At 70.9% G+C, this 48,231-nt stretch carries 46 protein-coding genes, 2 tRNA genes and 1 pseudogene; 35 read left to right on the forward strand and 14 right to left on the reverse strand.

Annotation, left to right across the window (positions count from 1 at the left end; all coding sequences use genetic code 11):
• Both BGO15_RS02715 and BGO15_RS02720 read right to left on the reverse strand, forming a co-directional pair.
• The coding region (locus BGO15_RS02715; RefSeq protein ID WP_286747062.1) for a hypothetical protein at positions 1-448 on the reverse strand (448 nt) is incomplete at its 3' end.
• Between the two features lie 2 nt (positions 449-450).
• Positions 451-912 carry a hypothetical protein gene (locus BGO15_RS02720; RefSeq protein ID WP_056210348.1) on the reverse strand — a complete coding sequence of 154 codons (462 nt, stop codon included), beginning with the start codon at positions 910-912 and terminating at the stop codon, positions 451-453.
• Between the two features lie 129 nt (positions 913-1,041).
• On the opposite strand from BGO15_RS02720, the pseudogene BGO15_RS02725 reads away from it, so the two are divergent.
• The 9 genes and pseudogenes from BGO15_RS02725 to BGO15_RS02765 form a co-directional block, all read left to right on the forward strand.
• Positions 1,042-1,152: pseudogene (locus BGO15_RS02725) on the forward strand (DUF4244 domain-containing protein); the annotation flags it as partial.
• A 45-nt stretch (positions 1,153-1,197) separates the two neighbouring features.
• Positions 1,198-1,581: a TadE family type IV pilus minor pilin gene (locus BGO15_RS02730; protein WP_235557426.1), complete on the forward strand. Its 384-nt coding sequence runs from the start codon at positions 1,198-1,200 to the stop codon at positions 1,579-1,581.
• Position 1,582: 1 nt separating this feature from the next.
• Positions 1,583-1,912, forward strand: coding sequence for an Rv3654c family TadE-like protein (locus tag BGO15_RS02735; protein ID WP_056210344.1), 330 nt, complete (start codon positions 1,583-1,585; stop codon positions 1,910-1,912).
• 92 nt (positions 1,913-2,004) lie between these two features.
• Entirely contained in the window at positions 2,005-4,734 is a 2,730-nt protein-coding gene (gene topA, locus BGO15_RS02740) for a type I DNA topoisomerase (RefSeq protein WP_268768721.1), read from the forward strand.
• Complete coding sequence (gene tmk / locus BGO15_RS02745; protein WP_056210342.1) at positions 4,731-5,363, forward strand: dTMP kinase; 633 nt, start codon at positions 4,731-4,733, stop codon at positions 5,361-5,363. The genes topA and tmk overlap by 4 nt, the downstream gene beginning before the upstream one ends.
• A 32-nt stretch (positions 5,364-5,395) precedes the next feature.
• Positions 5,396-6,550 (forward strand): DNA polymerase III subunit delta', encoded by a 1,155-nt coding sequence (locus BGO15_RS02750; RefSeq protein WP_056519180.1) that lies wholly within the window; start codon positions 5,396-5,398, stop codon positions 6,548-6,550.
• On the forward strand, positions 6,547-8,091 hold the full coding sequence (locus BGO15_RS02755; protein ID WP_056519178.1) for an alpha/beta hydrolase: 1,545 nt from the start codon (positions 6,547-6,549) through the stop codon (positions 8,089-8,091). Before BGO15_RS02750 ends, BGO15_RS02755 begins: the two co-directional genes overlap by 4 nt.
• A gap of 101 nt (positions 8,092-8,192) precedes the next feature.
• Positions 8,193-8,268, forward strand: a tRNA-Thr gene (locus tag BGO15_RS02760).
• 72 nt (positions 8,269-8,340) lie between these two features.
• Positions 8,341-8,733: a hypothetical protein gene (locus BGO15_RS02765; protein ID WP_056210338.1), complete on the forward strand. Its 393-nt coding sequence runs from the start codon at positions 8,341-8,343 to the stop codon at positions 8,731-8,733.
• A 35-nt stretch (positions 8,734-8,768) separates the two neighbouring features.
• Here BGO15_RS02765 and BGO15_RS02770 read toward each other — a convergent pair whose 3' ends face one another.
• Complete coding sequence (locus BGO15_RS02770) at positions 8,769-9,659, reverse strand: EamA family transporter (RefSeq protein WP_045246058.1); 891 nt, start codon at positions 9,657-9,659, stop codon at positions 8,769-8,771.
• A 58-nt stretch (positions 9,660-9,717) separates the two neighbouring features.
• Here BGO15_RS02770 and BGO15_RS02775 point away from each other — a divergent pair, with 58 nt between their 5' ends.
• The 7 genes from BGO15_RS02775 (at position 9,718) to BGO15_RS02805 (ending at position 17,653) form a co-directional block, all read left to right on the forward strand.
• Complete coding sequence (locus BGO15_RS02775; protein WP_056210336.1) at positions 9,718-11,931, forward strand: MMPL family transporter; 2,214 nt, start codon at positions 9,718-9,720, stop codon at positions 11,929-11,931.
• A 16-nt stretch (positions 11,932-11,947) separates the two neighbouring features.
• Positions 11,948-12,544, forward strand: a complete 597-nt coding sequence (locus tag BGO15_RS02780; protein WP_056210333.1) for an isochorismatase family protein — start codon at positions 11,948-11,950, stop codon at positions 12,542-12,544.
• Positions 12,541-13,203 (forward strand): DUF2510 domain-containing protein, encoded by a 663-nt coding sequence (locus BGO15_RS02785; RefSeq protein WP_056210331.1) that lies wholly within the window; start codon positions 12,541-12,543, stop codon positions 13,201-13,203. The genes BGO15_RS02780 and BGO15_RS02785 overlap by 4 nt, the downstream gene beginning before the upstream one ends.
• 85 nt (positions 13,204-13,288) lie before the next feature.
• A complete protein-coding gene (locus BGO15_RS02790; protein WP_082483264.1) occupies positions 13,289-13,954 on the forward strand; it encodes a DUF2510 domain-containing protein in 666 nt (221 codons plus the stop codon).
• Positions 13,955-14,088: 134 nt separating this feature from the next.
• A complete protein-coding gene (locus BGO15_RS02795) occupies positions 14,089-15,219 on the forward strand; it encodes a thiamine pyrophosphate-dependent enzyme (RefSeq protein ID WP_056210328.1) in 1,131 nt (376 codons plus the stop codon).
• A complete protein-coding gene (locus tag BGO15_RS02800; RefSeq protein WP_056210326.1) occupies positions 15,216-16,226 on the forward strand; it encodes an alpha-ketoacid dehydrogenase subunit beta in 1,011 nt (336 codons plus the stop codon). The genes BGO15_RS02795 and BGO15_RS02800 overlap by 4 nt, the downstream gene beginning before the upstream one ends.
• Entirely contained in the window at positions 16,223-17,653 is a 1,431-nt protein-coding gene (locus BGO15_RS02805; RefSeq protein WP_056210325.1) for a dihydrolipoamide acetyltransferase family protein, read from the forward strand. The genes BGO15_RS02800 and BGO15_RS02805 overlap by 4 nt, the downstream gene beginning before the upstream one ends.
• Positions 17,654-17,785: 132 nt before the next feature.
• Here the strand turns inward: BGO15_RS02805 and BGO15_RS02810 are convergent, their stop codons facing one another.
• Positions 17,786-18,394 carry a TetR/AcrR family transcriptional regulator gene (locus BGO15_RS02810; protein WP_056210322.1) on the reverse strand — a complete coding sequence of 203 codons (609 nt, stop codon included), beginning with the start codon at positions 18,392-18,394 and terminating at the stop codon, positions 17,786-17,788.
• 110 nt (positions 18,395-18,504) lie between these two features.
• Between BGO15_RS02810 and BGO15_RS02815 the strand changes: the two genes are divergently transcribed.
• From BGO15_RS02815 to BGO15_RS02835, 5 genes are read left to right on the forward strand one after another with little or no spacing between them, the layout of a single operon-like run.
• Positions 18,505-20,115, forward strand: coding sequence for a carboxyl transferase domain-containing protein (locus tag BGO15_RS02815; RefSeq protein ID WP_082483263.1), 1,611 nt, complete (start codon positions 18,505-18,507; stop codon positions 20,113-20,115).
• Between the two features lie 5 nt (positions 20,116-20,120).
• Entirely contained in the window at positions 20,121-22,034 is a 1,914-nt protein-coding gene (locus BGO15_RS02820) for an acetyl/propionyl/methylcrotonyl-CoA carboxylase subunit alpha (RefSeq protein ID WP_056210395.1), read from the forward strand.
• The gene (locus BGO15_RS02825) at positions 22,031-23,206 is read left to right on the forward strand and encodes an acyl-CoA dehydrogenase family protein (RefSeq protein ID WP_056210320.1); all 1,176 of its coding nucleotides are present in this window, start codon (positions 22,031-22,033) and stop codon (positions 23,204-23,206) included. The genes BGO15_RS02820 and BGO15_RS02825 overlap by 4 nt, the downstream gene beginning before the upstream one ends.
• Positions 23,199-23,696, forward strand: a complete 498-nt coding sequence (locus tag BGO15_RS02830) for a MaoC family dehydratase (protein WP_045245890.1) — start codon at positions 23,199-23,201, stop codon at positions 23,694-23,696. The genes BGO15_RS02825 and BGO15_RS02830 overlap by 8 nt, the downstream gene beginning before the upstream one ends.
• Positions 23,693-24,505, forward strand: a complete 813-nt coding sequence (locus tag BGO15_RS02835) for an HpcH/HpaI aldolase/citrate lyase family protein (protein ID WP_056210319.1) — start codon at positions 23,693-23,695, stop codon at positions 24,503-24,505. Before BGO15_RS02830 ends, BGO15_RS02835 begins: the two co-directional genes overlap by 4 nt.
• Before the next feature lie 89 nt (positions 24,506-24,594).
• Here BGO15_RS02835 and BGO15_RS02840 read toward each other — a convergent pair whose 3' ends face one another.
• Positions 24,595-26,889 (reverse strand): heavy metal translocating P-type ATPase, encoded by a 2,295-nt coding sequence (locus tag BGO15_RS02840; RefSeq protein WP_235557425.1) that lies wholly within the window; start codon positions 26,887-26,889, stop codon positions 24,595-24,597.
• 109 nt (positions 26,890-26,998) lie between these two features.
• On the opposite strand from BGO15_RS02840, the gene BGO15_RS02845 reads away from it, so the two are divergent.
• Genes BGO15_RS02845 through BGO15_RS02855 form a run of 3 tightly spaced genes read left to right on the forward strand, consistent with a single transcriptional unit; the run spans position 26,999 to position 29,953 of the window.
• Positions 26,999-27,961, forward strand: a complete 963-nt coding sequence (locus BGO15_RS02845; protein WP_082483276.1) for an aldose 1-epimerase family protein — start codon at positions 26,999-27,001, stop codon at positions 27,959-27,961.
• Between the two features lie 37 nt (positions 27,962-27,998).
• Positions 27,999-29,561: an amino acid permease gene (locus BGO15_RS02850; RefSeq protein ID WP_082486323.1), complete on the forward strand. Its 1,563-nt coding sequence runs from the start codon at positions 27,999-28,001 to the stop codon at positions 29,559-29,561.
• Complete coding sequence (locus BGO15_RS02855; RefSeq protein ID WP_045245895.1) at positions 29,558-29,953, forward strand: VOC family protein; 396 nt, start codon at positions 29,558-29,560, stop codon at positions 29,951-29,953. Before BGO15_RS02850 ends, BGO15_RS02855 begins: the two co-directional genes overlap by 4 nt.
• Positions 29,954-30,279: 326 nt before the next feature.
• On the opposite strand, the gene BGO15_RS02860 is transcribed toward BGO15_RS02855, so the two are convergent.
• Genes BGO15_RS02860 through BGO15_RS02875 form a run of 4 tightly spaced genes read right to left on the reverse strand, consistent with a single transcriptional unit; the run spans position 30,280 to position 33,633 of the window.
• On the reverse strand, positions 30,280-30,978 hold the full coding sequence (locus BGO15_RS02860; protein ID WP_056210316.1) for a DUF2461 domain-containing protein: 699 nt from the start codon (positions 30,976-30,978) through the stop codon (positions 30,280-30,282).
• Positions 30,933-31,511 (reverse strand): hypothetical protein, encoded by a 579-nt coding sequence (locus BGO15_RS02865; protein WP_056210315.1) that lies wholly within the window; start codon positions 31,509-31,511, stop codon positions 30,933-30,935. The genes BGO15_RS02860 and BGO15_RS02865 overlap by 46 nt, the downstream gene beginning before the upstream one ends.
• On the reverse strand, positions 31,508-31,852 hold the full coding sequence (locus tag BGO15_RS02870) for a hypothetical protein (protein ID WP_056519176.1): 345 nt from the start codon (positions 31,850-31,852) through the stop codon (positions 31,508-31,510). The genes BGO15_RS02865 and BGO15_RS02870 overlap by 4 nt, the downstream gene beginning before the upstream one ends.
• Positions 31,849-33,633, reverse strand: coding sequence for a TIGR03767 family metallophosphoesterase (locus BGO15_RS02875; RefSeq protein ID WP_056210313.1), 1,785 nt, complete (start codon positions 33,631-33,633; stop codon positions 31,849-31,851). Before BGO15_RS02875 ends, BGO15_RS02870 begins: the two co-directional genes overlap by 4 nt.
• Positions 33,634-33,812: 179 nt before the next feature.
• Here BGO15_RS02875 and BGO15_RS02880 point away from each other — a divergent pair, with 179 nt between their 5' ends.
• Together BGO15_RS02880 and BGO15_RS02885 are read left to right on the forward strand one after the other, a co-directional pair.
• On the forward strand, positions 33,813-34,736 hold the full coding sequence (locus BGO15_RS02880) for an AEC family transporter (RefSeq protein WP_056210311.1): 924 nt from the start codon (positions 33,813-33,815) through the stop codon (positions 34,734-34,736).
• A gap of 118 nt (positions 34,737-34,854) precedes the next feature.
• On the forward strand, positions 34,855-35,607 hold the full coding sequence (locus BGO15_RS02885; RefSeq protein ID WP_056210309.1) for a sulfite exporter TauE/SafE family protein: 753 nt from the start codon (positions 34,855-34,857) through the stop codon (positions 35,605-35,607).
• 337 nt (positions 35,608-35,944) lie between these two features.
• On the opposite strand, the gene merB is transcribed toward BGO15_RS02885, so the two are convergent.
• Positions 35,945-36,619, reverse strand: a complete 675-nt coding sequence (gene merB / locus BGO15_RS02890; RefSeq protein WP_056519172.1) for an organomercurial lyase — start codon at positions 36,617-36,619, stop codon at positions 35,945-35,947.
• A gap of 15 nt (positions 36,620-36,634) precedes the next feature.
• Positions 36,635-37,558, reverse strand: a complete 924-nt coding sequence (locus BGO15_RS02895; RefSeq protein ID WP_056519169.1) for a LysR family transcriptional regulator — start codon at positions 37,556-37,558, stop codon at positions 36,635-36,637.
• Positions 37,559-37,641: 83 nt separating this feature from the next.
• Between BGO15_RS02895 and BGO15_RS02900 the strand changes: the two genes are divergently transcribed.
• Together BGO15_RS02900 and BGO15_RS02905 are read left to right on the forward strand one after the other, a co-directional pair.
• Positions 37,642-38,556: a DMT family transporter gene (locus BGO15_RS02900; RefSeq protein WP_056210306.1), complete on the forward strand. Its 915-nt coding sequence runs from the start codon at positions 37,642-37,644 to the stop codon at positions 38,554-38,556.
• 17 nt (positions 38,557-38,573) lie between these two features.
• Positions 38,574-39,500: a ketopantoate reductase family protein gene (locus tag BGO15_RS02905; protein ID WP_056210303.1), complete on the forward strand. Its 927-nt coding sequence runs from the start codon at positions 38,574-38,576 to the stop codon at positions 39,498-39,500.
• A 209-nt stretch (positions 39,501-39,709) separates the two neighbouring features.
• On the opposite strand, the gene BGO15_RS02910 is transcribed toward BGO15_RS02905, so the two are convergent.
• A tRNA-Lys gene (locus BGO15_RS02910) sits at positions 39,710-39,782 on the reverse strand.
• A gap of 114 nt (positions 39,783-39,896) precedes the next feature.
• Positions 39,897-40,547 carry a fasciclin domain-containing protein gene (locus tag BGO15_RS02915; protein ID WP_045245858.1) on the reverse strand — a complete coding sequence of 217 codons (651 nt, stop codon included), beginning with the start codon at positions 40,545-40,547 and terminating at the stop codon, positions 39,897-39,899.
• A gap of 252 nt (positions 40,548-40,799) precedes the next feature.
• On the opposite strand from BGO15_RS02915, the gene BGO15_RS02920 reads away from it, so the two are divergent.
• The 7 genes from BGO15_RS02920 (at position 40,800) to BGO15_RS02950 (ending at position 46,855) form a co-directional block, all read left to right on the forward strand.
• On the forward strand, positions 40,800-42,527 hold the full coding sequence (locus BGO15_RS02920) for a cytochrome c biogenesis protein DipZ (protein ID WP_056519167.1): 1,728 nt from the start codon (positions 40,800-40,802) through the stop codon (positions 42,525-42,527).
• Between the two features lie 78 nt (positions 42,528-42,605).
• The gene (sigK, locus tag BGO15_RS02925; RefSeq protein ID WP_200930940.1) at positions 42,606-43,205 is read left to right on the forward strand and encodes an ECF RNA polymerase sigma factor SigK; all 600 of its coding nucleotides are present in this window, start codon (positions 42,606-42,608) and stop codon (positions 43,203-43,205) included.
• On the forward strand, positions 43,202-43,993 hold the full coding sequence (locus tag BGO15_RS02930) for an anti-sigma factor (RefSeq protein WP_056210302.1): 792 nt from the start codon (positions 43,202-43,204) through the stop codon (positions 43,991-43,993). Before sigK ends, BGO15_RS02930 begins: the two co-directional genes overlap by 4 nt.
• A 154-nt stretch (positions 43,994-44,147) precedes the next feature.
• Positions 44,148-44,495: a helix-turn-helix transcriptional regulator gene (locus BGO15_RS02935; protein WP_045245865.1), complete on the forward strand. Its 348-nt coding sequence runs from the start codon at positions 44,148-44,150 to the stop codon at positions 44,493-44,495.
• 86 nt (positions 44,496-44,581) lie between these two features.
• Positions 44,582-44,986, forward strand: a complete 405-nt coding sequence (locus BGO15_RS02940; RefSeq protein WP_056210300.1) for a VOC family protein — start codon at positions 44,582-44,584, stop codon at positions 44,984-44,986.
• Positions 44,987-45,038: 52 nt separating this feature from the next.
• Positions 45,039-45,677, forward strand: a complete 639-nt coding sequence (locus BGO15_RS02945; protein ID WP_045245863.1) for a hypothetical protein — start codon at positions 45,039-45,041, stop codon at positions 45,675-45,677.
• Between the two features lie 293 nt (positions 45,678-45,970).
• Positions 45,971-46,855, forward strand: coding sequence for an aminotransferase class IV (locus tag BGO15_RS02950; RefSeq protein ID WP_056210298.1), 885 nt, complete (start codon positions 45,971-45,973; stop codon positions 46,853-46,855).
• Positions 46,856-47,220: 365 nt separating this feature from the next.
• Here the strand turns inward: BGO15_RS02950 and BGO15_RS02955 are convergent, their stop codons facing one another.
• Positions 47,221-47,679 carry an endonuclease domain-containing protein gene (locus BGO15_RS02955; RefSeq protein WP_235557424.1) on the reverse strand — a complete coding sequence of 153 codons (459 nt, stop codon included), beginning with the start codon at positions 47,677-47,679 and terminating at the stop codon, positions 47,221-47,223.
• Positions 47,680-48,231 lie beyond the last annotated feature (552 nt).

Below are 48,231 nucleotides of genomic sequence, written 5' to 3' on the forward strand. Positions count from 1 at the left end.
TTTCTTCGAGTTCGGCCGTGATCGCATCCTTCGAGACGATCTCGACCTGTGCCTGCGTAGGCGCGTCGAGCCCGTACAAGGCCGCCTCGCGCTTCTGCACGTCGAGCAGCAGTCGGAACGCCTCGCGGTCGATCGTGCCCGACTCAGCGGCCTTCCCGAGCGCAGCGCGCGCCATGCGGCCGAGCGCGTCGAGTTCGTCCTGCTGTCGCTGGCGACGCTCGACGACGCCGGCGGCGAGATGATCCCGCAGCCGCGCGAAGTAGGCGTCGCTGCGCGACTTCAGCGTGATCTCACTCAGCGCGTAGCCGAGCCCGCCCTGCGCGACCGGCAGGGCCGATAGCTCGCGCATCGCTCGGAACGACAGTCGCTCGTTGCGACGGTCGTAGGCCCATTCTTCCTCGCGCATTACCTTGGCGGCGGTGACCTCGCGATCTCGCTTCTTGCCCATCGTCACCCCTTGAACTTCCGCAGCGACGCCGCGATGCGGCCCTCGACCCCGAGGGGGTCCGTCGCCTCGTTGATCGTGATGTCGTAGTTGTTGACGGTGTCGCCCTTACCACCGGCCACCGACACCGACCCGTCGAGCGGAACGACCGACGCCCCGGTGGGCAGGTTCAGCAGCTCGGGGCCGCGCTCGCCCACGATCACCGAGCCCGACCCGGTGATCGTGCCACCGGTCGCCAGCATCGGGATATGGCCGATCTTGACCCCGAAGGCGCCGCCGACGACGTTCGCACCGTCGATGGCCTGATTCAGAAAGCCGATCACGGTATTGATCGGCCCTCGGATCACGCCCACGATGTTGCGGAAGACCCCGCCGATGAAGTCGCCGATCCCGCCGAAGATCGTCCGCACCGTGTCGCCGATCGTCTGGAAGGCGCCGCCGATGAAGCCGGCGACGGGCGAGATCACGTTGCCCCAGATCCACTGCAGCGCGGCCCCTACGGCGTTGATCGCGGGCGAGGCGTTCGTCAGCGGCGACGGACTGGCGGGCGTAGATGGCGGCGCGGGTGCTCATAGGCAGAAGTATGCCCTAACCGATCAACCGCCGCCGCGGTCGCGTTCGCCGGCCTGCTGGTCGCGATCATGCGTTCGGATGAGGTGCGCGGCATCCTGGAGGATCTCGTCCGCCGTGCACTGACGGTCGGGTGAGCGGTGCCGCCGACCCGAGGGTTCGGGCCAGGGTGCCGTCGGGCGGTGCGACGGCAGGCGACGCGCCCGCGCGACCGGTCGACCTCGGCGCGCATGCCGCGGCCGGTGCGCGGCGACGAGGGGGCAGTCGCTGCGGAACTCGCCGTCGCCCTCCCCGCTCTCGTGCTCGTCGTCACCCTGTGCGTCGGGGGGCTCGCTGCGGCATCGCTTCAGGTGCGACTGCAGGATGCCGCGGCCGACGCCGCCCGACTGCTAGCCCGCGGTGAGAGCGTCGACCGGGCGCAGAGCACGGTGGCGCACGCGGAGGGGAGGGCCAGCATGCAGGTCAGTCGGGCAGAGGGGCTGGTGTGCGTGGTGGCGTCCGCGCCGAGCGCGCTGCCGGGCCTCACGATGTCGGCGCGGTCGTGCGCGCTCGAGAGCGGGTGGTGACATGCCGGGGGCGATCGTCACTCTGGCCGGCGCCGTCACCGTCGCGACGATCGCGACGGCCCTCGTGACGGCCGGCGCGGCGACGGCGGCGCGTCAGCGCGCGGTCGTCGCCGCCGACGCGGCCGCGCTCGCCGCGGCGGACGGCGCGAGCGGCGCCGTCGCCGGCGAGCCCTGCGCACTCGCCGAACGGCTCGCCCGCGCCCACCGCGCCGAGGTGCGCACCTGCACGATCGACGGCCTCATCGCGACGGTGGGAATCGGGGCGGACTTCGGTGCGTTCCAGATCTCCGCCACCGCACGGGCCGGGCCGCCGCAGGTCGTGGCCCCCTGAGCCGGGCGTGAGTGCGGGCAACGGTCATCGACGCCCCTCAGAGAGCACCGGCCGCCGGGTGTGTATGGTGTGCATCGACGAAAGGACCGTGAGTGGCACAGGGCAAGACCGCCAAGACGGAGAGCGGCAAGAAGCTCGTCATCGTGGAGTCGCCGACCAAGATGACCTCGATCCAGGGCTATCTCGGCGACGGCTACGAGGTGCTCAGCTCGGTCGGTCACATCCGCGACCTCGCGAGCAAGAAGGACATCCCGGCCGAGAAGAAGGCCGCGTACGGCAAGTACTCGATCGACGTCGACAACGGCTTCGACCCCTTCTATGTGGTCAGCGAGCGCAAGACCAAGACGGTCGCCGATCTGAAGCGCGCCCTCAAGTCCGCCGACGAGGTTCTGCTCGCCACCGATGAGGATCGCGAGGGGGAGGCCATCGCCTGGCACCTGCTCGAGGTGCTCTCGCCCAAGGTCCCCGTCAAGCGCATGGTGTTCCACGAGATCACCAAGGACGCGATCCGCAAGGCCGCCGAGAACACCCGCGAGCTCGACCTCGCGCTCGTCGACGCGCAGGAGACCCGCCGCGTGCTCGACCGCCTCTACGGCTGGGACGTCTCGCCGGTGCTGTGGCGCAAGGTCGGCAGCGGCACCCAGGGGCAGGCGCTCAGCGCCGGCCGGGTGCAGTCCGCCGCCACCCGCCTCGTCGTCGACCGCGAGCGCGAGCGCATGGCGTTCGTGTCCGCCAGCTATTGGGACATCGAAGCCCTCGCGACCGCGTCGGGCAGCTCGTTCACGACCCGGCTCGCCCGCATCGACGGCGCCCCGCTCGCCCGCGGCGGCGACTTCGACGACCGCGGCACACTGACCAAGGCCGTCGTCGTGCTCACCGAGGCCGACGCGCGCGCGCTCGCCATCGCGGTCGAGGGCGTGGGTGAGGCATCCGTCATCAGCGTCGACGCGAAGCCCGGCACCCGCAGCCCCCGCGCGCCCTTCACCACCTCGACCCTGCAGCAGGAGGCCGGTCGCAAGCTCTCGATGAGCGCGAAGCACACGATGAGCGTGGCGCAGCGTCTCTACGAGAAGGGGTACATCACCTATATGCGCACCGACTCCACCGCCCTCTCGACGCAGGCGGTGCAGGCGGCGCGCGAGCAGGCCGTCGCTCTCTACGGTGATCGCGCCGTTCCCGCGAACCCGCGCACCTACGCCAGCAAGAGCAAGAACGCGCAGGAGGCGCACGAGGCGATCCGCCCGTCGGGTGAGCACTTCCGCACGCCGGCGTCGATCTCGGGGTCCCTCGACCGCGACGAGCAGCGCGTCTACGACCTCATCTGGAAGCGCACTGTCGCCAGCCAGATGTCCGACGCGAAGTACGAGACCACGACCGTGACCCTCGCGGTTGCCGCGGCATCCAAGAAGCTCGAGTTCACCGCATCCGGCACCGTCTACACCTTCAAGGGCTTCCTCGAGGCCTACGAGGAGGGCCGCGACGAGAAGCGCAACGACGGCGACAAGGCAGACGACCAGTCGCTCCCCGCCCTCGCCGTCGGCGACGTGCTCACCACCAGCGACGTCGAGGCCAAGGGCCACTCCACGAGCCCCAAGCCCCGCTACACCGAAGCCTCGCTCGTCAAGGCGCTGGAGGAGAAGGGCATCGGACGCCCGTCGACCTTCGCGAGCATCATCGATGTGATCCTCGAACGCGGCTACGTCACCAAGCGCGGCCAGGCCCTGGTGCCCAGCTGGCTCGCCTTCAGCGTCGTGCGGCTGCTCGAGCAGCACTTCGCCGACCTCGTCGACTACGACTTCACCGCCGCCCTCGAAGACGACCTCGACGCGATCGCACGCGGCGAACAGCGCCGCGAGGAATGGCTGCGCGAGTTCTACTTCGGCTCCGAGAACCACGTGGGTCTGCGCCACATCGTCGACAACCTCGGCGACATCGACGCGCGCGAGCTCAACTCGACCCGCCTCACCGACATGGCGACGCTCCGGTTCGGCAAGTACGGGCCCTACATCGAGGTCACCGACCCGGATGCCGCGCCCGACACGAAGGCCCGGATCGTCAACGTGCCCGACGACCTCGCGCCCGACGAGCTCACCCCCGACAAGGTGCAGGAGCTCATCGACGCGCCCGTCGCCGGTGACCGTGTGCTCGGCGAGAACCCCGCGAACGGCAAGCTCATCGTCGTGAAGGACGGCCGATACGGCCCCTACGTGCAGGAGCTCGAGCCCGAGGCCGACCCTGAGGTCGACACCGCGACCGGCGAAGTGGTCGAGACGAAGAAGAAGACCACCAAGAAGGATGCCGCGCCGAAGCCGCGCACCGCGTCGCTGTTCAAGAGCATGTCGGTCGACACCGTCGACCTCGACACGGCTTTGCGACTGCTCGAGCTGCCCCGCACCGTCGGCACCGACCCCGAGAGCGGCGACGAGATCACCGCACAGAACGGCCGCTACGGCCCGTACCTGAAGAAGGGCACCGACTCGCGCTCCCTGGAGAGCGAGCAGCAGATCTTCGACGTCACCCTCGAGCAGGCGATCGAGATCTACGCGCAGCCCAAGTACGGCGCGCGCCGCGCCTCGAGCGCGCTCAAGGAGTTCGACGCCGACCCGGTCAGCGGCAAGCCCATCCGGGTGCGCGACGGTCGCTTCGGTCCGTATGTCACCGACGGTGAGACGAACGCGACCATCCCGCGCGGCGAGACCGTCGACGACGTCGACTTCGAACGCGCGAAGCAGCTTCTCGCCGACAAGCGCGCCAAGGGGCCGGCGCCCAAGCGCGCGACCGCGCGCCGCACGACGACGCGCAAGACCACCGCGAAGAAGTGACAGGCGACACCCGGCCCGGGCTCTGGATCACCCTCGAGGGCGGCGACGGCTCGGGCAAGACGACGCAGGCGGTGCGTCTGGAGGAGTGGCTGACCGGTGCCGGACGCACCGTCGTGCGCACTCGCGAGCCCGGCGGCACCGAGGTGGGGCGACTCGTGCGAGACATCGTGCTGCACCACCGCGGCGACATCGCTCCTCGCGCAGAAGCGCTGCTCTACGCCGCCGACCGCGCGCACCACATCGCCACACTCGTGCGACCGGCGCTGGAGCGCGGCGACGTCGTCATCCAAGACCGCTACCTCGACTCGTCCGTCGCCTATCAGGGTGCCGGACGCGTTCTCGACGGCGCCGACATCCGCGACATCTCGCTGTGGGCGGCCGAAGGCGAACTGCCCGATCTGACAGTGCTGCTCGACCTCGACCCGGCGTCGGCACGCGCACGACTCGACGCCGCCGACAAGCCGTTCGACCGGCTCGAGGCCGAGAAGGACGACTTCCACGCCCGCGTGCGCGACGCGTACCTTGCGCTCGCCGCCGCCGAGCCCCACCGGTTCCTCGTGATCGATGCCGCCGGAGCACCCGACGACATCGCCGCCACCGTCCGCACGCGCGTCGCCGCTCTCCTCTGACGACGTCCCCGGCCGCCGATAGTCTGGTGCGCATGGCTGCCACGATCACGGATGTCCCGTGGGGCGATGTGTGGGGCCAGCCCGAGGCTGTCGCACAGCTGCGGGCCGCGGCATCCGATCTCTCGCTGCTCGCCCACGCCTGGCTCATCACCGGGCCGCCCGGGTCAGGGCGCTCGACCCTGGCTCGTGCGTTCGCGGCCGCGCTCATCGCTGAGCCCGGAGATGAGCAGGCGATGCAGCAGGTGCTCATCGGCACCCACCCGGACCTCACCGCCCTGCGCACCGAGCAGGTCGTCATCCGCATCGACGAGGCGCGCTCCCTCGTCGAACGGGCCTATTTCGCCCCCTCACGCGGTCGCTTCCGGGTGATCATCGTCGAAGACGCCGACCGCATGGCCGAGCGCACCTCCAATGTGCTGTTGAAAGCGCTCGAAGAGCCGCCGGAGCAGACGGTCTGGGTGCTGTGCGCACCCAGTGACGCCGACCTTCTGCCCACCATCCGCTCGCGCGTGCGCACCGTTCGACTACGTGAGCCCGAGGTCGCCGACGTCGCGCGGCTCATCGTCGCCCGCACCGGCGTCGACGAGCGCGTCGCCGAGCAGTCCGCCCGTCACGCGCAGCGCCACATCGGCATGGCGCAGCGGCTCGCGACCGACGGTGCCGCCCGCGAACGCCGCGACGCCACACTCCGCGCCGTGCTCGGAGTGCGCGGCGTGTCCGACGCGGTCGAGGTAGCCGCCACCATCGTCAAGCTTGCGACCGACGACGCCAAGGCGCTGACCACAGAGCGGGACGAGGCCGAGCGCGCCGACCTGCTGCGTACGCTCGGCATCGCCGAAGGGCAGGCGGTACCCCCAGCGGTGAGATCGCAGGTCAACGCCCTCGCCGAAGACCAGAAACGCCGCGCGACGCGCAGCCTGCGCGACGGCATCGATCGGGTGCTCACCGACCTCGAATCGCTCTTCCGCGACGCCGTGATGCTGCAGTTCGGGCGGGACGAGGAGAATCTCATCAACCTCGAGCTCGCCTCGCAGCTCCATGCGCTCGCGTCCGCCTGGCCGCCCGACCGCACTCTCACCGTGCTCGATCGCATCACGGTCACCCGTGAGAACCTCGAACGAAACGCCGCCGCAGTCCTTGCGCTCGAAAGCCTGCTCATCACCGTCGCCACCGGGAGGACCGTATGACCCGCACCCGCAACCTGCGGCGCGCCCTCGTCGTGATCGCGGGGCTCGCCGCGGCATCCGTCACCCTCTCGGCGTGCCTCTTCAGCCCCATCGTGCCGCAGCCGATCCCCACGAAGACCCCGTCGGCCGACGGCGTGGTCGCGAATGTCGCGAGCTTCTACACCCAGACCCTCAGCTGGTCCTCGTGCGGCACCGGCTTCGACTGCACGTCCGTGACGGCGCCCCTCGACTGGCAGAACCCTGAAGCCGGAACGATCACCCTCGCCGTCATCCGCCATCGCGCGACCAACGGCACGGCGCTCGGATCGCTGCTCACGAACCCCGGGGGGCCGGGCGCGAGCGGCTACGACCTCATCCAGCAGAATCTCGACTATGCGGTCGGCTCCGAACTGCAGAAGACGTTCGACGTGATCGGCTTCGACCCTCGCGGAGTCGGGCGTTCGACCGCCGTGACCTGCTACGACGCGAAGCAGATGGACTCCTATCTGTTCGATCTCGTTCCCGCGCCGCGCGGGAGTGCGACGTGGACCAGCGATCTCGTCGCCAGCCAGAAGGCGTTCGGTGCGGCGTGCGAACAGAACAGCTCCGGGCTCCTGCCCTACATCACGACCGACCAGGCCGCGCGCGACATGGACCTGCTGCGCGGCGTGCTCGGCGACAAGAAGCTGAACTACCTCGGCTACTCCTACGGAACGTTCCTGGGAGCGACCTACGCGAAGCTCTTCCCCCAGAACGTCGGACGCATGGTCCTCGACGGTGCCCTCGATCCGTCGGTGTCGGGACTGGACGTGTCGACCACCCAGGCGATCGGGTTCCAGTCGGCCCTTCGCGCCTACATGACGAACTGCCTCGCCGGGTCGTCGTGCCCGTTCACCGGCACCGTCGATCAAGCCCTCGCCTCCCTCGGCGACCTCCTCGCGCAGGTCGACAAGACCCCGATCACCAACGCGGACGGGCGAAAGCTCGGCGCCGACTCGCTGGTCACCGGCATCGTCGCAGCCCTCTACTCGAAGGACAGCTGGCCGGTGCTCTCCTCGGCCCTCGCCGCCGTCAAGTCCGGCAGCGCCGCGCAGGCGTTCCGGCTCGTCGACTTCTACTACAACCGCAGCAGCAACGGCGTCTACCAGGACAACTCGACCGAGGCGTTCGAGGCGTACAACTGCATGGACTACCCTCAGGTCACCTCGCAGGCTCTGAAAGACGCCTCCAAGGCCGAGATTGCGGCGAAGGCTCCGACGATCGCGCCGTACTGGAGCGGTCCCGACCCGTGCGCCGTCTGGCCGATCACGGCGACCGGCGTGCGTGAGAAGATCAGCGCCCCCGGCGCCCCGCCGATCATCGTCATCGGCACCACCAACGACCCGGCCACGCCGTACGTGTGGGCGAAGTCGCTCGCGGAGCAGCTGTCGTCCGGCGTCCTGATCACCCATGAGGGCGAGGGGCACACGGCGTTCAACAAGGGCAGCAGCTGCGTCGACGACGCGGTCGTCACCTACTTCGAGACGGGGACGCCCCCGCAGAACGGGCTCACCTGCCAGTAGCGGATGCTGCGGCATCCGCGCGGACGAGGCGAGCGCCGGCGTTCGCGGGCGGTCGGGTGACCATGTAAGATCGGAGATCGTGCGCCGCGGCATCGCGGCTCGCCACCTTAGCTCAGACGGCAGAGCGATTCACTCGTAATGAATAGGTCAAGGGTTCGATTCCCTTAGGTGGCTCCACACTCTTGAAGGCCCCGGGCGACGCCCGGGGCCTTCGTCGTCGCAGAGGGCGGTTTCGCTACAGTGAAAGGGATGTCGCTGCTCGACGTGCTCGCGGAACTGTTCACCTGGGTGGGCTTCGGCATCGGCGCGCTTCTGGCCGGCGTCGCCGTGGTCGCGTACCTCTTCGACGGCACGTGGATGCGGGTCGATGCGATGCTCGAGCGCGAGGACGGCGAACTCGTCGCGCGGTGGTTTGCGTCCGACGGTGGGGTGGGTCGTGCCGTGCTGCACCCGCACGACGCCGAGCGTCTGGGCGACGCCGCGCATGCGGAGCTCTTCGCCCGCGAGGGGTCACATCACCGCGTGCGCCTGTCGGGGCGGTCGCCTCTCGTTTCCGCGCTCGGATGGTTCGCGGCGGGGTTCCTCGCACTCGGTGTCGTCGCTGTCGCGGCCTCCATGGTGCTGCTGTTCGCCGGAGTCTGAGGCGCGGTCGATCCCGTGGTGAGCGGATGCCGCGCTCAGTCGAGGGCGAGCATCACCGCGGCGCCGAGCGCGAGGGTGAGTCCGACGATCTGCACCGGCGCGATGCGTTCGCGCAGCACGATCGCCGCGAGCACGATCGTGCCGGCTGGGTAGAGCGCCGTCAGCGCGGCGACGATCGACAGATCGCCGGTGCGCAGCGCGAGCAGCATGGCGATGTTCGCCACCGCGTCGCCGACGCCGCCGACGGCGGCCGGCCACCACACGATGCGGCTGCCGGCGACCGCCGCCGGGGAACGCAGCGCCTCGACGACGGAACGGCGCCGCGCCGCCGCCCACGCGATCATGCCGGCGACGATGAGCACCGTGAGGGTGACGTTGACGGCGCGGGAGACGAGCAGTGCATCGAGCCCGCTCTCGGCGGATGTGTGATCGATCGCGATGATCTGCGCGCCGATCGCGAGGCCCGCCCCGACGGCGAGGGCGAGTCCCCGGATGCTCGGGCGCACGGCCCCCTGCTCGGGCACGAACCCGACGAGTGCGACGGCGACGAGCGCGACGCCGAGGCCGGCCCAGGCGAGCGGTCCGAGCGACTCACCGCCGACGGTGACGCCCCAGATCATCGGGGCGACGGCCGAGACGATCGCGGTCAGCGGCGACAGGATGCTCATCGGCCCGATCGCGAGGCAGGCGTACAGCAGGGCGAGGGAGACGACGCCGCAGACTCCCGAGATCGCGCCCCAGGCGGCATCAGCGGCGCTCAGCGTGCCGCCCGCGATCGGCGCCGCGATCAGCAGCACGACGACGCCGGTGCACGCGGCGATCGCGGTGACCACGATCGGCTTGAGATGTCGCGCGGTGAGCCCGCCGAGGAAGTCGGCCGCGCCCCACAGCAGTGCCCCGCTCAGGGAGAGGAGGGCGGCCAGCATCGCGATCAGCCTAGGGGAGGGGTGGCGCCCGCGATATTTCGCTAGATAAGCTAGGTATATGGATGCCGCGTCCCCCACGTCCCGCCGCAGTGACCGCCGTCAGACCGACCGGGCGACGACCCGCTGGCTGCGCATCGGCATCCCGCTGCTGCTGGTCGCCGTCTGGCTCGCGGGCGGAGCCATCGGCGGACCCTACTTCGGCAAGGTCGACGAGGTGTCCACGAACGACCAGGCGTCGTACCTGCCCCAGAGCGCGCCCTCGACGAAGGTGAACGCGCTGCTGCCCGACTTCCTCGGCTCCGACAGCATCCCGGCGGTCGTCGTGGCCCAGGCGCCGTCGGCCCTCACCGATACTCAGAAGGCTGATCTGACGTCCCTCGCCGACCGCTTCGGCGCGGTCTCGGGCGTCACCGGCACGGTGTCGCCCCCGATCATCTCCGACGACGGCCGCGCGGCGCAGATCATCGTGCCCGTCTCGTCATCGGCGTCGGTCGGCGATGTCGTGGGCGAGCTGCGGGCCGCGGCATCCGATCTGTCCGACGGGGTGCAGGTGTGGGTGACCGGTCCCGCCGGGTTCACCGCCGACCTCGTGAAGGGGTTCCTCGGCATCGACGGACTGCTGCTCGGCGTCGCCCTGCTCGCCGTGTTCGTGATCCTGGTGATCGTCTACCGCTCGCCGCTGCTTCCCGTGCTGGTGCTGCTCACCTCGATGTTCGCGCTGTGCGTGGCGCTGCTGACGGTGTGGTGGCTGGCGAAGGCGGGCATCTTCGTGCTCAACGGCCAGGTGCAGGGCATCCTGTTCATCCTGGTGATCGGCGCCGCCACCGACTATGCACTGCTCTACACCGCCCGCTTCCGCGAGGCGATCGGTGAGAGGATGCCGCGCTGGGCCGCCACGCGCGCCGCCTGGCGGGGAGCGTTCGAGCCGATCCTCGCCTCGGGCGGCACCGTCATCGCGGGCCTGCTGTGCCTGCTGCTCTCCGACCTCGCCACCAACCGCGCCCTCGGCCCGATCGCCGCGATCGGCATCGTGTTCGCGATGCTGTCTGCCCTGACATTCCTGCCGTCGTTGCTCGCCTTGTTCGGGCGCGCCGCCTTCTGGCCGTTCGTGCCGCGGCATCCGCTCGGTGCACTTCCCGACGACCTCACCGCCCCCGTGCGCGGCTTCTGGCCGCGCCAGGCGCGTTTCATCGCCCGCCGCGCCCGCCCGATCTGGATCATCGCGACCATCGTGCTGCTCGCCGCCGGCGTCGGGGTCACGCAGCTGCGCGCGCAAGGTGTTCCCTCGAGCGACCTCGTGCTCGGCGCCTCGGAGGCGCGCGACGGCCAGGCCGTGCTCGGCGACCACTTCCCGGCGGGCTCCGGCAGCCCCGTCACGATCGTCGCACCGCAGTCCGACCTCACTGCGGTCGTGAGCCGTCTCGCCGCCGAGCCGGGCATCTCGAGCGTCGCCGTGGTCTCGGCCGACTCTCCCTCGGGGCAGGCGACCGCCACCGTGCAGGGCGGCCAGCTCGTGCTCGTGTCGCAGGGACCGCCCGCCGCGACCGCACCCGCCCCGACCGTGCGCGACGGCGACGTGCTCGTCTATGCGACCCTCACCGACGCGGCCGACTCGACGGCGGCCGAGAACGTCGTGCGCACCATCCGCGCCGACCTCGACACGCAGCTCGGTGCCGGCACGTCGCTCGTCGGCGGCACCACCGCGCTCGACGTCGACGCGAACGACACGGCGATTCACGACCGCACCGAGATCATTCCCGTCATCCTCGGGGTGATCCTGCTGATCCTCATGCTGCTGCTGCGTTCGATCCTCGCGCCGGTGCTGCTCGTGCTCAGCGTCGTGGTCTCGTTCGCCGCGGCCCTCGGAGTGAGCGCACTCGTGTTCGACGGCGTGCTCGGATTCCCGGGCGCCGACCCATCGGTCCCGCTCTACGGGTTCGTGTTCCTCGTCGCACTCGGCGTCGACTACAACATCTTCCTGATGTCGCGCGTAAGAGAGGAGTCCGTTCGCCACGGCACGCGCCGCGGCATCCTACGCGGCTTCGTGGCCACCGGCGGGGTCATCACCTCGGCCGGGCTGGTGCTCGCGGCCACGTTCGCGGCGCTGGGAGTCATCCCGATCCTCTTCCTCGCGCAGATCGCGTTCATCGTCGCGTTCGGCGTGCTGCTCGACACGTTCGTGGTGCGGTCGCTGCTCGTGCCCGCGCTCGCCTACGACCTCGGCAAGGTGATCTGGTGGCCCTCGGCGCTATGGCGGCGCGGGGCGCCGTGACGCCTATGCTGGCGCTATGACGCGGGCCCTGTTCATCGTCGACGTGCAGAACGACTTCACCGAGCACGGAGCGCTGGGGGTGGTCGGGGGTGACGCCGTCGCCCGCCGCATCTCCGCGTTCCTCGCCGCCCACCGAGGCGAGTACGCGCTGGTCGTGGCGTCCCGTGACTGGCATGACGCCGAGGGTGACAACGGTGGGCACTTCGCCGCCGAACCCGACTTCGTCGACACCTGGCCGCCCCACTGCGTCGCCGGGACCCCCGGCGCCGACTATGACGACGGGTTCGATCCGACGGGCGTCGACGTGCACCTGAAGAAGGGGCAGGGCAAGCCCGCCTACTCGCTCTTCGAGGGCGTCGCCGACGACGGCCGCACCGCGACCGACCTGCTGACCGAGCGCGGCACCCTCGACATCGACATCGTCGGCATCGCGACCGACTACTGCGTGCGCGCCTCCGCCCTCGACGCCCTCGCCGCCGGGCGGCGCGTGCGGGTGTTCACGGATCTCATCGAGGGCGTGCACGCCGACTCCAGCGCCGCCGCGCTCGCAGAGATCGGCCATGCGGGCGGCGAGATCACGACGTCGGATGCCGCGACCGGGGGCCGCCCGTGAGCGCGCCGTGGCCGGCGGTCGCCGTCGCCCCGGGGTGGTACCCGGATCCCGTCGACGCTCGCTTCGTGCGGTGGTGGTCCGGTCGCGAGTGGACGGGCCACGTGCAGGGGGCGATCGCCAGCCCCGCTCCTCCGGCCGTGCGTCGAGACATCCGCACGGGGACGGTGTGGATCTGGCTCGTCACACTCTCGCCACTGCTGTCCACGGCGACGCTCTTTGTGTGGAACATCCCCGCCGATGTCGACGTGCTCCTTCACGACATCGCGCGGCAGGCGTACGACACAGGCCCGTTCGACACGACGATCCTCTCGATCGTCGCCACCCGTGGGCTGATCTGGTATCTGATCGTGCTCGCCGTGAGTGCGCTCGTCTACGCCGCGGGCGTGGCCATGTCGGCGCGCGACGCGGCCGTGCTGCGCCGACGAGGAGTCGTCGACCCGTTCCCGTGGGCGTGGGCGTTCCTGTCGGGTTCGATCTACGTGATCGGGCGCACAGTGATCGCGCGGCGTCGCACAGGGAGCGATCTCGGGATGCTGTGGGTGGAGATCGGCCTGATCGTGCTGGTGAACGTCCTCGTCGTCGTCTGGTTGATGGTCATCCTCATGTCCGTGGGCGCGACGGTGGCCAGCCTGTCCGGTGGCGTGATCTCGTCGGTCTGACTTCGGCTGCCCGATCTCGACCCGGTGCGCATCGGCGACGTAGGCTGATCGCAGATTCAGGAGATCACGACGAGGGTGGACGAGCGTGAGTGACAGCGTGAGTGACAGCGTGAGTGACAGCGAGAGCGCGGCGGTCGCCGGCTGGTATCCCGACCCCCTGCAGCCCGGCGCCGAGCGGTGGTGGGACGGCACGGCATGGAGCACGGCGACACGGCTGATCGCCGCCCCCGCGGTGGAGACGGGGTCCCCGGCGCCCATCACGAGCGGGGTCGATTCGATCTGGATCTGGCTGGTCGTGCTCGTCCCCGTGCTCAATCTGCTGCGCTTGCCGCTGATGGACATCGGCGGCTACGTGCAGGCAGTCTTCGAGGCCACGCGATACGGCCGCGGATCGGGACAGATCGCGGCGGTGCTCACGACCTGGGGGCCTCGATTCGTGCTCTCGTCGGCGCTCGGAGTGGTGACGTACGGGCTCACCGTGCTCTTCGGTGCGCTCGACTGGCTGCGCCTGCGTCGGCTCGGCGTCGATCGGCCGTTCCACTGGGCGTGGGGCTTCCTCTGGTCACTCGTCTACGTGATCGGGCGCGCCGTGGTGATCCGACGCCGTACCGGGAAGCTGTCGCCCACCCTCTGGATCTCCATCGCCGTCGTCATCGTTGTGATCGCGGTGTCGATCGCGTTCACGTTCGCCGCAGTCCTCGGCGCACTCCAGGGTATCACGCCCATTCCGCCCTCAGGAATCGTCAGCTGAATTCACAATTCGCTCAATTGCAGTGTCGAATCTTGAGCTGACTGCTGCATCGACGTAGTCTCCAGGTGTCGGCGACGAGGCCGACACGAGCCGTCGTCCGGCCTCACGAGGGCCGGCGCGAACCGGAGGTCGCAATGGTGCACACCCTCATCCCCGAGACCCTTCCCGCCGCCGACGTCGACGATGTCGCGCGGGTGCTCACCCCTGAGGGCGAGCGCATCCCCGATCGACTGCTCGACCCCTGGATCACGGATGTCAACACCGGCGCCCTGCGCGCGCTGCACCGCGACATGTCGGTGCTGCGCCGCCTCGATGCCGAGGGCGTCGCGCTGCAGCGTCAGGGGCAGCTCGGCCTCTGGGCGCCGTGCGCCGGCCAGGAGGCCACTCAGATCGGCATCGCCCGGGCGTTCCGCGACGACGACTTCCACTTCACGAGCTACCGCGAGCTCGGCGTGCTCTACGCGCGCGGTGTGAGCCCCGACGGCCTCGTGCGCCAGTGGCGCGGCGAGGCGCCCTCGGGGTACGACCCGTTCGACGTGCACGTCGCGCCGCTGCAGATCATCATCGGCGCGCAGAGCCTGCACGCCGTCGGCTACGCGATGGGCGTGCAGCGCGACGGCGGCGACCAGGTCGCCGCGGCCTGGTTCGGTGACGGCGCGACGAGCGAGGGCGACGTCAGCGAGGCGCTCGTGTGGGCGGCATCCTTCGACGCACCCGTCGTGTTCGTGTGCACCAACAACCAGTACGCGATCTCCGAGCCCGTCGGCGTGCAGACCCGGCACTCGATCGCCACCCGTGCCGCCGGCTTCGGGGTGCCGAGCCTGCGCGTCGACGGCAACGATGTGCTCGCGTGCCTCGCCGCCGGACGCTGGGCCGCCCACCACGCCCGCTCGGGGGAGGGCCCCGCCTTCATCGAGGCGGTCACGTACCGGATGGGACCGCACACCACGAGCGACGATCCCACCCGCTACCGCACCGCCGACGAGCGCGAGGCATGGGCGCGGCGCGATCCGATCGACCGTGTCGCCGAGCATCTCGAGGGTCTCGGCGCGATGGATGACGCGTTCGCGGCCGAGGTGGCCGTGGCATCCGATCAGGCGGCCGCCGACATGCGCGCGGCGTGCCTCGCGATGACGACGGCGCCCGCCCTGAGCGTGTTCGACCACGTCTACGCCGAGCCGCACGCGGCGCTCGCCGCCCAGCGCGGCCGGTTCGCCGCCTACCTCGACGGGTTCGAGGGCGCCGAGACCGAGGCCGCAAGATGACGACGCTCACGATGGGCAAGGCCCTCAACGCCGGACTCCGGCGCGCGCTCGCCGACGACGACCGCGTGCTCGTCATGGGCGAGGACGTCGGACGCCTCGGCGGGGTGTTCCGCATCACCGACGGACTTCAGGCGGAGTTCGGTGCGCAGCGCGTCATCGACACCCCGCTGGGCGAGGCGGGCATCGTCGGCACGGCGGTCGGGCTCGCGTTCCGTGGGTTCCGGCCGGTCGTCGAGATCCAGTTCGACGGCTTCGTGTACCCCGCGTTCGACCAGATCGTCTCGCAGGTCGCGAAGCTGCACTACCGCTCGCAGGGGCGGGTTCGGATGCCCCTGACCATCCGCATCCCGTGGGCGGGCGGCGTGGGCGCGGCGGAGCACCACTCCGAGTCGCCGGAAGCCTACTTCGTGCACACGTCGGGGCTGCGGGTCGTGGCGGTCTCGAACCCGCAGGACGCCTACACGATGTTGCGCCAGGCGATCGCCTGCGACGACCCGGTGGTCTTCTTCGAGCCCAAGCGGCTCTACCACGCGAAGGGCGAGGCCGACCTCGACGGCGACCTCGCCGATGCGCCCCCGATGGGTCTCGCCCGTATCGCCCGTGAGGGCACAGATGTCACCGTGCTCACCTACGGCGGGCAGGTGACCACGGCTCTCGACGCGGCCGTCGCCGCGGAGGACGAGGGCGTCTCGCTCGAGGTCATCGACCTCCGCTCGCTGTCGCCGGTCGACTATCGCACCGTGACCGCATCGGTGCGCAAGACCGGACGGGTCGTCGTCGTGCACGAGGCCGCCGCCGAGGCGGGTGTCGGCGCGGAGCTGGTCGCGAGCGTCACCGAACGCTGCTTCACCTTCCTCGAGGCGGCGCCCGTGCGGGTGACCGGGCACGACATCCCGTACCCGCCCGCGAAGCTCGAGAAGCACCACCTGCCCGACCTCGACCGCGTGCTCGATGCGGTCGACCGCGTGCTCGACCGGCCGAACAGCTTGACGGGGGTCGAGCTGTGAGCGTCGAGTTCGCCCTGCCCGACCTCGGCGAAGGTCTCGCTGACGCCGAGATCGTGCAGTGGCTGGTCGCCGAAGGCGACACCGTGACCCTCAACCAGACCCTCGCCGAGGTCGAGACCGCGAAGGCCATCGTCGAGCTGCCGTCGCCGCACGCGGGTGTCGTCTCCCGACTGCATGCGGCCGCAGGCGACACGGTCGACGTGGGGGCTCCGCTCGTCACGTTCGACGCAGCGGTCGAGGCGGCCAGCGATGCCGTGCCCGCCGAGCCGGCGCCGGTCGACTCCGCTCCCGCCGAGCCGGCAGTCGGCGGGGAGGCCGCGGCATCCGTCGATGCTGATGCTGACACTGATGCCGACGACGAGCACGAGGATGCCGCGCCCCGCCCGAACCTCGTCGGGTACGGCGCGCTCGCCCGTTCGGGCGCGCGCCCGCAGCGGCGTCCGCGTCGGGTGCGCGAGGTCGCCGAGGTCGACACGGCCGTGCTCGACGCGGCGCCGCACGACGCGCACGTGAGTTCTCAGGTCGACGACGGCCCGCTCGAGCGACTGCGGTCCACGCCGCCGGTGCGCCGGCATGCGAAGGAGCTCGGCGTCGAGCTGGCGCTCGTCGCGGCCGCCGGGGCGACCGGCGTCATCACCCGCGCCGACGTCGACGCGTTCGCCGCGCGCGTCGGGGCGTCGGCGCCCGCGGGGCCAGGCCCCGCCGTCGCACCGGCTCTGGCCGCGGCATCCGATCGTCACGTGCCCGTGCGCGGCGTGCGCAAGCGCACGGCCGAGGCGATGGTGCGCAGCGCCTTCACCGCCCCGCACGTCACCATGTTCCACACGGTGGATGTCACGGCGACCACCGCGTTCGTCGCCTCGCTGCGCGACGACCGTGCGCTGGCCGGGCACCGCATCGGGGTGATGGCGGTCGTCGCGAAGGCGGTCTGCCTCGCGCTCGGCGCGACGCCGTCGCTCAATGCGACATGGGACGAATCGGGGGAGGAGATCGTGGAGCACGCCGCTGTTCACCTCGGCATCGCCGCCGCCACCGACCGCGGACTCGTGGTGCCCGTCGTGCACGACGCCGGTCGGCTCGGACTCGTCGCCCTCGCCGACGCGATCGGCGACCTGACGCGCACCGCGCGCGACGGGCGCACGACTCCCGCCGGGTTCGCCGGCGGCACGTTCACGATCAGCAACGTCGGGGTGTTCGGTGTGGAGGCCGGCACCCCGATCCTCACGCCGGGGCAGTCCGGCATCCTCGCGGTGGGTGCGGTGCAGCGTCGGCCGTGGGAATGGCAGGGGGAGGTGGCGCTGCGCGACGTCGTGACGCTCAGCCTGTCGTTCGACCACCGCGTCGTCGACGGCGAGCAGGGCGCCCGGTTCCTCACCGACGTCGGCGGTGTGCTCACGGAGCCTGGCCGCGCGATGCTCCTCGGGTAGTCCGAGGCCCCGGGAGACCCCGCGGCCGGTGATCCGGTCGCGGGGGTCTCGCGCGCGTGCGGCGCGCAGCCGTGCACGGTGGGCGCTGTGCGGGGCCGCACGGTTGCGCGGCCACCTCGCCGCGCGGCGGGCTCAGGCGTCGAGGGCGCGCAGCGCGAGGTCGTGCAGGATCGCCCCGACGGTCTGGTCGCCGGGGGCGCCGCGGAGGCCGCGCACGCTGTGGGGGGTCGAGTTGATGAGGCCGAACACGGCGTGCGCCCGCACGCGCAGGTGGGTCGCGGGCACGTCGGGGTGCCGGTGCTGCAGCACGCGGGTCCACAGTTCGACGTACTCGCGCTGCAGGCGTCGCACGCGATGGCGGTCGGGGTCGTGCAGGTTCTCGAGGTCGCGATCCTGCACGCGGATGACGTCGGCGTCGGCGAGGGCGAACGCCACATGGAAGCGCACGAGCGCGTCGAGCTGGTCGCCGGGATCGTCGTGGGCGGCGATGACGGCCCGGCCGCCCTCGAGCAGCCGTTCGCTCGCGCCGACCAGGATCTCGCCGAGCAGTGCCTGCTTGCCGGCGAAGTGCCGGTAGAGCGCGGGGCCGCTCACGCCCACGGCGGCTCCGAGCTCTTCGATGGACACCGCGGCGAACCCCTTGCGGGCGAACAGGGCGGATGCCGCGCGCACCAGGGCGTCCTGCCGTTCGGTCTTCGCGCGCTCCCGCGCGGTGGGCGTCTCGACGTCGTTGTCGGCCACGCCGCCCCCTTGTCATCTCGGTTAGCGGACGCTAACGTGAATTCCAGTTAGTGAACACTAACACTGCGGCGCATCCGATGGGGGATGCGAACGACATCGATGGAGATGGGATGACCGCGACCGACACCGTGACCGGCATCGCCGGCGCCGCCGACGTGCGCACCCAGGCGGACCTCGCCCGGGAGCTGCGTGCGCGTCTCGCTGTCGCGGCCGAGGGCGGGCCCGAGGCATCCCGTCGTCGTCACACCGAGCGCGGCAAGCTGCTCGTGCGTGACCGCATCGCCCGACTGCTCGACGAGGGCAGCCCCTTCCTCGAACTCGCCCCGCTGGCCGCCGACGGGCTCTACGACCCAGACGCCCCGGGCGCCGGTGTCGTCGCAGGCATCGGCCTCGTGCACGGGCGCCACGTCATGGTGATCGCCAACGACGCGACGGTGAAGGGTGGCACCTACTATCCGCTGACGGTGAAGAAGCACCTGCGGGCGCAGGAGGTCGCGCTCGAGAATCGCCTGCCGTGCATCTGCCTCGTCGACTCGGGTGGCGCATTCCTGCCGATGCAGGACGAGGTCTTCCCCGACCGCGACCATTTCGGTCGCATCTTCTTCCACCAGGCGCGCATGTCGGCCGCCGGCATCCCCCAGATCGCCGCGGTGCTCGGCTCGTGCACGGCGGGCGGCGCGTACGTGCCGGCGATGAGCGACGAGACGGTGATCGTGCGGGGACAGGGCACGATCTTCCTCGGCGGCCCGCCGCTCGTGAAGGCCGCGATCGGCGAGGTCGTCACGGCCGAGGAACTCGGCGGCGGCGAGCTGCACGCCCGCACGTCGGGGGTCGTCGACCATCTCGCCGACGACGACGCCCACGCGCTCGAGATCGTGCGCGACATCGTCGCGACCCTCCCCGCGCCTGCGGCCCCTGCCTGGGACATGCGGGCCAGCGTGCCGCCCGCGGCCGACCCCGCCGAGCTCTACGACCTCGTTCCCGTCGACGTCACGCAGGCGTACGACGTGCACGCCGTGATCGAGCGCCTCGTCGACGGCGACCCCGACACGTGCTCGTTCCACGAGTTCAAGGCCGACTACGGCACGACGCTCGTGACCGGCTTCGCGCGTCTGCACGGCCACCCCGTCGGCATCGTCGCCAACAACGGCGTGCTCTTCGGGGCATCCGCTCTGAAGGGCGCCCACTTCATCGAGCTGTGCGACCAGCGCGGCATCCCGCTCGTGTTCCTGCAGAACATCTCGGGATTCATGGTCGGTCGTGACGCCGAGGCCGGCGGCATCGCGAAGGACGGCGCCAAGATGGTCACCGCTGTCGCCACCACCCGCGTGCCGAAGTTCACGGTGCTCATCGGAGGCTCGTTCGGGGCCGGGAACTACTCGATGTGCGGGCGCGCCTACAGCCCCCGCTTCCTGTGGTCGTGGCCGGCCAGCCGCATCTCGGTCATGGGCGGTGCGCAGGCGGCGACGGTGCTCGCGACAGTCAAGCGCGACCAGCTCGAGGGCCGCGGCGACGACTGGTCGACCGGAGAGCAGGAGGAGTTCGAGGCGCCCATCCGCGCCCAGTACGAGCAGCGCGGCAACCCGTACTACGCCACCGCCCGGCTCTGGGACGACGGCATCGTCGACCCGCTCGACACGCGCGACCTGCTGGGGCTCGCCCTGGACGTCGCCTCCCGCACGCCGCTTCCCGCCCCGGCCTTCGGGCTCTTCCGGATGTGAGCGACGTGCCCCTCTTCGACACCGTGCTGGTCGCGAACCGCGGCGAGATCGCCCGCCGGGTGATCCGCACGCTGCGGCGCCTCGGCATCCGGTCGGTCGCCGTCTACAGCGACGCGGACGCCGACGCGCCACACCTGCGCGAGGCCGACGAGGCGGTGCGCATCGGCGAGGCCGCCGCCGCGCGCAGCTACCTGAGCATCGACGCGCTGATCGCGGCCGCGCAGGTCACGGGCGCGCAGGCCGTGCACCCCGGCTACGGGTTCCTGTCCGAGAGTGCCGCGTTCGGTGCGGCGTGCGCGGCCGCCGGCATCGTCTTCATCGGGCCGGGCGAGCGCGCGCTCGAGGTCATGGCCGACAAGATCCGTGCGCGCGATCACGTCGCCGCGCACGGCGTGCCGATCGTTCCCGGCTTCAGTGCGGCGGCGCTCGGCGACGACGAGATCGCCGCGCGCGCGGCCGACGTCGGGTTCCCGCTGCTCGTGAAGCCCTCCGCGGGCGGCGGCGGCAAGGGCATGGAGGTCGTGACGGATGCCGCGGCCCTCCCCGCCGCGCTCGAGACCGCCCGGCGCGTGGCCCGGGCCGCCTTCGGTGACGACACGCTCCTGCTCGAGCGGCTGGTGACCCGACCGCGCCACATCGAGGTGCAGGTGCTCGCCGACGCCCACGGGGCGGTCATCCATCTGGGGGAGCGGGAGTGCACGCTGCAGCGGCGCCACCAGAAGGTCGTCGAGGAGGCCCCGTCGCCCGCCGTGGACGCGGCGCTGCGCGCGCGTCTCGGCGCCGCCGCCGTCGCGGCCGCGGCATCGGTCGACTACCGGGGTGCCGGGACCGTGGAGTTCCTCGTGTCGGCCGACCGCCCGGAGGACTTCTTCTTCATCGAGATGAACACGCGGCTGCAGGTCGAGCACCCGGTCACCGAGGCCGTCACCGGCATCGACCTCGTCGAGCAGCAGCTGCGCATCGCGGCGGGCGAGCAGCTTCACATCGCACAGAGCGACGTCGTGCTCGACGGACATGCCGTCGAGGCGCGCGTGTACGCCGAGAGTCCCGAGCGGGGCTTCCTGCCGGCGACCGGCGAGGTGGTGCGCTGGCTGCCCGCCCCGGGCGTGCGCACCGACGCGGCGGTCGAGACCGGATCGCACGTGACTACCGACTACGACCCCATGATCGCGAAGGTCATCGCGCACGCGCCCACCCGGGCCGCCGCGCTCGCCGCGCTCGACCGCGGTCTGCGCGACACCGTGTTGCTGGGCGTCGAGTCGAACATCGGATTCCTGCGCGACCTGATCGCGCTGCCGGCGGTCGTCGCCGGCGACCTCGACACCGGCATCATCGAGCGGATGCCGCCTCCCGCCCCGCGTGCGCCGACCGAGGCCGCCCTGCGGGTCGCGGCCGCCGCAGCCCCCGCGCCCGGCGCGACGGAGCCCGCTTTCGCCTCGCCGCTCTGGCGGGCGGGAAGCGGGTGGCGCGCCTCGGCGCCCGCTGTCGTCGCCGAGCGGGCGTTCGCGACGGCGGACGGCGACGTCGTCGCGGTGCGCCCCGCTCCCGTGACCGGCGAGAGCGCGCGGGATGCGGACGGCACCGTGTGGGTGCACACCGCCGACGGCACCTGGGCGCTCACCCCGCTCAGCCGTCGCGCCGCCGACGAGCGGCGGCGGGCGCGGCGTGAGCGGGGGGATGCGGCATCCGACCCCCGGCTCGCCGCGCCCATGCCGGGCACGGTCGTCGCCGTGCACCACGCCGACGGCGATGCGGTCACCGCCGGCACCCGCATCGTCACGATCGAGGCCATGAAGATGGAGCACCCCCTCACCGCGCCCCACGACGGCACGGTGCACGTCGACGTCGCCGTCGGCGACCAGGTGAGACTGGGGCAGGTGCTCGCCCGCGTCGACCCCCACCCGGAAGGAACACCATGACGCTCACGCACGACTACGACCTCACCGACGACGAGCGCGAGCTCGCCGCGATGGTGCGCGCGTTCGCCGACGAGGTGGTGGCGCCCCGCGCGTACGAGGCCGACCGCACCCACACCCTGCCGCTCGACATCGTCGCGCAGATGGGGGAGATCGGTCTGTTCGGACTGCCTTTCCCCGAGGAGGTCGGTGGCCAAGGCGGCGACTACATGGCCCTGTGTCTCGCGATCGAGGCGCTCGGACGCGTCGACCAGTCGATCGCGATCACCCTCGAGGCCGGCATCGGGCTGGGCGCCATGCCCGTCTTCCGCCACGGCAGCGACGCCCAGCGTGAGAGGTGGCTCCCCGACCTCGTCGCGGGGCGAGCGCTCGCCGGTTTCGGTCTCACGGAGCCCGAGGCGGGATCGGATGCAGGCGCCACCCGCACGACCGCGAGGCTCGACGGCGACGAATGGGTGATCAACGGGGCGAAGCAGTTCATCACCAACTCGGGCACCGCCATCACCCGCTTCGTGACGGTGACCGCCGTCACCGGCGCCCGCGTCGGACGCCCCGAGATCTCGACCATCATCGTGCCCAACGGCACCCCCGGGTTCACCGTCGAGCCCGCCTACGACAAGGTCGGCTGGCACGCCTCCGACACGCACCCGCTCACCTTCGTCGACGCCCGGGTGCCGGCGGAGAACCTCCTCGGCGAACGGGGCCGCGGCTACGCGAACTTCCTCGCGGCGCTCGACGAGGGGCGCATCGCCATCGCCGCGCTCGCGACCGGTGCCGCAGAAGGATGCCTCGAGGCATCCGTCGACTACGCCAAGTCGCGCACCGTGTTCGGGTCGGCGCTCGCCGGCAGGCAGGGCATCCAGTTCCTCATCGCCCGCATGCAGGCGCGCGTGCATACCGCCCGCCTCGCCTGGCACTACGCCGCCCGGCTGCGCGACGGCGGCCGGCCGTTCAAGACCGAGGCGGCGCTCGCCAAGCTCGTCGCCAGCGAGGCCGCGATGGACAACGCGCGCGATGCGACCCAGGTGTTCGGCGGGAACGGGTTCATGAACGAGTACCCGGTCGCCCGGCACTACCGCGACGCGAAGATCCTCGAGATCGGCGAGGGTACCACCGAGGTGCAGCTGCTTCTGATCTCCCGGTCGCTCGGCCTCGAGGAGCCCGCCCGTGTCTGAGCCTGTCGACCCGCGCGCACCCATCGAGCAGCGCGGACTCTACTTCGAGGAGTTCGAGGTCGGCGCGCGCTACCGTCACCGGCCAGGGCGCACGGCGACCGAGGCCGACAACGTGCTGTTCACGACCCTCACCATGAACCCGCAGGCCCTGCACCTCGACGCCGCGTACGCCGCCACCCAGCCGTTCGGACGGCCCCTCATCAACTCGCTGTGGACCCTCGCGACCATGGTCGGCCTCTCGGTCGCGCAGCTCACGCAGGGCACGCTCGTCGCCCAGGTCGGCCTCGACGACATCTCCTTCCCCGCGCCGCTGTTCGCCGGTGACACCCTCATCGTCGAATCCGAGGTGCTCGCCGCGCGCATCTCCGGATCGCGCCCGGGCCAGGGGGTTGTGACCCTGCGCCACACGGGCCGCAATCAGGACGGAGTCGTGGTGGCCGCGGCATCCCGGATCGTGCTCGTCTGGTGTCGAGACCGGGGCGAGTCATGAGCGTCGAGCTGCCGGGGCCCGCGCTGCTGTTCTGCCCCGCCGACCGACCCGACCGGTTCGCCAAGGCCGCAGAGCGCGCCGATGGCGTCATCCTCGACCTCGAGGACGCCGTTGCCGCCGCCGACAGACCCGCGGCCCGGGCGGCCCTCGCTGCTGCAGATCTCGACCCCGACCGCACCATCGTGCGCGTCAATCCGGTCGGAACCGCCGACCACGTCGCCGACCTCGCGGCGCTCGCGACGACGCCGTTTCGCACCCTGATGGTCGCGAAGGCGGCGTCTGCGGCAGCGCTCGCGACGATCGACATCCGCTACCGCCTCATCCCGCTCTGCGAGACGGCGCGCGGCGTCATCGAGGCCGAATCCCTCGCCACCCTCCCCACGGTGATCGGTCTGATGTGGGGCGCCGAGGACCTCGTCGCCTCGCTCGGCGGCACCTCCAGCCGCGCCCGGGACGGTCGCTACCGCGACGTCGCTCGCCATTCCCGATCGCGCGTGCTGCTCGCCGCGGGGGCGTACGGGCTCGCCGCGGTCGACGCCGTGCACATCGACATCGACGACGAGCGGGGGCTGGCCGAGGAGGCACGGGATGCCGCAGCATCCGGGTTCCACGCGACCGCATGCATCCACCCCGCCCAGGTCGCCGTCGTCCGCGCGGCCTACGCGCCGACCGTGGCGGAGGTCGCGCGTGCCCGGGCGGTGCTCGCCGCCGCCGAGGATTGGGCGGGGGTGTTCGCGTTCGACGGCGCGATGGTCGACGAGCCGCTGTTGCGGCACGCCCGCGCGGTGGTCGCCCGCGCCGGCGGGTGAGGGGCCGGCCGGCGGGGCAACCATCGAGAGGTCGGCCACGCGCGAACCGTCGCGTCTCGCGTCGGAGCGCGTCGTCACCGGCCGCGCCGTCAGCGCAGGCGCAGGTCGAGTCGCCGCAGCAGCTGGGCGTTGGCGGCGACCACGATCGTCGACAGCGACATGAGCACGGCACCCACCGCCATCGGCAGCACGAAGCCGATCGGGGCGAGCACGCCAGCCGCGAGCGGTACGGAGACCAGGTTGTAACCCGCCGCCCACCACAGGTTCTGCACCATCTTGCGGTAGCTGGCCCGTGACAGGTCGATGACCGAGACGACGGCGCGCGGGTCGGACCCCGCCAGCACGACCCCGGCCGAGGCGATCGCGACGTCGGTGCCGGCGCCGATCGCGATGCCGACGTCGGCTCCCGCGAGCGCGGGTGCGTCGTTCACGCCGTCGCCGACCATCGCGACGCGGTGTCCGTCGGCGCGAAGCCGCGCGACCTCGGCGGCCTTGTCCTCGGGGCGCACTCCGGCGATCCAGCGCGTGATGCCGACCTCGGCAGCCACGCGCGCCGCCACCGGTTCGGCGTCTCCGGTCAGCATCACGACGTCGACGCCGCGTTCCCGCAGCGCGGCGACCGCCTGCCGCGAGGTCGGGCGCACCGCGTCGTCGAGCGCGATCGCGCCGATCGTGCTGCCGTCGACGACGACGTGCAGCACCGTCGACCCGGTGGTGCTCCACGCCTGCGCCACCGCAACGGGCGCGAGTCCGGCGGCGGCGAGCAGGGCCGGGCCGCCGACCGAGATGCGGTGTCCCTCGACGCGGGCGACGACCCCGACGCCGGGGGTCGTGACGATGTCGTGGGCCTCCGGCAGTCGGATGCCGCGACCCTCCGCCGCAGCCACGATCGCCCGGGCGAGGGGATGCTCCGACTCGCTCTCGGCAGCGGCGGCGAGGCGCAGCATCCGGTTCTCGTCCGTGGAGTCGAGCGCGGTCACCTCGGGAGTGCCCGCCGTGAGGGTCCCGGTCTTGTCGAACACGACGACGTCGACCGTGCGCATGCTCTCGAGCGCGAGGCGATCGGTCACGAGGATGCCGGCGCGGGCTGCGAGGCCGGTCGCGATGGAGACGACGAGCGGGATCGCGAGACCCAGTGCGTGCGGGCACGCGATGACGAGAACGGTGATGGCGCGCACGACGGCGTCATCAGGCAGGCCGACCGCCGTCCAGACGACCGCCGTCACCACGGCGGCCGTCAGCGCGAACCAGAACAGCCACGCCGCGGCACGATCGGCGATGCGCTGTGCGCGGGTCGTGGTGCGCTGCGCCTCGGCGACGAGCCGCGCGATGCCGGCGAGAGCCGTGTCGTCGCCGACCGCGGTCACCTCGACACGCAGGCCCGAGTCGGTCGCGACCGTGCCGGCGACGACGGCATCGCCGGTCGAGCGCGTGACCGGGCGCGATTCGCCGGTGATCATCGACTCGTCGATCGCCGCCGTTCCCGACACCACGCGCCCATCGGCGGGAACGCGTCCGCCCGGGCGCACGACGACCACATCGCCGACCCGCAGCGTCGCCGGGTCGACCGACTCGGTGCCCTGGGCGGTGACACGCTCGGCCCGATCGGGGAGCAGAGCGGCGAGCGCGTCGAGCGCGGACGACGTCTGCGCGACGGCCCGCATCTCGATCCAGTGCCCGAGCAGCATCACGACGACGAGAAGCGCGAGCTCCCACCAGAAGTCGAGCTGGTGGTCGAGCAGCCCGAGGGAGGCCCCCCACGATGCGACGAACCCGACCGTGATCGCGAGGGCGATGAGCAGCATCATCCCGGGCCGCCGCGCCCGCAGCTCGGCGACGCCGCCGACCAGGAACGGACGCCCGCCCCAGACGTACATCACCGTGCCGAGCACCGGCGACACCCACGACAGAACGGATGCCGCGGGCACCTCGTAGCCGACGAGCATCGCGAACATCGGCGAGAAGACGACGACGGGCGCGGCGATCACGAGCATGATCCAGAACAGGCGACGGAACTGGCCGACGTGCGCGGAGTGATCGTGCGCGGAGTGGTCGTGGCCGGAGTGGTCGTTCCCCGCGTGGTCGTGTCCCGTGTGGTCGTGCGCGGAGTGGTCGTGGTCGGCGTGGTCGGCGTGGTCGGCGTGGTCAGTGTGGTCGCTGGCGACGGTGGCGTCGCCGTGGTCGCCGTGGTCGTGCGCGGAGTGACTCGCGTGGTCGTCGTGCCCGTCGTGCCCGCCGTCGTCTTCGTACCCCGCATGGTCATGCCGTTCGTGGGCCTCAGCGGGTGCCGGCGCTGCGTGGCGCGGCGCGTCGGGGGAGTGCGGGTGCACCTGAGGGTGCGGATGCACGTGGTCGTCCGTCTGATCGGGGCTGTTCGTGGTCACAGATCCTGTATACCCCTGAGGGGTATGTCGGCGCAACCGGCCGACCACAGCGCGGTCGCGTTCCGCGCCGCGTGTGGCCGTCGCGCGACGGGTCTGCCAGGATCGCCCCGTGAGCATCGACGCTTCGGCCCCCCTGTCCGGCACCGCGCTGACCCTTCGTGGCGGCGGATACCTCGCCGAGTTGAGCACGGTCGGCGCGACGGTGCGCGTCCTCCGCTTCGGTGACCGCGACCTGATCGTCCCGTTCGCCCGCGACGAGGTGCGCCCCGCGTTCCGGGGCGCGACGCTCGCGCCGTGGCCGAACCGCATCGTCGACGGCGAGTATCGCTTCGCAGGGGAGACGCATCGCGTCGCCCTCACCGAGCCGGAGCGAGGCCACGCCCTGCACGGACTCGTCGGCTGGCACGACTTCGCCGTCGTGGCCCACACGCCCGAGCGCGCCCTCCTGACGACGACGATCGCGGCGCAGTCCGGATACCCCTGGCGGGTTCGCGTCGACGTCGACTACCGACTCGACGGCTCCGGGCTCACCCAGACGGTCACCGCCGTCAATCTGTCCGACACTCCGGCGCCGTTCGGCACGGGACCCCACCCTTACCTCCTTCCGGCGACGGGCTCCGTCGACGAGGCGCTCCTGCACCTCCCCGCCTCCCGCGTGCTCGAGGTCACCCGGCGGCGCCTGAAGCCGCTCGACCTCGCCGAGGTCGCCGTCGACGCCGCTCGCTTCGACTTCCGCTCGCCGCGGGTGATCGGAGAGGTCTGCATCGACCACGCGTTCACCGATCTCGCGCGTGACCGCGCGGGTGTGGCATCCGTGACAGTGACGGATGCCACGGCCCGAGGCGCGCGCATCACCTTCGACGCCGGGTCGCCGTGGGTGCAGATCTGCACCGCCGACCAGCCCGGCGGCCCGGGAAGCCCCGGACACCGCATCGGCGTCGCCGTCGAGCCGATGACGTGCGCGCCGGACGCCTTCAACGCGGAGCGGTACCCGTTCGACACCGGGGTGCGGTCGATCGCGCCGGGGGAGGCAGCATCCGTCACGTGGACGCTGTCGGCAGTGGGAGACTGACTCCACCGCGGCGCCGCCGCGTGCGAACGGGGAGCGCATGACAGACCGCACCGACACGAGCAGGCTCGATCCGGAAGACGCCCAGGAGGGACCCATCGGCACCACGGGGGACCGCGCGCTCGCGGTCGCGGACTTCTCCACCGAGGACGCCGGGTATCACAAGACCCTGCGACCGAGGCAGATCCAGATGATCGCCATCGGCGGTGCGATCGGCACCGGCCTCTTCATGGGGGCCGGCGGACGTCTCGCCTCGAGCGGACCCTCCCTCGTGCTGGTCTACGCGATCTGCGGCTTCTTCGCGTTCCTGATCCTCCGGGCCCTCGGCGAGCTCGTGCTGCACCGCCCGTCGTCGGGGTCGTTCGTCTCGTACGCGCGCGAGTTCTACGGCGAGAAGCTCGCCTTCGTCTCGGGGTGGCTGTACTTCCTCAACTGGGCGATGACCTCGATCGTCGACGTCACGGCAGCAGCTCTGTACGTCAAGTTCTGGGCGCAGTACTGGGAGCCGCTTCAGCAGGTGCCGCAGTGGCTGATCGCCCTGCTCGCCCTCGTCGTGGTGCTGTCGGTCAACCTCGTGAGCGTGCGGCTGTTCGGCGAGATGGAGTTCTGGTTCGCCCTCATCAAGGTGAGCGCGCTCGTGGTCTTCCTTGTCGTCGGCGTCTGCTTCATCGTGTTCGGCGGGCGCACCGACATCGGTGCGACGGGCTTCTCGGTCATCGCCGAGAACGGGGGCGTGTTCCCCCTCGGCGCCGTCGCGCCCCTCCTCGCGATCTCGGGGGTCGTGTTCGCCTACGCGGCGATCGAGCTCGTCGGCACCGCGGCGGGTGAGACGGCCGAGCCGGAGAAGGTCATGCCGAAGGCGATCAACACCGTCGTCTTCCGCATCGCGATCTTCTATGTCGGCTCGGTGCTGCTGCTCTCGCTGCTGCTGCCGTTCACCACCTACGAGGCCGGAGAGTCTCCGTTCGTCACGTTCTTCTCCCACATCGGATCCCCGCAGGCGGGCGCCGTCGCCGGGTCGGTGATGAACTTCGTCGTGCTCACGGCCGCGCTCTCGAGCCTCAACGCCGGGCTGTACTCGACGGGTCGCATCCTGCGTTCGATGTCCGTCAACGGCTCCGCCCCACGGTTCACCGCCAAGATGAGCCGTCACGGCGTGCCGTTCGGCGGCATCCTGCTCACCACCACCATCACGCTCTGCGGTGTCGGCATCAACGCGCTGTGGCCTTCCGAGGCCTTCGAGATCGTGCTGGAGATCTCCGCCCTCGGCATCATCGGCGGCTGGGCGACGATCATCCTCTGCCAGCTCAAGCTGCGGACGTGGGCGAAGCGCGGCATCCTTAAAGAGCCCTCGTTCCGCCTCTTCGGCGCGCCGTACACCTCGTACCTCACGCTCGCCTTCCTGCTGTTCGTGCTCGTCACGATGGGCTTCTCGGAGAGCGGGCGCTGGGTGCTCGCCTCGCTCATCGTGCTCATCCCCGCGCTCGTGATCGGCTGGTTCGCCGCCCGCAAGGGCATCTACGCCGCGGCGGCCGCACGCGAGGGCTACACCGGCACGCACCCCGTCGTCGCCGGACCGCCCCGACCCGAGGAGGATGCATGACCGCCCCCGCTCCGTACCTTCACTTCGACGGCGAGGCCCGTGCCGCGCTGGACTTCTATGCGGCCGCGTTCGGAGGTGAGGTCGAGGCCTACACGTTCGCCCAGTTCTCGCGCACGGACGGGCCGGGCGAGGCGATCGCGCACGGCATCCTGCGTGGACCGGTCGAGCTGTTCGCCGCCGACATCGCCCCGGGGGAGGAGACCACGCACGTGCGAGGCGTGCTGTTCTCGCTGCTCGGCTACGCCGACGCCGACACCCTGACCCGGTGGTTCCAGGCGCTCGCCGATGGCGGCACGATCGTCGACGACCTGCAGGTGCGCCCGTGGGGCGCCCACGACGGTCAGGTCACCGACCGTTTCGGCCTCACCTGGCTCATCGGCTGGGAGGACTGAGCCGGGCCGAGCCCCGGGGGCCCGGCCACGGGCCGGGTGATCCGTCGCCGTGACTCAGACCCCGTGACTCAGACCCCCGGGGGTCGCCGACCTGCCTAACGTCGGAACTTCTGCCCGACCCGCCGGTGCTGGGTCCGAACTCCCGGCGTGTCGGCGAGAACATCCGACGGTGCGCTCAGCCCGGGTCGGGCAGGGGCAGCCTGGCCTCGGGCAAGGGGCAAGGGGCAAGGGCCAAGGGGCAGCCTGGCCCCGGGGAAGGGGCACGCGGCACGGGGGGCATCCAAGGTCAGGGCCGCGCGGCGCCCGCCCGCGCACAACCCGCCCGCTCAGCGGGCGCGCACGCGTACGAGGTCGTCGCCGAGGTTCTCGGCGAGCCACGTGAGCCAGGGTGCGACCGCGCGCCAGTGCGCCGAGATCTCGTCGTATGCGACGGGGGTGAACCACCAGTCCTCGACGGGTTCCCGCAGCCCGACGGCGAGGTGCTTGAGCCGCAGCAGGTCGATGCGCGGGTGGTCGACCGGGTAGCCGCGCGGTGCGGTGCGCAGCGCGTCATCCGTCATCAGGGTGAACCCCGCATCCGTGAGGCCGGCGAGCACCGGCTCGAGACGGGCGAAGGATGCCTCGTCGGCGACGATCTCCCGGAAGCGGGCGAGTGCGGGCGGCGGAACGTCGTAGACCCCGCCGCCGACGAGCAGGCCCTCGGCGGACAGCTGCAGGTAGAACGCGACCGGAGGCGTCGAGGACACCATGCCGATGTGGGTCTTGTACGGCGTCTTGTCGGCGCTGAAGCGCACGTCCCGGTAGGGACGGAAGATCTTGAGCCCGCCGAACTCGGGTTCGAGCTCGCCCGCGAGCAGCTCGAACGGGGTGCGCACGTTCTCGTCGTAGCGGTGCTTGTTCGCCAGCCACCACTCGCGCGTGTTGTTCTCGGCGAGCTCGCCGAAGAACGCGATCGCGTCGGGGTTGAGGCCCGTGAAGCTCATGATGCTGCGGATGCCGCGGTGCGCTGCACGAGCGACGACCACCAGATCAGCAGGCCGCCTCCGGCGATGCCGAATACGAGCCAGGTGATCATTCCGCCGACGGCGCCGGTGATGAAGAATCCGGCGCTGAACGCGGCGATCCAGGCGACGGTGAGCACGACGGAGCCGACGACCAGCAGAATCACCGCGGCCCACGGGTGGGCGCGGAACACGCGGAAGCCGTGCCAGGGCCGCTGACCGGCGGATGCCGCGGCCACGAGGCATCCGGCCGCTGTCAGCACGAGCGGAACGAGGATCGAGACGGCGCCGGCGACGACCAGCAGGATGATGACGAGCAGCGACATCCACCCGAAGGCTGCGACGCGCGGCCCACCGGGCGCACGGGTCGCGAATGCCCACGCCGCCCAGCCGAGCAGCCACACCTCGACCACGACGATCACGATCGACACGACGCCGATGATCGAGAGCGCCGTCGTGTCGGTGCTGCCGACGGCGGGCAGAGCCGTCAACCCCTGCGCGACCGCGCCGAGCACGATGACGAGCGCGAGGGCGATGCCCGAGCGCACGCGGCTCATTTGCCGGCCGCCTTGTCGAGCACGGGCTGCAGGTCACCGTCGTAGAGGGTCGTGTCGCCGACCTTCACGATGAGGGTCGTCTTCGCGGACGCGGGGGAGCTCACGGTGATCGTCTCTTTCGTCAGGGTCTCGCCGGTGCAGCTGACGCCGCCGTCGGTGGCTCGCGTGCACACGGGCGCGGTCAGTATCTCGATTTTCGCCGATTGCAGCACGTCGATCCCCGCGTACCTCACCTCTTCGAGGTGGGTGCCGCCCACGGGGGCGATGGCCTGCACCTGGGTGCAGGCGGTGAGGGATGCCGCGGCCACGACGAGCGCGGCCAGCGCCCAGGTGCGTCTCACGATGCCGCCTTCTGCTCGTGGGCCAGGATGCGTGCGCGCTCGGTCATGCGCTGGGCCTCGAGCGCGGCATCCGTGATCTTCTCGAGGTCGAACGGGGCCGGGAGCAGCAGCTCGGTGTTGCGGTCGAGGGCGGAGCCGCGACGCATCGCCGGGGATTCGGCCCAGTCGTTGGCCGCGAACTCGCGGGCGCGAGCGGCGAGGTCGCGGGACGCGCCGGTGCCGGCGGGAGTCGCCGCCGAGGCGTGGTCGAGCACGGTGGTGAAGATCGAGAGGGTGCCGTCGCGGTTGTCGACGATCTCGAGCACCTGCTGCTGCTGCGGGAAGTCGATGCACGAGGCGGTCGTGATCTCCCAGAAGCCGCCGCCGTTCGCACCCGGGTGGGCGAGGATCTGGTTGAGGTGCGTGTGGCCGTTGAGCCAGGCGATGGCGACGGGGTAGGCCAGGAGCAGGTCGATGACGTCTTCGGCATGGTGCAGCACCGTGGTGTCGCCGGGGCGCTGGGCGTCATTCTCGAGGGTGAGGCTGTTGTGGTGGCTGAGCACCACGACGAGCATGCCCTCGGTGGTCGCCTGCTGCAGCTGAGCCTTCAGCCACTGGAACTGCACGTCGGGGAGGGCCCCGTCGGGGCCGGCCACGGCGTTGCAGGTGTCGAGGCCGATCGCGCGCACGAACGGGGAGAGCTGCGCCGTCCACCAGGTCTCGCCCGAGTCGAGGTTGTGCTGGGTGAAGCCGTGGCCGATGGGTCCGGGCTGGGTCTCGGTCGTGAAGTGCTCGGCCATGAAGTCGCGCTGCGCGAACAGGTAGCGGTCGGGGTTCGCGGTGACCTCTCTGAAGCCGGGGCGTCCGAGCCAGAGGCCGAACGCGTCGAGCAGCTGCGTGACGGCGCTGCCGCTGGCGGCGTAGCCCGCGAGCGCCATCGATGCCGTCGCTTCGAGTGTGTACGCCTTGCGGCCGCCGACGGCGAGGGCGTGCAGCGTGGGGCTGAGGTTGAACGTGCCGAGCAGCAGGGTGTCGTGGTTGCCGTAGACGGCGTACCAGGGCGCGGGGAGGCCGGGGGAGGTCGCCGGGTGGCTGATGGCGTCGTCGAGCAGGGTGGGGAGGGTGGGGAACCCGTAGTCGCCGAACGATCCGCCGCTCGGATCGTTCGGGCGGTACGCCCACGTCGCCTCGGGCCACGCCTGCACGCCCTGATACGTGCTGCCCGAGGACGCCGGGTTCACCGAGAGGCCGTCCATGAGGTCGATGTACCAGCGCAGCTCGAGGTGGGAGTGCATGTCGGCGCTGTCGCCGGTGACGACGGCGGCGCCCATCGGAACCCCGGTGAGCGGGGAGTAGCGGGCGTCGGAGAACGCCTGCACCATGGCCGCCGTCGTGTGCGGACTGAGCGGATCGTGCGGGTGGAACGCCGAACCCCAGGCGGAGTGGTCCTGCACGATCATCGGCTCGATGCGGCCGGGTGACTGCGCGTCGATGACGTGCAGGTCGCTGAGGTGCCCAAGGTAGAGCAGCGACCGTCGGCGACTCGTGCGGGTCGGGTCGGCGGTGCGGCCGAGCACGTCGTAGCGGGCGATGTAGGGCTCGCCGACGCCCGTGGTGAGGGTGCGGTACGAGCCCTTCGTCACCGGTCCGTAGAGGATCGTCTGCAGCAGGGTGCTCGGGATCTCCCCGGGGTCGGTCTGGGCCAGAGCAAGCTGCGGGGCGAGGGTCTCGACGCTCACGCCGAGTGCCGCCGCGAGGGCGGCCGTACGCGCCAGGAACTGGCGGCGGGAGAGTCCCCCCATTGCTGCCCTTCGGGTCGGCAACCGTGTGCGAGTGCGCTCATCATGACATGCACGTCGGGGCGCGGCAACGCGCCACGACGGCGGATGCGGCGGGCCGCGGCATCCGCTCTCGTCACCGGCCGTGGCGACGCGCGCCGGCCATGGTCAGACCATTCGTCCGGGTCTCGTACCCTGGGAGGGTGCTGACCACTCTGACCGGATTCGTCGTGGTCGGCGTGGCGATCGGCGTCGGGTACGTGCTGGGCCGGATCGGACTGCTCGGTCCGCACGCGCCGTTCGTGCTCGGCCGGCTCGTCTTCTACGTGCTCTCGCCGTTCCTGCTGTTCGTGGTGCTCTCGAAGGCCGACGTGCACGTGCTGTTCTCGGCGCAGCTGCCGGCGTCGGCGTTGACGGCTGCGATCGTGCTCGCCGTCTACGTCGTGATCGCGCGGCTGGTGTGGCGGCGCGGACTCGGAGAGACCGTGATCGGCGCGCTGTCGGCGGCGCAGGTGAACTCGAACAATATCGGCATCCCGCTGTCGCTGTACCTGCTGGGGTCGGCCGCCTACCCGGCGCCGGTGATCCTGATGCAGCTGCTGATCCTCACCCCGATCACCCTGGCGCTCTTGGATGCCGCGACCTCCGACGAGCTGCGCATCGGGCGCACGATCCTGCGCACCGTCACGAACCCGATCGTGATCGGCTCCCTGCTCGGCACGTTGTTCTCGGCGTTCGAGATCCCGCTCCCCGACATCGTGTTCGAGCCGCTGCAGTTCATCGCGGGCGCGGCGGTGCCGGTGCTTCTCATCTCCTACGGAATGTCGCTCAACGGCCAGAAGGTGCTCGGGGTGGCGGGTCATCGCCGCGACGTGCTGCTCGCGAGCGCGCTGAAGCTCATCGTCATGCCGGTCGTGGGATGGCTCGTCGCGACCTACGTGCTCGGCCTCGACGCGCACGGGGTGCTCGTCGTCGTCGTGCTCGCGGCACTGCCGACCGCGCAGAACGTCTTCAACTACGCGCAGCGCTACGGGGTCGGCCAGACGATCTCCCGCGACACCATCTTCATCACGACGATCGGCTGCATCCCGGTGCTTCTGGCAGCCGTGCTGCTGCTGCCGCACTGACGCTCGACGTCACAGTCGGCCGCGGGGCCGCGGCATCCGGTTCTCCGGCGCACGGCAGCCTCGACACCGTGCCGGCGTTCGTCGTGCAGCCGCGACCGGCATCTGCCAGGGTGCTGATGTGCCGGATCTGCTCACCGCGTCGTTCCTCGTGGTCGCGGGGCTCGTCGCCGGCGTGATCGGCACGGCGGGCGGCATCACTTCCCTCGTCGCGTTCCCGGCGCTGCTCGCCGTCGGCATCCCGCCGCTCGCGGCGAACGTGACGAACTCGGTGGCGCTCCTCGGCAGCGGGCTCAGCTCGGCGCTGCGCGCCGGTCCCGACCTGCGCGGCCATGCCGCAACGCTGCGCACCTGGATGCCGCCGTCGGTCCTCTTCTCCCTCGCCGGGGCGGTACTGCTCGTCCTCACCCCGGGCGCCCTGTTCGACCGGGTGGTGCCCTTCCTCGTGGCGACGGGCTCCCTCGTGCTGCTCGCGCAGCCGGTCATCGCCCGCGCGCAGCGACGCTTCGGGCGAGGGATGCCGCGCCCCGCCGCCGCGATCGCCGGGGGCGCCGTCGCGACCTACAACGGCTATTTCGGGGCGGGTTCCGGCATCCTGCTGATCACCCTGCTGTTGCTGACGACCGAACCCGTGCTGCACCGCGCGAACTCGCTCAAGAACGTCATCCTCGTCGCCTCGGACGTGTTGCCCGCGGTGCTGTTCGCGGTGTGGGGCACGGTGGTGTGGGCGGCGATGTGGCCGCTCGCGATCGGCGCCGTGCTCGGTGGCCTCATCGGCCCCGCGGTGGCCCGTCGTCTCCCGCCGGCGGTGCTCCGCGTGCTCATCGCGCTGTGCGGCTTCGCGCTCGCGGGGTATCTGCTCGTCCGGGGGTGAGGGTGGGCCCGGTTGGCCTCGAGCTCACGATGGCTGAGTGCCGCGCTCTGTCGAGTGCATTCCGGGCCGCTGTGCTTCTCGGTGGGAGCGGCAAGGGGTCGACGTGGCATGCGGCTGTGCGGGCGGTGTGAACACCACCGCAGACATCCGCGGCGTTGCTGTCGACTTTCCGAGGTGCTGTCCCCGGTCGGACGACAGCGGTATTCAGCAGTCGGCGTATCGACGTTCTCGGAATGTCTTCATCCGCACGCCGTCGCCGGCTGCACATCCTCCATGCGAGTTGCGGGGCGAAGGGCGCCCGTTCGTCACGGCGTCACGGCACCTCTGCACATTGTCGTCATGGTTCCACACCCCAGAAGGGGCCGGTCAGGCCGACCTCGCGGAAGTAGGCCGCAGCGAGGGTGGGATCGCGGCGCTCATAGGGTGTGTCGAGCCTGCCGTCGTACCAGTGCGCGGCGAGGTTCCAGAGCGTGGTCAGCGTCATCACATACCCGCGAGTGTTGCCCGTTCTGGCGAGCCAGTCGTCGAGGCAGCTCTCGTCGCAATAGATCTGTTGGTTCTCGCAGGCGTGGGTGGCGTCGGGCCAGATCTCGGCCGCAGGGACGAGGAAGTGCGCGATCTGGTCGCCCGAGGGCGGGTACTCGTTTGTGACTGTCCATGCGTGGGCTGCGCCGCAGGCGGGGCAGGTGGTCGCGATGAGCGCGGACGGGGAGTGGGGGACGAGGTGCGGAATTGCGAATGCGTCCCAGGCACATCCGCCCCACCAGAGTGTGGTCGTGCTCATGACGGAGAAGCGGAACGAACGGCTGGCGAACGGGTGGGCGAGTACGACGTCCCCGTTCTGGAGCACGAGGTGGTGGGAATCGGCGAGTTCGACGAGTGCGGCCCTCGCTTCGTCGGGGGTGGCCTTGACCGCAGCGGCGAGTTGTCGAGCATCGAGCGATCGTCCTGTGGTTGCGAGGTGACGGTAGAGCGTGATACGGATGCGCTCAGCCAGGTCGGATATAGGCAACGGCGTACTTTCGTGTCAGGTGGCGAGAGGTCGCAGAGGCAGTCTTTCTGCCGCCGCCTCGGTGAGGATGCGGGTGAGGGCGCGTATCCCAGGATCGACGACGTCGGGAGTGCGCGCTGCGAGGTGGACGCTGCGCACGAGCGGGGAGTCGAGACTGAGCAGATCGACGCCGTCAGGAAGCTGCGCGATGGTCAGCGCGGGCACGAGAGCGACGCCGACTCCGGCGGCGACGAGTTCGAGTTGGACGCTGAAGTCCATGGATTCCGCGACGATTCGGGGTTGGAATCCGGCGAGGCCGCAGGCGCGTTCCATCATCGTGAAGCAGGTCACGTCGGCTGTCGGCGCGATCCACGGTGCTGTCGCATAGTCGGATAGTCGCGGGGTCGACGCCGGCTGTCGATAGGTCGCCGACACCGCCAGCCAGACGGGTTCGCTGCCGAGGTGCTGAGACTCGATACCGTTCGGGAGGTTCCTGGGCACGTTCGAGTATGAATGGACGACCGACAGATCGGCGTCGCCCGTCATGAGGGCCGCGATCGCGCTATCCGGCTCCTCAGTGGTGAGGCGCACCTCTAGGGCCGCTCCAGTGTCGGCGAGCATGGTGCGGTAGGCATCCGCGACGAATGTGCGAGCCGCCGAGGGGAATGCGGCGAGGGCGTATCGACCGACTGTCCCCGCACGGAGTGCCTCTAGTTCAAGCTCCGCAAGCGACAGTCTGTCGAGAATGGCGTGACCGTGGTCAGCGAGGGTCGCACCGGCGGCGGTGAGTACGAGTCGGCGGCCCTGCCGCCGTGTGAGGGGGAGCCCGATCTCCTTCTCAAGAGCGGTGAGTTGCATCGATACGCCGGGGGCGCTGATGTGCATCTCCTCCGCTACGGCCGCAATCGTGCCGAGACGCTGCAGGGCGGCGAGCAACCGGATCTTGCGCACGTCGATCATGCCAATTCACCTTAAGCAATTTTTATCTGTTAAGTAAGAGAACGTAAGTTGTGTTGATGTATTGAGTTTGACACTCTGAATCCGTGAGAGTCAATAGGGCATTCCTGGCTGGCGTGCTGGTAGTGGTGTTGTGGGCGTCCGCGTTCCCTGCGATCCGGGTCGCGGTTCCCGCGATGGGGGTTATCGGGCTGTCGTTCGCACGCCTGCTCGTGGCGGCGGTCGCGCTGGTGATCGTTGCAGTCCTGGCGAAGGCCCGGATTCCGAGGGCACGCGATCTGGGGTGGATCGCGGCGTGCGGGTTCTTCGGGATGACCGCATACCAGCTGTTGCTGAACTGTGGGGAACTGTACGTGCCTGCAGGGACGGCGAGCATCATCGTCGCCGCCGCGCCGCTGGTCTCCGTCGCCGTTGCCCGCGTCCTCTTCACCGAGCGCATCTCCCGCACCACGATCGTGGGCAGCGTCATATCCCTCGCCGGCGTCGCGTTCGTCTGCCTCGCTCGCGCTGGCGTGTCACTGTCAGCCGCGGTGTGGATCGTGGTGGCTGCCATGGTGGTGCAGGGCATCTATCACCCGCTGCAGCGTCCTCTTCTCCAGCGGTACAGCAGCGTCGAGGTCGCCTGTTACGCCATGATCGCTGGCACTGTGATGACTCTCCCGGCGGTGGCCTTCGACCTCGACGGGCTCCTCAGCGCCGGCCCGGCACCGTGGCTCGCAGCCATCTACCTGGGCCTACTGCCGTCTGCGGCTGGTTTCGTCCTCTGGGCTTACGCCGTCGCGCGGATGCCGGTGGCCGTGTCCACGTCGCTCCTCTACCTCGTCCCTCCCGTCGCGGTGCTCATCGCTTGGGGCTGGCTGGGCGAACTGCCGATCCTGCCCGAACTTCTCGGCGGTCTTGTCGTCATCGCAGGAGTCGTCACCATTTCTCAGGGTCCGCGCCTCCTCGCGCGCCGCGTCGCCAGCCGCGCCGCACGCACCGTGCCGAACGCGATCGACTGAACTCGGAAGGGCGGGACATGTCCATGCGCATTCTCATCGTCGGCGCGGGCGCTGTGGGCGGCTTCTTCGGTGCACGTCTCGCGCGGGCGGGCGTCGACATCACCTTCCTTGTGCGTCCAGACCGAGCCGCCTCCCTCGCCGAAGACGGGCTCGCGCTCATCGACCCCGACGGTGCTCGCACCGCAGTCGCGGTTTCAGCGGTGACTGCGAACCGGCTCGATGACCGCTGGGACGTCGTGCTCCTCGCTGTGAAGGCGATGTCTCTCAACGCTGTCCTCGACGACCTGACAGCCGTCCTCAGCACGCGCGCAGTGATCCTGCCGGAGCTCAACGGTATCGACCACATAGACCTGATTCGCTCTCGATTCTGCACAGCAGTTCTGCTCGGCGGCGTGGCTGTCGTTGCTACAGAGCTCTGCGCGAATGGAGACATCGCCCAGCTCAGCCCGGAGGCATCGATTGCCTTCGGAGAGCTCGACGGGTCACTCACACACCGAGTGACCCAGCTCGGCGCCGTGTTCGCGGGCGCCGGCATCGATACCGTGGTGTCCGAGACCATCGTGCACGACATGTGGGAGAAGTGGTTGTTCATGGCCGCAGGCGGGGCGGCGACGGTGCTACTGGGCGGGCCTGCGGGTGCGATCGCCGCAGTAGAAGACGGTGTGAAGCTGGTCGAGCTGCTGATCGACGAGGTGGTCCAGATCCAAAACGCGGCGGGCCATTCACCTCGCCCCGCCGCGATCGAGCGAGTCAGGGCTGCGCTCACCCGGCGCGGATCAGACTTCACCACGTCGATGTACCGGGACTTCGTCGCAGGACGCGCGACCGAAGTCGAGCCCATACTCGGCGGCCTGCTCCGTCGCGCGGGGACCCACAACGTCACGTCCCCGATCCTGCACGCCGCCACCGTCCGCCTCCGCGTCCACGAGGCCAGCCGGGCCTGAACGGGTCGCTCCGATCACATGCGATTCAGGCCGGATGCGGTCACCTCGTCCCGTCCGGCTTCGCTCGCATGCGGCGACGGCGCTGGAGATGAGTTGCTCGCGCGTGGCGTTGTCGTGGTGAGGGAAGAAGGGCGTGGAAAACGAATACATCGCAGCGTCGCCAGATGATTCCTCACGCCCTCTTGCCGACCCCAGCGCGACAAGTCGGGTGGGCCCGGTGGGGCTCGAACCCACGACCCGCGGATTAAAAGTCCGATGCTCTGCCGACTGAGCTACAGGCCCGTGTCCTCCAGCCTACTGGGACGCGCACGGCGCTCCGGCCGGTGCCGGGCAGACGAAAGCGACCGCTCGGACTCCGGCGAGTCCGAGCGGTCGCTGACGTGAGTGACGCGGGCGTCAGTTGCTCGGCGGCATCAGCACCGTGTCGATGAGGTACACGGTTGCGTTGGCGGTGTGCACGCCACCGCAGATGACGGCGGAGTTGCCGTTGACGGTGAGGTTGCTGCCGCTACCCGACACGGTGAGGGTCTGGCCCTCGACGGTCGTGTGGGTGCCGACGATCTGCGACGGCGGGATCTGACCGGCCACCACGTGGTAGGTCAGGATCTTCGTGAGCAGGTCGCTGTTGGTCTTGAGCGTGTCGATCGTGGCGCTGTCGATCTTCTTGAACGCGTCGTCGACAGGGGCGAACACGGTGAACTCGCTGCCGTTCAGGGTCGAGACGAGGTTCACGTTCGGGTTCAGCTTGCCGCTGACGGCCGCGACGAGCGTCGTGAGCAGCGGGTTGTTCGAGGCGGCGACAGCGACCGGGTCCTGCGACATGCCCTGGATCGAGCCGGCGCCCGAGGGCACCGCCGACGCGTAAGCCGAGCAGCCGGGGCCGACGAGGTCGGCCGAGGGGTCCATCGTGGCGGATGCCATGGGGGTCGACGACGGCGTCGACATCGATCCCGAGCTGGTGGTGGAGCTCGAACATGCGGTCAGCGCGAGGGCGCCCGCGAACAGAAGCGCGACGCCGGAGATGACCTTGGACTTCGTGGTGAGCATGATTCCTCCGTGGTGAGGGGTGGGCCGGGGGGACCCGTGGGAGTGAACGACGCACCCGAGCGTTCCGGGGGCGTCCGCCGCGGTGCGACGTTCACCAAGCCGTTCGGGGCGGTCGCGGGATCGGATTGGACATCGAACAGATCCGGATGCCTCGGGCCGCCGCATCCGCTCACTCAGCGTGTTCGCGGGCAGCAGTTCCCATCCGAACGGGCGACGGGGCCGAACTGCTACCGACACGAAAGGGAGGTCGCCATGACCCTCGTCATCATCGGCCTCCTGGGCGGACTCATCACCGGCATCTCGCCGTGCATCCTTCCGGTGCTGCCGGTCATCTTCCTCACGGGAGGCGTGCAGGCCAGCGCCGCGACCGGCGACGAGGAGGTGCGCCCCGCCTCCCGCTGGCGGCCGTTCCTGGTGATCGCCGGCCTCGTGCTGAGCTTCACGGTCGTGACCCTCGTCGGGTCGCTGATCCTCGGACTGCTGAACCTGCCGCAGGACATCATCCGCTGGGTCGGCATCGTCGTGCTGATCCTCATCGGCATCGGCCTCATCGTGCCCCGCTTCGAGCGCATCCTCGAGAAGCCGTTCACCTGGCTTCCGCAGAAGGAGGTCACGAACCGGGGGAGCGGCTTCGGCGTGGGTCTCGCCCTCGGCGCGGTGTTCGTGCCGTGTGCCGGTCCCGTGCTCGCGGCGATCATCGTCGCCGGCTCCACAGGCCGCATCGGCGCCGACACGATCTTGCTGACCGTGTCGTTCGCGATCGGCGTCGCCGTGCCGCTGCTCGTCTTCGCGCTCGCCGGGCGCGCGGTCGTGCAGCGCATCCGCGCGTTCCGCACCCGCGAGCGCCTGCTGCGCATCATCGGCGGCTCCGCCATGATCGCGCTGTCGGTCGGGCTGGTGTTCAACGTGCCCCAGCTGCTGCAGCAGCTCGTGCCCGACTACACGTCGGGGCTGCAGCAGCAGCTCACCGACAACCCCGACGCGCAGAAGGCTCTCGCCCTCGGCGGCCTCGTCAACGACGAGAACAAGAACCTCGACAAGTGCACCGCCGGTGCCACCGAGCTCGAATCGTGCGGCACGGCGCCGAGCATCAAGGGCATCCAGCAGTGGTTCAACACCCCCAACGACCAGCCGATCACCCTCTCCCAGGAGAAGGGCAAGGTCGTACTGATCGACTTCTGGGCGTACTCGTGCATCAACTGCCAGCGCTCCATCCCGCATGTCGTCGCCTGGAACAAGGCCTACGCCTCGCTCGGACTCGAGGTCATCGGCATCCACTCGCCCGAGTACGCCTTCGAGAAGGACCCGGCGAACGTCATGGCCGGTGCCAAGAACTTCGGCATCACCTACCCGGTCGCCATCGACAACAACCTCGACACCTGGACCAACTACCGCAACCGGTATTGGCCCGCCCACTACCTGATCGACGCGCAGGGGGTGGTGCGCAACATCCAGTTCGGTGAAGGCAACTACGCCACCACCGAGAACCTGATCCGCCAGCTGCTCGTGCAGGCGAACCCGAACGTGCAGCTGCCCCCGCCCACCGAGGTGCAGGACACCACCCCGCAGGTCGGCTCGACCACGCAGGAGACGTTCCTCGGTGCGGCCAAGCAGGCCAACTTCGGCGGCGGCACCGCCTACGACCCGGGCACGACCACCTTCGCCTACCCCGCCTCCCAGCCCGACGACTCGTTCGTCGTGCAGGGCAGCTGGAACCTGACCTCCCAGAGCATCACCCCCGGCACCGACCAGCCCGCCCAGGTGCGGCTGCGCTTCCACGCCGGCATCGTGCAGATGGTGCTCGGCGGCACCGGCACCGTCACCTACACGCTGCAGGGCGGCGCCACCCAGACCGTGCAGGTCAGCGGCACTCCCAACGCCTACCAACTGGTCTCCAGCGGAGCCGCCTCCGACGGTCAGCGCGTGCTGGAGGTGACCGTGTCGCCCGGTGTGCAGGCCTACTCGTTCACCTTCGGATGACGGTGTTGACGGATGCCGCGGCCCGCGGTATGCGTCAACCGCCCCGTCCGCTGCGAGAGGAGTCCGTGAATGTACGGCATGCTGGTCGACATGGTGATCGACGGCGCTGACGTCCCCGAGGAGGGTCCCGTCGTCGACCGCATCGCCGAGTTGCTGGTGGCGACCGCCGGCGGCGACCAGGGCGCGTTCGCCGAGCTGTACGACGCGCTGTCGTCGCGGGTGTTCGGTCTGATCCTGCGCGTACTCGTCGACCGGTCGCAGAGCGAAGAGGTGCTGCAGGAGGTCTTCCTCGAACTGTGGCAATCCGCCGGGCGGTTCGTTCCGAACAAGGGACAAGGCCGCACGTGGGTGATGACCATCGCCCACCGCAGAGCCGTCGACAGAGTGCGCGCATCGCAGTCGAGCAGTGACCGGGACACCCGAGCCGGGCTGCGGGAGATCGCGGTGCCGCACGCCGACGTCGCCGAGCAGGTCGAACTGAAAACCGACGCCGAACGTGTGCACGAGGCGCTGCGTTCCCTTCCCGAGGCGCAGCGCGAAGCGCTCACTCTCGCCTACTTCGGCGGCTACAGCCAGAGTGAGGTGGCCGCCCTCGTGGGTGCACCGCTCGGCACCATCAAGACACGTATGAGAGACGGGCTCGCCCGACTCAGACAGGAGATGGGGGTGACCCCGTGAACGAGAACGACTTCGCCGAGCTGTCGGCGGCCCGCGCCCTCGGTGCTCTCTCGCCCGACGAGCAGCGCGCCTTCGACGAGGCGCTCGCGTCGCACCCCGAGTGGGCTGCCACCGTAACTGCCGACGAGGCGGCCGCGGCCGCACTCGCCGACACCGTGACGGATGTCGCGCCCCCCGCCGACCTCCGCGCCTCGCTGCTCGCCCGCATCCAGGACCTTCCGCAGCACTCCGACGCGGATGCCGCGGCCGACGCCCCGCCCGCGCCGTTCACGTTCGTCACACCGAGCGTGGAATCGGTGCGGTCGGCCCCCATCGCGAACGCGCGGCGGGCACGCCGCATCCTCTTCGCCCTCGCCGCGAGCATCGCTCTGGTGGTCGCGATCGGCATCGGCGGCACGATGATCGCCGGGCAGCTGAACCCGAAGCCCGCGGCGGTCGTCGCGCTCGAGAAGATCGAGTCGGCACCGGATGCCGCCAGCGCCCAGGCGGGCGTCACCGGCGGCGGCACGGCCACCCTGCACTGGTCGTCCTCGCTCGGCCAGGCCGTGCTCGTCTCGTCGGGCATGGCGAGCCTCGCAAGCGACCGAACCTATGAGCTCTGGTACCTGCGAGACGGCGTGCCGACCGCGGCGGGCACGTTCGATGTGTCGGGCGGGTCGGCGACCGCGCAGCTGCGCGGTGGGTTCCAGGCGGGCGACATCGTCGCCGTGACGGTGGAGCAGCAGGGCGGCTCGGCGACCGGCCAGCCCACGACGAAGCCTGTGCTCGCGATCGAGACGCCGGCCTGACGCACTCCGGCGGTGCGCGCCCGGGGAGACCGGCGTCACCGGCGCCCCGTGCGCGCCCCGGCATCACCGGCCCCCGCAGCGCTAGCGTGAACGGGTGACCCCCCGCGCGCAGACCCCCGAGGTGCTCGCGCGCCTGCGACGGGCGCGCGACCTGATGGACCGCTCATACGCCGAACCGCTCGAGGTCGCGATCATGGCGCGGGAGGCGTTCATGTCGACCGCGCACTTCTCCCGCGAGTTCCGCGACGCGTACGGGGAGACGCCGTACGGCTACCTGATGACGCGCCGCATCGAGCGCGCCATGGCGCTGCTGCGGGCGGGGACGACGGTGACCGATGCGTGCATGCGGGTGGGAGCGACATCCCTCGGGTCGTTCAGCGCCCGGTTCACGCGGCTTGTCGGCGAGACACCGAGCGCCTACCGGGCCCGCGATCACGCCGCCACCGAGGACATCCCGGCCTGCATGGCGCGGGTGCTCACCCGCCCCACCCGGTTCGTCTGATCGCGCACCGTGTCCCGGTCGCCGACGATGCGGAGTGAGCAGGATCAGAGAAGCGGATGCCGCCTCCCGCCCGTAGCGTGGAGGCCATGACCTCGATCTCGCTCCGCTTCTTCCCGATCACCTCCGACGACATCGACGCCGGCATCGCGTTCTACCGTGACGGACTCGGCCTCGAGCTGCGCAACAACGTCGCCGCGGGTGACTTCCACTGGGTCACGCTCGGCGTGCCCGGCACCGACGTGGCCGTGGTGCTCTCCGAGCCCGGTGCCGGCCGCTCGCCCGACGACGCCGAGGCACTGCACCGGCTCGTCGCGAAGGGAGCGATCGGCCCGATCGTGTTCGAGACCGACGACCTCGACGGCGTGTTCGCCCGCCTCACCGCCCTCGGCGCCGACCTCGTGCAGGAGCCGACCGACCAGCCGTGGGGGCCGCGCGACACCGCATTCCGCGACCCGGCCGGCAACCTCATCCGCATCAACCAGGCCGGCTGAGCCGGCGGGCGGTGCGGCCCGGGAGGCGCCCCTCGCCCCGTACCCTGGACAGGTGAGCGACGATCCCCGGCCGTACCACAAGCCCGTGCGCCGCCCCGCCGAGCTGTTCGACCGGCTCTACTCGGGCGACGACCCGGCCGAGGTCTCGCGCATCGCCCACTCGACCGCCGCCGCACTCCTCGCGCGCGTGCGCGAGGACCCCGACGTCGACGTCGTCGAACGCCTCGTCGCGTTCACCGACCGTCACGGCATCGACGACATCGCCGATCTGTGGTCGCGTGCGCCCGCTCGATCTCTGCCCGGCGCGCTCTGGCGGCTCTATCTGCTGCAGCTCATGATCCACGACGACCCGCGCACCGCGGCGCTGCTGTTCGAGCGCGGACGCCTGGCACGTTCCGGAGCCGACGAGGTGGTCGCAGGAGCGCCGACCCCGGCCGGCCCGGACGAGCTCGTCACCCTCATCGACACGATCCTGCGGGGGCTGTTCCAGGGTGACTTCGCGGTCGCACTCGAGCGGGCGGCATCCTTCTGCCGCATCGTCGCCGCCGGTGCGGTGCAGCTCGCCGACGACCACGACGTCGCGGAGCCGGCGCGCGCGAGCGCCTTCACGACGCGGGCGCTGCGCCTCGACACCTACGCGGAGGACCTCTCGGGCGCGGCGGCGCTCTGGCGCCGCGACGCGCTCGCCTGAGTCGCTTGCTCTCGCGCCGCGACACGCCGGACCGGGCGGCGCTTCGGCGCCGCGACGCTTGCTCCTGAGTCACGCCCTCGCATCGCGACGCGCCCGACCGGGGCGGCACCCGCACGGAGGAAGGGAAGAACCGAGCCGCAGAAACGCCTCTCGGCGCAAGGCCGCTCGCAGCGGCAGATATTGGAGCCCGGGGTTACTGCGGCCCGGCCGGTCCAGTGTAACGGAGCGCCCCCGGGCGGCATTCCCGCGTCATCCGCCCGGGCGCGTCGCCGTCGCGCGCGTAGGCTCGCAGCATGACCTGGCGTTTCGCGCTCATCATCGAGCCCGTGGCATCCGATGACCCCCGCACCGACTTCGACACGACCTTCGCGCCCGTCGACGCCTCGGCCCCCGCCCTCAGCATCGGCGAGCTCAGCACCCAGCGCGGAGACGGCATCTTCGAGTCGATCGGTGTCGTCGACAGGCACCCGCAGGAGGTCGAGGCGCACCTGGCGCGGCTCGCGCACTCCGCCGAGATCTGCGACCTTCCGGTGCCGAACCTCGCCCAGTGGCGCGCCGCCGTGGCCCGCGCGGCGGCGCAGTGCCCGGAGGGCGAGGCGGTCATCAAGCTCATCCTGAGTCGCGGCATCGAGCACGGCCCGACCCCGACCGCGTGGGTGACCGCGTCGGCCGCGCCCGACTATGCCCGCCCGCGCGCCGAAGGCATCTCCGTCGTCGTGCTCGATCGCGGGCTCGACCTCGCCGCACCCGCCCGCGCCCCGTGGCTGCTGCTCGGCGCGAAGACGTTGTCGTATGCGACCAACATGGCGGCGCTGCGCGAGGCGCACCGACGCGGCGCGGATGACGCCGTCTTCGCCACGTCCGACGGATTCCTGCTCGAGGCGCCGACCGCGTCGCTCGTGCTGCGCCGCGGCGATGAGTTCGTGACCCCCGAGCCCGCCGCCGGCATCCTGCACGGCACCACCCAGCTGAGTCTGTTCGCCCACCTCGCCGAGCGGGGGTTCACGACCGCCTACGAGACCCTTCCGACGGCGGCCCTCGCCGACGCGGATGCCGCGTGGCTCGTCTCGAGCGTCCGCCTCGCCGCCCCGATCACGGTCGTCGACGGCCAGGCTCTCCCGCACGACGCCGCCTTCACGGCCGAGCTGAACGCCTACCTGCTCTCGCCGCGCGACTGAGCCGCGGCATCCGGGCGTGCGGCATCCCGGGCTGACGCGGTACGCCCCATCGATCCTTTGCCCGCCGCGACTGAGCGGCAGCATCCGGGCGTGCGGCAGCCGCGCCGCGGCATCCCGGCCCGGCCGGGGCATCCGGGCGTTCTCGGTCCCGGGCTGACGCCCACAACCGTGCGCGCCGGTCTTCAGGCTGACGCGCCAGACCGTGTGCGACGCCGGCTTTCGGCGTGTCTCGCACCCCGCAGCGTCGGAACTTCTCGATGGCACGCCGCGATTGCGCTCGGCGCGGCGGGGTGTCGGGAGAAAGTTCCGACGTTGTGATGGTCGCAGCGGGTTGTCGATGCCTACCGGCGTGCGTCGCAGGTCGATCACCCCAGGCCGAGCGCGCCGAGGATCGCGCGTTCGACGAGGTCCCAGTCGTGCACGATCAGGGCGTAGTCGAACCGTAGTGTGCGGTATCCCCAGGCGGCGGATGCTGCGTCTCGAACGAGGTCGTGGTGTCTCCGTTCGGCGCCCGCGTGGTTCTCGCGCCCGTCGGCTTCGACGATGAGGCGTCCGTCAATGAGAAGGTCGACCCGTCCGACACCGAGGACGGAAACCTGGGCGCGCACGTCGAGCTGCCAGTGCCGCAATCGCCAGCGGATCAGCGACTCCAGCCCGCTGTCGGCATCGTCTCGCGCGAACGCGATCGCCTCGCGGGCTCGGTCGTTCGTGCGCTCGTGCAGCCAGGCGAGATCGTGCGGCGCGACGAGTCCGAGGCGCAGGGAGGACTCCAGGGCGACGAAGAACTGCTCCGTTCCCGCGCAGCGATCGATCTCCCTGAGCACGCTCCGCGCTGTCGCCCGCGGGGTCGGCGCGTCGCCCCAGTGCACGATCGTGTCGGCTTCGACGATTGTGGGGGTGCGGCTGTGGCGGCCACAGCGCAGGTGGAGGTGGTCGTCGTCGCTCAGCGCCCAGATCCCGAGGTGGCGAGCCGCGCTGATGCACGGAGCCGGCCTCCCGCCCGCGCAGCGCGACGCACATCGTCGCAGCTCGACGGTGTCGCGAACACGCCTCGCCGCAGGCGGATGAGCTCGCCCGTCTCGAGCGCACGTTCGATGCGGGTGCGTGAGTAGCGCAGCGCGCGAAGCTGCGCGCTCGTTCGCACCGCCGTCCTCTCGTCGCACACATGGCCATGGTGGGCGCACATCACGTCGTGAGTGTCCGAGCAGCGCGGCATCCGTGGATCGTCGGTGGCCTGCGGGCATGGGGGAGGGGCCGTCACTCCACACTCCGTCGGAAGTTCTGCGCGACACCCCGCCCTCGTCATGCGCGAACCGGCGAGTCGGCCACAACTTCCGACATTGCGCAGGGAGCGAGGCGGCGACGAGAGAGGGAGG

Source organism: Microbacterium sp. 71-23 (assembly GCF_001897265.1).
Lineage (GTDB): Bacteria > Actinomycetota > Actinomycetes > Actinomycetales > Microbacteriaceae > Microbacterium > Microbacterium ginsengisoli.

What these genes read in the sequence shown, in the direction of transcription:
- BGO15_RS02950 (WP_056210298.1), top strand. Translation starts at nt 45,971, where the DNA reads ATGACCTGGCGTTTCGCGCTCATCATCGAGCCCGTGGCATCCGATGAC.
- BGO15_RS02775 (WP_056210336.1), top strand. Translation starts at nt 9,718, where the DNA reads ATGGATGCCGCGTCCCCCACGTCCCGCCGCAGTGACCGCCGTCAGACC.
- BGO15_RS02905 (WP_056210303.1), top strand. Translation starts at nt 38,574, where the DNA reads ATGTCCATGCGCATTCTCATCGTCGGCGCGGGCGCTGTGGGCGGCTTC.
- BGO15_RS02940 (WP_056210300.1), top strand. Translation starts at nt 44,582, where the DNA reads ATGACCTCGATCTCGCTCCGCTTCTTCCCGATCACCTCCGACGACATC.
- BGO15_RS02920 (WP_056519167.1), top strand. Translation starts at nt 40,800, where the DNA reads ATGACCCTCGTCATCATCGGCCTCCTGGGCGGACTCATCACCGGCATC.
- BGO15_RS02825 (WP_056210320.1), top strand. Translation starts at nt 22,031, where the DNA reads ATGACGCTCACGCACGACTACGACCTCACCGACGACGAGCGCGAGCTC.
- BGO15_RS02795 (WP_056210328.1), top strand. Translation starts at nt 14,089, where the DNA reads ATGGTGCACACCCTCATCCCCGAGACCCTTCCCGCCGCCGACGTCGAC.
- sigK (WP_200930940.1), top strand. Translation starts at nt 42,606, where the DNA reads ATGCTGGTCGACATGGTGATCGACGGCGCTGACGTCCCCGAGGAGGGT.
- BGO15_RS02850 (WP_082486323.1), top strand. Translation starts at nt 27,999, where the DNA reads ATGACAGACCGCACCGACACGAGCAGGCTCGATCCGGAAGACGCCCAG.
- BGO15_RS02895 (WP_056519169.1), bottom strand. Translation starts at nt 37,558, where the DNA reads ATGATCGACGTGCGCAAGATCCGGTTGCTCGCCGCCCTGCAGCGTCTC.
- BGO15_RS02935 (WP_045245865.1), top strand. Translation starts at nt 44,148, where the DNA reads ATGGACCGCTCATACGCCGAACCGCTCGAGGTCGCGATCATGGCGCGG.
- BGO15_RS02750 (WP_056519180.1), top strand. Translation starts at nt 5,396, where the DNA reads ATGGCTGCCACGATCACGGATGTCCCGTGGGGCGATGTGTGGGGCCAG.
- BGO15_RS02800 (WP_056210326.1), top strand. Translation starts at nt 15,216, where the DNA reads ATGACGACGCTCACGATGGGCAAGGCCCTCAACGCCGGACTCCGGCGC.
- BGO15_RS02735 (WP_056210344.1), top strand. Translation starts at nt 1,583, where the DNA reads ATGCCGGGGGCGATCGTCACTCTGGCCGGCGCCGTCACCGTCGCGACG.
- BGO15_RS02915 (WP_045245858.1), bottom strand. Translation starts at nt 40,547, where the DNA reads ATGCTCACCACGAAGTCCAAGGTCATCTCCGGCGTCGCGCTTCTGTTC.
- BGO15_RS02755 (WP_056519178.1), top strand. Translation starts at nt 6,547, where the DNA reads ATGACCCGCACCCGCAACCTGCGGCGCGCCCTCGTCGTGATCGCGGGG.
- BGO15_RS02835 (WP_056210319.1), top strand. Translation starts at nt 23,693, where the DNA reads ATGAGCGTCGAGCTGCCGGGGCCCGCGCTGCTGTTCTGCCCCGCCGAC.
- BGO15_RS02815 (WP_082483263.1), top strand. Translation starts at nt 18,505, where the DNA reads ATGACCGCGACCGACACCGTGACCGGCATCGCCGGCGCCGCCGACGTG.
- BGO15_RS02865 (WP_056210315.1), bottom strand. Translation starts at nt 31,511, where the DNA reads ATGAGCCGCGTGCGCTCGGGCATCGCCCTCGCGCTCGTCATCGTGCTC.
- BGO15_RS02855 (WP_045245895.1), top strand. Translation starts at nt 29,558, where the DNA reads ATGACCGCCCCCGCTCCGTACCTTCACTTCGACGGCGAGGCCCGTGCC.
- BGO15_RS02875 (WP_056210313.1), bottom strand. Translation starts at nt 33,633, where the DNA reads ATGGGGGGACTCTCCCGCCGCCAGTTCCTGGCGCGTACGGCCGCCCTC.
- BGO15_RS02770 (WP_045246058.1), bottom strand. Translation starts at nt 9,659, where the DNA reads ATGCTGGCCGCCCTCCTCTCCCTGAGCGGGGCACTGCTGTGGGGCGCG.
- BGO15_RS02765 (WP_056210338.1), top strand. Translation starts at nt 8,341, where the DNA reads ATGTCGCTGCTCGACGTGCTCGCGGAACTGTTCACCTGGGTGGGCTTC.
- BGO15_RS02780 (WP_056210333.1), top strand. Translation starts at nt 11,948, where the DNA reads ATGACGCGGGCCCTGTTCATCGTCGACGTGCAGAACGACTTCACCGAG.